Origin of the sequence: Flavobacterium muglaense (assembly GCF_014305155.1) — a bacterium.
In the GTDB taxonomy this organism is placed as follows: domain Bacteria; phylum Bacteroidota; class Bacteroidia; order Flavobacteriales; family Flavobacteriaceae; genus Flavobacterium; species Flavobacterium muglaense.
Genome location: NZ_JACRUK010000008.1, coordinates 1 through 57,671 on the forward strand (window position 1 = coordinate 1; position 57,671 = coordinate 57,671).

General features: G+C 34.2%; 46 protein-coding genes (1 of these 46 running past the window's edge). 6 read left to right on the top strand and 40 right to left on the bottom strand.

Annotated features, from left to right (window positions below):
* Positions 1–339: 339 nt before the first annotated feature.
* From H8R24_RS05330 to H8R24_RS05345, 4 genes are all read right to left on the bottom strand, one after another.
* Positions 340–3,105: a PD-(D/E)XK nuclease family protein gene (locus H8R24_RS05330; RefSeq protein WP_187017606.1), complete on the bottom strand. Its 2,766-nt coding sequence runs from the start codon at positions 3,103–3,105 to the stop codon at positions 340–342.
* 63 nt (positions 3,106–3,168) lie between these two features.
* Entirely contained in the window at positions 3,169–4,602 is a 1,434-nt protein-coding gene (locus H8R24_RS05335; protein WP_187017605.1) for an OmpA family protein, read from the bottom strand.
* Positions 4,603–4,735: 133 nt separating this feature from the next.
* On the bottom strand, positions 4,736–5,929 hold the full coding sequence (gene kbl / locus H8R24_RS05340) for a glycine C-acetyltransferase (RefSeq protein WP_187017604.1): 1,194 nt from the start codon (positions 5,927–5,929) through the stop codon (positions 4,736–4,738).
* A gap of 140 nt (positions 5,930–6,069) precedes the next feature.
* Positions 6,070–9,861, bottom strand: coding sequence for a UvrD-helicase domain-containing protein (locus tag H8R24_RS05345; RefSeq protein ID WP_222617367.1), 3,792 nt, complete (start codon positions 9,859–9,861; stop codon positions 6,070–6,072).
* A gap of 254 nt (positions 9,862–10,115) precedes the next feature.
* On the opposite strand from H8R24_RS05345, the gene rbfA reads away from it, so the two are divergent.
* Together rbfA and H8R24_RS05355 are read left to right on the top strand one after the other, a co-directional pair.
* Positions 10,116–10,508 carry a 30S ribosome-binding factor RbfA gene (gene rbfA, locus H8R24_RS05350; protein WP_187017603.1) on the top strand — a complete coding sequence of 131 codons (393 nt, stop codon included), beginning with the start codon at positions 10,116–10,118 and terminating at the stop codon, positions 10,506–10,508.
* Position 10,509: 1 nt separating this feature from the next.
* Positions 10,510–11,709, top strand: coding sequence for an ABC transporter permease (locus H8R24_RS05355; RefSeq protein ID WP_187017602.1), 1,200 nt, complete (start codon positions 10,510–10,512; stop codon positions 11,707–11,709).
* A gap of 120 nt (positions 11,710–11,829) precedes the next feature.
* Here H8R24_RS05355 and dusB read toward each other — a convergent pair whose 3' ends face one another.
* From dusB to H8R24_RS05520, 33 genes are all read right to left on the bottom strand, one after another.
* A complete protein-coding gene (dusB, locus tag H8R24_RS05360) occupies positions 11,830–12,822 on the bottom strand; it encodes a tRNA dihydrouridine synthase DusB (RefSeq protein ID WP_187017601.1) in 993 nt (330 codons plus the stop codon).
* 78 nt (positions 12,823–12,900) lie between these two features.
* On the bottom strand, positions 12,901–14,199 hold the full coding sequence (locus H8R24_RS05365) for a phenylacetate--CoA ligase family protein (protein WP_187017600.1): 1,299 nt from the start codon (positions 14,197–14,199) through the stop codon (positions 12,901–12,903).
* A complete protein-coding gene (locus H8R24_RS05370; RefSeq protein WP_187017599.1) occupies positions 14,196–15,872 on the bottom strand; it encodes a C45 family autoproteolytic acyltransferase/hydolase in 1,677 nt (558 codons plus the stop codon). The genes H8R24_RS05365 and H8R24_RS05370 overlap by 4 nt, the downstream gene beginning before the upstream one ends.
* A 5-nt stretch (positions 15,873–15,877) precedes the next feature.
* Positions 15,878–17,395 carry a phytoene desaturase family protein gene (locus tag H8R24_RS05375; protein ID WP_187017598.1) on the bottom strand — a complete coding sequence of 506 codons (1,518 nt, stop codon included), beginning with the start codon at positions 17,393–17,395 and terminating at the stop codon, positions 15,878–15,880.
* Between the two features lie 6 nt (positions 17,396–17,401).
* Positions 17,402–21,079: an MMPL family transporter gene (locus H8R24_RS05380; RefSeq protein ID WP_187017597.1), complete on the bottom strand. Its 3,678-nt coding sequence runs from the start codon at positions 21,077–21,079 to the stop codon at positions 17,402–17,404.
* Between the two features lie 3 nt (positions 21,080–21,082).
* Entirely contained in the window at positions 21,083–22,264 is a 1,182-nt protein-coding gene (locus H8R24_RS05385) for a DUF2062 domain-containing protein (protein ID WP_187017596.1), read from the bottom strand.
* A 12-nt stretch (positions 22,265–22,276) separates the two neighbouring features.
* Entirely contained in the window at positions 22,277–22,765 is a 489-nt protein-coding gene (locus H8R24_RS05390) for a hypothetical protein (RefSeq protein WP_225876773.1), read from the bottom strand.
* Positions 22,765–23,139: a 3-hydroxyacyl-ACP dehydratase gene (locus H8R24_RS05395; protein ID WP_187017595.1), complete on the bottom strand. Its 375-nt coding sequence runs from the start codon at positions 23,137–23,139 to the stop codon at positions 22,765–22,767. Before H8R24_RS05395 ends, H8R24_RS05390 begins: the two co-directional genes overlap by 1 nt.
* A gap of 5 nt (positions 23,140–23,144) precedes the next feature.
* A complete protein-coding gene (locus H8R24_RS05400) occupies positions 23,145–23,735 on the bottom strand; it encodes a porin family protein (RefSeq protein ID WP_187017594.1) in 591 nt (196 codons plus the stop codon).
* Between the two features lie 10 nt (positions 23,736–23,745).
* Entirely contained in the window at positions 23,746–24,384 is a 639-nt protein-coding gene (locus tag H8R24_RS05405; protein ID WP_187017593.1) for a hypothetical protein, read from the bottom strand.
* A complete protein-coding gene (locus tag H8R24_RS05410; protein ID WP_187017592.1) occupies positions 24,350–24,985 on the bottom strand; it encodes a LolA family protein in 636 nt (211 codons plus the stop codon). Before H8R24_RS05410 ends, H8R24_RS05405 begins: the two co-directional genes overlap by 35 nt.
* The gene (locus H8R24_RS05415; protein WP_187017591.1) at positions 24,975–25,751 is read right to left on the bottom strand and encodes a polysaccharide deacetylase family protein; all 777 of its coding nucleotides are present in this window, start codon (positions 25,749–25,751) and stop codon (positions 24,975–24,977) included. The genes H8R24_RS05410 and H8R24_RS05415 overlap by 11 nt, the downstream gene beginning before the upstream one ends.
* A complete protein-coding gene (locus H8R24_RS05420; protein ID WP_187017590.1) occupies positions 25,745–26,809 on the bottom strand; it encodes a beta-ketoacyl synthase N-terminal-like domain-containing protein in 1,065 nt (354 codons plus the stop codon). Before H8R24_RS05420 ends, H8R24_RS05415 begins: the two co-directional genes overlap by 7 nt.
* Positions 26,806–28,008 carry a beta-ketoacyl-[acyl-carrier-protein] synthase family protein gene (locus H8R24_RS05425; RefSeq protein ID WP_187017589.1) on the bottom strand — a complete coding sequence of 401 codons (1,203 nt, stop codon included), beginning with the start codon at positions 28,006–28,008 and terminating at the stop codon, positions 26,806–26,808. The genes H8R24_RS05420 and H8R24_RS05425 overlap by 4 nt, the downstream gene beginning before the upstream one ends.
* Before the next feature lie 79 nt (positions 28,009–28,087).
* Positions 28,088–28,345, bottom strand: coding sequence for a phosphopantetheine-binding protein (locus tag H8R24_RS05430; protein WP_187017588.1), 258 nt, complete (start codon positions 28,343–28,345; stop codon positions 28,088–28,090).
* Positions 28,346–28,348: 3 nt separating this feature from the next.
* Complete coding sequence (locus H8R24_RS05435; protein ID WP_187017587.1) at positions 28,349–28,960, bottom strand: 3-oxoacyl-ACP synthase; 612 nt, start codon at positions 28,958–28,960, stop codon at positions 28,349–28,351.
* A 2-nt stretch (positions 28,961–28,962) separates the two neighbouring features.
* Positions 28,963–30,102, bottom strand: a complete 1,140-nt coding sequence (locus H8R24_RS05440) for a beta-ketoacyl-[acyl-carrier-protein] synthase family protein (RefSeq protein WP_187017586.1) — start codon at positions 30,100–30,102, stop codon at positions 28,963–28,965.
* A 4-nt stretch (positions 30,103–30,106) separates the two neighbouring features.
* Entirely contained in the window at positions 30,107–30,556 is a 450-nt protein-coding gene (locus H8R24_RS05445) for an acyl-CoA thioesterase (RefSeq protein ID WP_187017585.1), read from the bottom strand.
* Positions 30,531–31,814, bottom strand: coding sequence for an ABC transporter permease (locus H8R24_RS05450; RefSeq protein WP_187017584.1), 1,284 nt, complete (start codon positions 31,812–31,814; stop codon positions 30,531–30,533). Before H8R24_RS05450 ends, H8R24_RS05445 begins: the two co-directional genes overlap by 26 nt.
* Positions 31,804–32,502 carry an ABC transporter ATP-binding protein gene (locus H8R24_RS05455; protein ID WP_187017610.1) on the bottom strand — a complete coding sequence of 233 codons (699 nt, stop codon included), beginning with the start codon at positions 32,500–32,502 and terminating at the stop codon, positions 31,804–31,806. The genes H8R24_RS05450 and H8R24_RS05455 overlap by 11 nt, the downstream gene beginning before the upstream one ends.
* Before the next feature lie 63 nt (positions 32,503–32,565).
* Positions 32,566–33,564 (bottom strand): BtrH N-terminal domain-containing protein, encoded by a 999-nt coding sequence (locus H8R24_RS05460; protein ID WP_187017583.1) that lies wholly within the window; start codon positions 33,562–33,564, stop codon positions 32,566–32,568.
* Positions 33,564–33,968 carry a hypothetical protein gene (locus tag H8R24_RS05465; RefSeq protein ID WP_187017582.1) on the bottom strand — a complete coding sequence of 135 codons (405 nt, stop codon included), beginning with the start codon at positions 33,966–33,968 and terminating at the stop codon, positions 33,564–33,566. Before H8R24_RS05465 ends, H8R24_RS05460 begins: the two co-directional genes overlap by 1 nt.
* 5 nt (positions 33,969–33,973) lie before the next feature.
* Positions 33,974–34,381 (bottom strand): ABC transporter permease, encoded by a 408-nt coding sequence (locus tag H8R24_RS05470; RefSeq protein WP_225877616.1) that lies wholly within the window; start codon positions 34,379–34,381, stop codon positions 33,974–33,976.
* Positions 34,382–34,458: 77 nt separating this feature from the next.
* Positions 34,459–34,893: a hypothetical protein gene (locus H8R24_RS05475; RefSeq protein ID WP_187017581.1), complete on the bottom strand. Its 435-nt coding sequence runs from the start codon at positions 34,891–34,893 to the stop codon at positions 34,459–34,461.
* 8 nt (positions 34,894–34,901) lie between these two features.
* The gene (locus tag H8R24_RS05480) at positions 34,902–36,035 is read right to left on the bottom strand and encodes a beta-ketoacyl-ACP synthase III (RefSeq protein WP_187017580.1); all 1,134 of its coding nucleotides are present in this window, start codon (positions 36,033–36,035) and stop codon (positions 34,902–34,904) included.
* 12 nt (positions 36,036–36,047) lie between these two features.
* Positions 36,048–36,956, bottom strand: a complete 909-nt coding sequence (locus tag H8R24_RS05485) for an NADPH-dependent FMN reductase family protein (RefSeq protein WP_187017579.1) — start codon at positions 36,954–36,956, stop codon at positions 36,048–36,050.
* Between the two features lie 51 nt (positions 36,957–37,007).
* Entirely contained in the window at positions 37,008–38,663 is a 1,656-nt protein-coding gene (locus tag H8R24_RS05490) for a phytoene desaturase family protein (RefSeq protein WP_187017578.1), read from the bottom strand.
* 70 nt (positions 38,664–38,733) lie between these two features.
* Entirely contained in the window at positions 38,734–39,618 is an 885-nt protein-coding gene (locus H8R24_RS05495) for an LpxL/LpxP family acyltransferase (protein WP_187017577.1), read from the bottom strand.
* A 3-nt stretch (positions 39,619–39,621) separates the two neighbouring features.
* Positions 39,622–39,873, bottom strand: a complete 252-nt coding sequence (locus H8R24_RS05500) for an acyl carrier protein (RefSeq protein WP_187017576.1) — start codon at positions 39,871–39,873, stop codon at positions 39,622–39,624.
* A complete protein-coding gene (locus H8R24_RS05505) occupies positions 39,866–41,101 on the bottom strand; it encodes a beta-ketoacyl-[acyl-carrier-protein] synthase family protein (RefSeq protein WP_187017575.1) in 1,236 nt (411 codons plus the stop codon). Before H8R24_RS05505 ends, H8R24_RS05500 begins: the two co-directional genes overlap by 8 nt.
* Before the next feature lie 18 nt (positions 41,102–41,119).
* A complete protein-coding gene (fabG, locus tag H8R24_RS05510; RefSeq protein WP_187017574.1) occupies positions 41,120–41,851 on the bottom strand; it encodes a 3-oxoacyl-ACP reductase FabG in 732 nt (243 codons plus the stop codon).
* A gap of 90 nt (positions 41,852–41,941) precedes the next feature.
* A complete protein-coding gene (locus H8R24_RS05515; protein ID WP_187017573.1) occupies positions 41,942–43,054 on the bottom strand; it encodes a WG repeat-containing protein in 1,113 nt (370 codons plus the stop codon).
* Positions 43,055–43,084: 30 nt separating this feature from the next.
* Positions 43,085–44,605: an HAL/PAL/TAL family ammonia-lyase gene (locus H8R24_RS05520; protein WP_187017572.1), complete on the bottom strand. Its 1,521-nt coding sequence runs from the start codon at positions 44,603–44,605 to the stop codon at positions 43,085–43,087.
* 172 nt (positions 44,606–44,777) lie between these two features.
* Between H8R24_RS05520 and H8R24_RS05525 the strand changes: the two genes are divergently transcribed.
* Both H8R24_RS05525 and H8R24_RS05530 read left to right on the top strand, forming a co-directional pair.
* Complete coding sequence (locus H8R24_RS05525; RefSeq protein WP_187017571.1) at positions 44,778–45,848, top strand: class I SAM-dependent methyltransferase; 1,071 nt, start codon at positions 44,778–44,780, stop codon at positions 45,846–45,848.
* Between the two features lie 99 nt (positions 45,849–45,947).
* Complete coding sequence (locus tag H8R24_RS05530; protein ID WP_187017570.1) at positions 45,948–47,183, top strand: NAD(P)/FAD-dependent oxidoreductase; 1,236 nt, start codon at positions 45,948–45,950, stop codon at positions 47,181–47,183.
* 62 nt (positions 47,184–47,245) lie between these two features.
* Here the strand turns inward: H8R24_RS05530 and H8R24_RS05535 are convergent, their stop codons facing one another.
* Complete coding sequence (locus H8R24_RS05535; RefSeq protein ID WP_187017569.1) at positions 47,246–47,854, bottom strand: hypothetical protein; 609 nt, start codon at positions 47,852–47,854, stop codon at positions 47,246–47,248.
* 294 nt (positions 47,855–48,148) lie between these two features.
* Here H8R24_RS05535 and lepA point away from each other — a divergent pair, with 294 nt between their 5' ends.
* Together lepA and H8R24_RS05545 are read left to right on the top strand one after the other, a co-directional pair.
* Positions 48,149–49,945 (top strand): translation elongation factor 4, encoded by a 1,797-nt coding sequence (gene lepA / locus H8R24_RS05540; protein ID WP_187017568.1) that lies wholly within the window; start codon positions 48,149–48,151, stop codon positions 49,943–49,945.
* Between the two features lie 310 nt (positions 49,946–50,255).
* Positions 50,256–54,308, top strand: coding sequence for a T9SS type B sorting domain-containing protein (locus H8R24_RS05545; RefSeq protein ID WP_187017567.1), 4,053 nt, complete (start codon positions 50,256–50,258; stop codon positions 54,306–54,308).
* 47 nt (positions 54,309–54,355) lie between these two features.
* On the opposite strand, the gene H8R24_RS05550 is transcribed toward H8R24_RS05545, so the two are convergent.
* A complete protein-coding gene (locus H8R24_RS05550) occupies positions 54,356–55,288 on the bottom strand; it encodes a 1-phosphofructokinase family hexose kinase (protein WP_187017566.1) in 933 nt (310 codons plus the stop codon).
* Between the two features lie 108 nt (positions 55,289–55,396).
* A protein-coding gene (locus H8R24_RS05555) for an ABC transporter permease/M1 family aminopeptidase (RefSeq protein WP_187017565.1) crosses the window boundary here: on the bottom strand, positions 55,397–57,671 show its 3' portion. It continues 1,376 nt past the right edge of the window; 2,275 of the gene's 3,651 nt are visible here — the last part of the coding sequence; its start codon lies off the right edge, out of view; its stop codon occupies positions 55,397–55,399.

A 57,671-nucleotide genomic window follows, 5' to 3' on the forward strand; every position in this document is an offset into this window, starting at 1 on the left:
TGCCGTATAATTGAACATAACTGCAAGCTTTTTTCTTTAAAAATAAAGAATTCTTTGCATTTAAACAAGAAAAAGTAGCTCTAAATACCTCTGTTTTATTGGATTTGCAATTTTTCAGCAAGCCCTACTTAAAAGCAAAAAATCCCAGAAAGAGCACGGGTACTAAACAAAAAGCTAAATTAATAACCAAGGTGCTTTTAAAAAACTCAAATATGTTAGCCGTTTTTTTGATACTTATTCTTTTAAGTAAAGAAAATAAATTCCTACGATTACAATGCTAAAACAATGTTAATTAAAACCTTGTTGTCTTCAAAATTCCTTCGCAATTATGGTTGAAAGTTAAATCACTTTTTCCTCAAAAGGAAAAGCTGGATCTAAAATCTCTTTTAAAAGCAATACAATTTGCTCCAGATAATTTGTCATTACTGTTTCATTGATCACATATTCGCTGTCTTTAAATTCTTTAAAATTAAAAGGTAAAAAACCTGATTTTAAATTTTTGAACGAAATAATTCCCGCTTCAATGGGTTTTGACTCGGCTAATTTTTCATACATAAAAGCGTAGGCTAAAACCTGAATGATTTTGTCGTTTTTAATATCTTCTGTTAGTCCTTTCCAGGTTTTCAAGGTAACACTAGCTTTCTCGACTTTACCCGTTTTATAATCGATAATTCGGATCGTTCCATTGCGCTCTTCGATTCTATCGACATTTCCTTTTATCAACACTGGAAATGGTAAACTCGGATGCGTTAAACTGCGTTCAAATGTTTGCTCTAAGGCGATAATCTTTATCGCATCACCGGCTTTAATACTTTCTAATTCCACTTTCAAAAAATTAGACACATTTCGTTTTGCCACTTCAAAAGCGAGTAGGTTCCGTCCTTTTTTAATTTCTCCTTCTTTGTAAACGGCCTTGAACTGTTTGAGTACCTCATCATCTATTTGCTTAAAACAGTTCTCTATGTCTTTTTCAGAGATAAATTTCCCAATAAAAGGTTCGTACAATACCTTTAAGGTTTCGTGAATAATGGTTCCCAACGTATTCAAAGCGATATTTTCTTCGACTTCTTCGACTTCGCGAATGCGTAAAATCTTCTGAAAATAAAACTGAATCGGATTCCGAATATAGCTCGTCAATGCAGAGGGTGAGAAACCAACTGTCGCAATTTCTTTCAATCGAGCCATCACCGCATCTGATTTTTCAATTACCATGGGCGTATAAGCTGTTTCGGGTAAAACGGCATTGTATATTTCGTGTGTAAGATTGTGATTGCGTTGTTTCTCCACTTCAAGCTGGGTGATAAACCTGCTTTTCTCTCCAGCATCTAGTCCGTCACTTTCGGTGTTATAAAGTAAATAAATATTTTTAGCACGTTGCAACAAATGGTAGAAATGATAGGTATAAATCGCATCTTTTTCCTTAAAAGTAGGCAATCCTAACTCACGCTTAACATCATATGGAATAAAAGAATTTTGAGATTTACCTGCTGGAAACTTCCCTTCATTCATTGAAGTTACAATTACAGTATCAAAGTCCAAAACCCTACTTTCTAAGACTCCCATAATTTGTAAACCATTGAGCGGCTCTCCTTCAAACGAAACTTCAGCCAAGTCGATTACTTGTTTATAAATAGCATGTAAAGTGTCAATCTTATCAATATGTTCGTGCTTCGAATAATAATTAATCAGTTTATTAATCACCTTGAAAATAGCAAAAACAAAGGCTTTTGTAATTTTCTCTTCTTCATTATCGTTACTTAAATTGTTCTTTATCGTAAGCAATAAAGTCGAAATTGTTTCTAAAACAACGATACTCCCTTGCTCCCATTTTTTAAATAACAGTGCAAACAAATCTGTAGGCTCAGGATTCAACTCTATTACCTTTTGATGGGTAATAAACGTATAATTATTTTGATTGATAATGTTCACCAATCCTGATGTTTTAGCATAAGGTTCCACTAAGGGATGTGTCAAGATATCCAATACATCTTTGTAATACAACACATAACTTTTAGCATTACGAGACAAGGCATTGGTGTGCATCTTGAATAATTTGGCAATCAAAATTTGCGCGGGATTGTTCTTGCTCGAATAACCCATCGTAATATTCAAAGCCCCCACGGTAGATGGCAACGAATACAATAGCGGTACCAAAACATTTTCTTCACCTAGAACAACCGCTACTTTATCGAGTGAAGCGGTAGGATTCTCGTTCAGTATATTTTCGATAATAGTTCCGGTTATTTTGGCTTGACCAATAGTTTTAGGAGTACCAATAACATGGATGTTTTTGGTTTGCGAAAAATCATCTACAATCCACTCAAAAGGATTGGACTTGTAGTGCTTCCAATTGGACTTAAATCGCCTTAAAAACAAACCAGCATCATGATAAGGATCATTTAGAAAAGTTTGATCAGCGTCCCAATATATTTTGGCTTGGTCAGTGGCAATAAGATGTTGGATAATTTTTTCTTCAGAAGCATTTAAGGCATTAAAACCTGCAAATAAATACTGTTTCTCCATTACTGTTTTCGAAAAGGAGTTCAAATTCTCAACAGCTTGGCGGTAAATCAAACCTTGGTAACCAATTCCTTTTTTTAGCAAATGCGCATATAAGGACTTATAATAATTGGGTAGTAATTTCCAGAAATCAATGTAGTTTTCGAGTAGTTGTGTTTTGTTCTCTACTTCGATTCCCCATTTTTTTATGTCCTCGATGTCTTTTAAGTAAGACAAAACATGGGTTGGGTCTAATAAATAGCGATCAATCTCATTGAAGTCTTGCAAAAGCATTTTGGCCCAATTGGCAAACAACTCAAAGGATTGCTGTTGTGTTTTCTCTGTAACAGACAAATACACCTCATAAAATTCAAATAATAATTCGATAGGATCGACGGTCCGAATAGCTGCAATGTCTTGAATAAAATCCTCTATACTAATAATCTCTGGCGAGAGTATATTAGAATTCACTTGTTTCTTCAAGGCTTCGATTAAGAATATCTTAGCTCTTTTATTGGGTAAGACCACGATGGTATTCGATAATGTATCGGAGTAATCCTGAATTAAAACCTGTGCAATTTTATCTAAAAACGAAGTATTTATCATTTCATAAAAATAAAAAAAACGCCCCGATAAATCGAGGCGTTTTCTAAAATATTTTGAATGAAATTATTCTTTGATCAAAGAAACTTCAACTCTTCTGTTTTCAGCTTTTCCTTTTGCTGTTTTATTAGAAGCGATTGGTTTAGTTTCACCGTAACCAGTAGATTTCAATCTGTCTGCGTTAATTCCTTTTTCTACTAAATAGTTTCTAACTGCAGAAGCTCTATTTTCAGATAAAGATTGGTTTAACTCATTACTTCCATCACTATCAGTATGACCTTCGATCATAAAGTTTGAATTTGGATACTCTTTCAAGATTGAGTTAATTGATTCTAAAACTGGGTAAGTTTGATCTTTGAAAGAAGATTTACCTGAATCAAATAAGATTGTTTTTCCGTAGTCATTCAATTGCTTGATTACTTCAGCAGAAACTTCAGGACATCCAGCGTTAGCAACAGTTCCTTTTACAGTAGGACATTTGTCATCTTTATCTAAAACTCCGTCTCCATCAGTATCTGGCCAAGGACAACCTGCGTTATCTTTTGGTCCTGCAACAGTAGGACATTTGTCATCTTTATCAGCTACACCATCATTGTCAGTATCAGGACACCCTTTTAAAGCTTTTGAACCAGCAACTTCAGGACAAGCATCATCTTTATCAGCGATTCCGTCTCCATCAGTATCAGGACATCCGTTGAAAGCAGCTAAACCAGCGATTTCTGGACAAGCATCATCTTTATCAGCAATTCCGTCTCCATCCGTATCAGGACATCCGTTGAATTGTTTTAAACCAGCAACATCTGGACAAGCATCATCTTTGTCATATATTCCGTCTCCATCAGTATCTTTACCTCCAAATTTGAAAGTTAAACCTGCTGTATGTTGGAAATGAGAAGGTGCATCTGGAGTACTAACACCTACTGTTCTATCTCCAAAAGATTTTTTGTAAGCTGTAGCTACAGAAAAACCTACGTTTTCAGTAAACCACAAAGTAAGACCTGCACCTGGGTTAACTGTACCATAACTGCTTTTCCCTAAGAAAGTATATCCTCCACCAAGGTTTAAAGTAGGATCAAGAACTTTTGATTTAATCAAAGTCATGAAGCTATATTTTACAGTAGCATCAATACCATAGTACATTAAGTCACCAGGGTTAGAAACTACATATCCACGAGAATCATGTCCTACAGCAGTTGGATCAAATCTTACGAATTTGTCAATTTTGTTAACAGACCCTTGAAGTCCAACAGAGAAATTATCTCCAATATATTTCGACACACCAATATAAGAAACAGAAGGAAGAATATTCCAGTTATCTTTTACAGCAAATGGCTGAGAGAAATGACGGTCTAACCATCCATTACCACCACCAGCACTAGTTTTAGTATCTACGGCATTAACTCCAAAAGAGATAGCCCACGGGTTGTTACTGTCTTGTGCGTGTGAGCTTAACCCCATCACCATCATTGCAGCAACTAAAATTTTGTTAAGATGTTTCATACTTAATTTTTTTAATTACAATTTAGTTAATTAAAAACAAAAGTAATGCGATAATTATTAATTACAAAACTAAATGTTAAAAAAAACCATTAAAAACCACAAAAAGTGGCAATTACATAAACTTAGATTAAAATTACACAACATTTAAAGATTGACCTACTTCTATAAATGCATTAATTGCTTTATCTAAATGCTCTTTTGTATGAGCAGCAGACAGTTGTACCCTGATTCTTGCTTTGTCTTTTGGTACCACCGGAAAGAAAAATCCTATTACATATATCCCTTTTTTCAACAATTCATCTGCCATGGTTTGTGATAATTTGGCATCATACAGCATCACCGGAACAATAGCCGAATCTCCATCAACAATATCAAAACCCGCTTTTTTCATTCCGACTTTAAAATAATTGGTATTCCATTCTAATTGATCTCTTAACGTAGTATCTTTTTCTAATAGTTCAAAAACCTTAATAGATGCCCCTACAATTGCAGGCGCTAATGAATTTGAAAATAAATAGGGTCTTGAACGTTGGCGCAACAATTCGATTATTTCTTTTTTGGCTGTAGTGTATCCTCCCATGGCTCCACCTAAAGCTTTACCTAAGGTTCCTGTAATAATATCTACTCTTCCCATTACTCCTTTTGCTTCAAGCGTACCTTTTCCTGTTGCTCCAATGAAACCTGCTGCGTGACATTCGTCTACCATAACCATCGCATCATATTTATCTGCTAGGTCACAAATTTTATCTAGCGGCGCCACAACACCATCCATAGAGAAAACCCCATCAGTAACAATAATCTTGAAACGACTTCCTGCTTCATTGGCTTTAATCAATTGTTGTTCTAGATCTTCCATATTGCTATTTTCATAACGGTAACGCGATGCTTTACACAAACGCACTCCGTCAATAATAGAAGCGTGGTTCAAACTATCTGAGATTATTGCATCTCCTTCTCCTAATAAAGGTTCGAAAACGCCACCATTAGCATCAAAAGCTGCTGCGTAAAGAATCGTATCTTCTGTTCCGTAGAATTCAGAAATTTTTCTTTCTAATGTTTTGTGAATATCCTGCGTTCCACAAATAAAACGTACAGATGACATTCCGAAACCATGTGTGTCCATAGCATCCTTGGCTGCTTGAATCACTTCTGGATGTGACGATAATCCTAAATAGTTGTTAGCACAAAAATTCAATACCGTTTCTCCTGTTGAAATCGTAATTTCAGCATCTTGTGGCGAAGTGATGATTCTTTCTTTCTTGAATATTCCATTATCTTCTATTGTTTGCAATTCATTTTGAAGATGTTCTTTTATTTTTCCGTACATAATTGATGGTGTATTTTGTTTAAAATTTAATTTGTTTAAAGTTACCCTCAATAGAATAACAACGGTAAAAACAAGCATTCAGCTATCATTACACTTTAATTAATAATCGAGCGCACTTTTACGAATAATTCATTTTTACGCTACAAATTTACTACATCGATTTCTTTTCCGATGTAAATCAGTGCTTTTTTTACGACTTTATAACCCATTAGTTCAATCGCATGTTGGTAATTCTCTAATTGCTTTTGATATTTAGCATTGTGCGCTCCTGTTTTGTAATCTAATAAATAGACTTCATTCGCATTATTCACTACCATTCTATCGGGTTTAATCGTATTTCCTTCTTTTTGAATAATCGTTTGCTCGTTCAAAACAATATTTCCCGGTTCAAAGCATATTTCTAATTCTGGATGATTTATAATATCCAATATTGTTTGATGCACTAGTTCTTTTTGACCAAAGTTGATCAATCCATTTTCTACCGCCTTTTCGACTGCTAGCGTTACGTCTTCTTTTGTTTTCACAAAAGATAAAATCTCATGCACCACATTCCCGTACTCGATAGACTCCTGCTGATGTGTTCCCCACATGAGCGCTTCTCGTTGGGCGATTTTGATATTTTTAGGATTTAATGTTTCGGCAACCACTTCAATCTTTTTTGAAGTATCTACGTGTTTTGAAGCGGATGACAGTTTTAACGGACTTCCAAATTCATATTCGAATTTCTCTGGATCGAAACCGTCTTTACTATCCAAATAATTGATGAAGAAAGTCGACATATTATTCGTCTTCACCTCGCCTTTACTTGTTAAATTCATGTTCGAAATAATATACAACTGTTCCTCTGCACGGGTTAAAGCTACGTACAGAACATTTATATTATCTAGTAATTCTTCTTGCTTCTTTTGGTCGTAAACCATTTTTGCCTCTTCACCAAAACCCTCTACAGCCGCACTATTATCGATTAAAACCTTAGGCAAACCAAAATCCATTTCAGTTGCTTCTAACCATAATTTATCTTTTGGTTTTCTACTGTAATCTTCCTCTGCAAATGGCATAATCACCACCGGAAACTCCAATCCTTTTGATTTGTGAATGGTCATAATACGCACCGCATTATTGCCTTCTGGTGACGGAATGCTAAATTTCTCTGCATTTTTGTCCCAGAAATTCAAGAAATCAGCAATTCCTGCTTGGTTGCGTACATCACGTTCTAGAACGATATCGAGGAAGTATTGGACGTAGGCATTCCCCACCCCGGCCCTCCCCGAGGGCGAGGGAGACTTGATGGTTTCGTTGTCTTTGGATGCATCAGCCGAATTAAATAATTTATCATTATTTAATTCTAACGCCTGTTCTTGCATTCTCAAAGCCTCTTTAATAGTATCTAAAACTTTTGAAATTGAATCTATCACCTCTCCATTTCTAAAGCGGATTACTTTATAACCTAATTCATTTAAAACACTGGTTCGTTCTTCATCTAGTACTATTTGCTCTGGCGTAAAATGATAATCTCCGTCTACCTCAACAACCAGTTTTTTAGACAAACAAACAAAATCTACAATGTAATTATCAATCAAATGTTGTTGCCTGAATTTACTTCCTAGTGACTGCTCTTTTAATTCTGCCCAAAGAATTTTCTCTGCAACCGTAGGTTCTTTTCTATGCGCAATTGCTTTTTCTAGCAACAAATGAGAATAATTCCCACCAGTTATATATCCTTTTTTATTAGAGTCACTCACTCCAGCTATTCCACCGCTATTTTTAACAGGCAGCGCATCTACACTGTCTCCCTCTCTTTTGGAGGGGGCTGGGGGGAGGATAAATTTCGATACAATAATCTCTACAGCCTCATACAATGATTTTTTTCGAATGTTTTGAAACGACAGCGAAATATTGAAACTCGTCAACCAATTCTCAAAATCCACTTCGTTTTTATGTTCCATCCCTTGTGCAATGAAATCATGAACTGGCAATTTATCTTGCACATACTCTGCGATGTAATGCAAGAAATAGGCTTTTGCCTCTAAGTCGGCATTGTTTTTTAAGTATTTTAAAAGATGAATGATCAATCGCACTTCGGTGGCATTTTGAATCATCAACGTTTCTGATGACAAAAGCGGAATGTTTTGCTCTGTCAAATAATTGGCAATGGCGACTCCTTGCCCACGTTTGCGGGTTAAAATAACAATATCCTTGTATTCAAAACCTTCTCGAAGGACTTTTTGAATCGTATTTAAAGTCGCCAAAACAAATAATTCTGTTTTATCTAGCGCTTCTTCTTCGTCTTCGGTGGTTTCAACTTTTGGAATAAAAGAAATATTCACATATCCACCCGTTTTACTATTCGTTTTTTGATGGCTGTGATTTTCATACAAGTCTTTGTAATCCGGATGCTCAAATTGTTCAGAAACCAGTTTAAAAAATTCATTATTGAAATCAATTACTTGCGAATAGCTTCGGTAATTTTTATCTAAATGTTCCAGTTTTTTATCTGGATTATTAAACGGATTGTTGTCCTTACTCAACTCAATAAACTGCTCCGCTTTTCCGCCACGCCAGCGGTAAATAGATTGTTTGGGATCGCCCACAATCATCAGCGTGCCTTTTTCGCCAAAATCATCCTGACCCGAAAGTGCGTTGTCAATCAACGGAATTAGATTTTGCCATTGCATCTCCGATGTATCTTGAAATTCATCAATAAAGAAATGACGGTAGCGCTCTCCTAATCGTTCGTATATAAATGGAGCAGGCTGGTTTTGAATTTCACGGTGAATGATTGCGTTGAATTCGGTTATCGAAAGGACATTTTGTTCTTCTTGAATTTTAGCCAACTCATTACTTACCGTATTCAACAAAGAAAGTGGCGTAATATTTTTAAGGAAAGCTTTGTAGAAATCTCTTTTTTCGAAATTTTTATAGATCGTAGCCAAAATCTGTATTAATTCCGGAATTAGATTTTCTATTAGCGCGCGGTCCTTTGCTGTTTTGTTGATAGCGATATCCTCAGACTCGTGAAAGGTTTTATTTTTTGGATTGAATTTTCCGTCTCGAATACTAATTAAATGATTCGGGAACGTTCCTCTAGAAAAGGATTTTAAATCGATACCGTTATTTTCAATTAGCGTTAAAGTTGCTAGCGCAAATTCGGCATTGTCTTTTTCTAAAACTTTACAGCTTTCTACTAATTTACTTTTTATTGCAACAAAATCGGCAATGGATTTATCATGGAAATGCGTAATCTCAGAACGGTGATTTTCGTTCAAAACCAATCGGCCTGTATCCAGAATTTCACGTGAAATGTCCCAAGATTTATCATCATCGGTTTTTTCCATCGTGAAATCGATCAATAACTTGGTTAACGTTTCATCTTCTCCAGCTTGCGCTATGATAGCATCTACTGCTTCGATTAGTAAATTCTCGGTATCAAGCGTTACCTCAAAAGTCATGGGCAAATTAAGATCGTGTGCAAAAGCCCGAATTACTTTATGCGTAAATTTATCAATGGTCGAAATATCAAAAGCAGCATAATTATGAATGATGTGCTTGATGATTTGCTGTGATTTGGTTTTGATTTCAATAATCGAAAGCCCCGTATCAGTCGATAAATCCTGCATCAAGTCGGATGCTTTTTGAGAAGGTTCGTCTTTGGCAAATTCAGACAAACTTCCTACGATTCGGCTTTTCATTTCGTGTACCGCTTTATTAGTAAACGTAATGGCCAGAATGTTTCTGTACGCATCATTTTTATGCGCTGTAAGAATAATTTTCAAGTATTCTTTGACTAAGGCATAGGTTTTCCCGGAACCTGCGGAAGCGTCATATATGGAGAAGGAAGGTCTCCCCGCCCCTCCCGACTTTTCGGGACTGCCAGAAGGAAAGGGAGCTGAAGCGGGATTTATATTGTGTTCTGAATTGCTGTTGTTTTCCATGGTGATTTTGTGTCTGAAAAGCTTTTTTTTAGTAAAAAAAAATGCTTTTCTGATTTTTACAGTTTTTCTTTAATTGCAGTTCCGTTTATCGATGACTGCGGATCCTAGCCCTGATGGAAACGGCATCCTTTCCTGCCGGGGTTCGGCAGGAAAGATATAGTGTACAGCAGGAAAAAGCTTCTAAAAATCAGCTTTACGAATAGGTTGCTTTTAAAAAATGTTTGTTTAATGTTTAAAAGTAGTATTTTTGCACTATGGAAACAAATAGACAGAAAAAAATAGGTGGGGTGATCCAAAAAGATTTGGTTGATATTCTGCAAGGTGAAGTGAGAAAAAATGGCGTATCTAATTTAATTATTTCGGTATCCAAGGTTACTGTAACTACAGATTTGTCTGTGGCGACGGTATATTTAAGTGTATTTCCTCAAGAAAAAGCTGGTGAAATTTTGGAGGCTGTGAAATCGAATTCAAAAACAATTAAGCATGATTTATCACAAAGAGTGCGTTTGCAATTGAGAAAAGTACCCAACTTGGTTTTCTTTATTGATGACTCTTTGGATTATATCGAAAAAATAAACAACGCTTTGTCAAATAGAGACAATCCTATTGAAAACAGAGACCTTTTAGAAAAACGCAAGTTGATATAATTTGAATTTCCCCCTTTACATAGCCAAACGTTACATCCTTAGTAACAGTAAAAACAATGCTATAAATATCATTAATCGCATTGCGAGTATGGGTATCATTGTGGGCGCGATGGCTTTGTTTGTGGTTTTATCTGTTTTTAGCGGACTGAAAGTTTTTAGTCTTTCGTTTACGAATGACATTGATCCCGACTTAAAAATAAGTAGCACTTTAGGGAAATCATTTTTCATTTCTCCAGAGCAAGAGGCCGAAATTAAGAAGATTGACGGGCTCGCCTCCTACTCAAAAATAATAGAAGAACGTGTCTTGTTTGTCTTTAATGACAAGCAAGAAGTAACGTATCTAAAAGGCGTTGACAGCAACTTTAACAATGTCAACGATATTAAAAAAACACTCTATAACGGGCAATGGCTAGAACCAAACACGTATCAAGTAGTTGTGGGGTACGGCATTGCACAAAAATTTTCGATGGGATTATTAGACTTTAATAATCAACTGGAAGTTTGGGTGCCCAAACCCGGAAAAGGAACGATTGAAAACGCTGAACAAGCTTTTAATAAAAGTCAAGTATATCCTATTGGTATTTACGCAATAAGTCCAGATTTAGACTCAAAATATGTTTTTGCCGACTTGGGTTTGGCGCAAGAATTATTAGAATATAAAGCCAATCAGATTTCAGGAATTGAGATAAAAGAGAAAGCGGGTGCCGATGAAAATGCGATTATAGCAGAGCTAAACAGTATATTTAATAATAGAATCACCATTAAAAACAGAGCACAACTCAATGAGTCTTTGTATAAAATGTTGAATACCGAGAATATTGCAGTGTATTTGATATTTACACTTGTGATTGTAGTTGCGCTTTTCAACTTGATTGGTGCACTTATCATGATGATTCTTGACAAAAAAGGCAATCTTAAAACGCTTTTTAATCTAGGGACAGAAATTAAAGATTTACGCAAGATATTTTTACTTCAAGGTACTTTACTAAGTGTTTTTGGGGGGATCATTGGACTGACTCTAGGAATTATCATTGTATTACTGCAACAACATTTTCAGCTGGTAATGATTACACCTACACTGGCTTACCCAGTTATTTTCTCGATCGAAAATGTATTGATTGTAATGGGAACAATTGTAACCCTTGGCTTTATTGCTTCATTGATTGCGAGTAGCCGTGTGAGTAAAAAATTATTGGAATAAAATTATAGTAGAGACGCACTGCAGTGCGCCTCTACGGTTTAAACGCAAATTCCACTAATTTTCACGAATAGATTTGTGAAAATTAGTGGAATTTGTGTTTAACTATTTTTAATATTGTCTTTACACAACCTCGTAACCAGAATACGCTTGCTCTATAGTATTTAGAATATTGAATAACTCTTGCGGATTATCTTCTGTAACTAATTGTTGTTTGAATGGTTTGAACGAATGGATTCCTTTGAAATAATTAGTATAATGCGGGCGGGTTTCTACAATTCCTAATCGTTCTCCTTTCCATTCCATTGCCCACGTTAAGTGGTTGCGCACTGCTTCTACGCGATCTGCAACTGTAGGTTTAGCCAAATGCTCACCTGTTTTAAAGTAATGTTTGATTTCGTTAAAAATCCACGGATAACCAATTGCGGCACGACCAATCATGATTCCGTCAATTCCGTATTCGTTTTTATATTGCAATGCTTTTTCAGGACTGTCGATGTCTCCATTTCCAAAAATAGGCATGGTGATTCTAGGGTTGTTCTTTACTCGAGCAATGTGTGACCAGTCAGAATGACCTTTGTACATTTGGGCGCGAGTTCTAGCGTGAATACTCAAAGCAGCAACACCAATATCTTGCAAACGCTCTGCCACCTCATCAATATTAATCGAACTATCATCCCAACCCAAACGGGTTTTTACTGTTACAGGCAAATGGGTACTATCGATAACCGCTTTCGTTAGGCGTATCATCAAATCCACATCTTTTAAAACTCCTGCTCCTGCTCCTTTACAAACTACTTTTTTTACCGGACAACCATAGTTGATATCAATTAGATCGGGGTTTACAGTAGAAACAATTTTAGACGATAATGCCATAGCTTCTTCATCACCTCCAAATATTTGGATCCCTACAGGTCGTTCGTAGTCAAAAATGTCTAATTTCATGCGGCTTTTTATAGCGTCACGAATCAAACCCTCTGAAGAAATAAACTCAGAGTACATTAAATCAGCACCATGCATTTTACATAACCTACGGTAAGGCGGGTCACTCACATCTTCCATAGGTGCAAGTAGTAAAGGGAAATCAGGTAATTCTATGTTGCCAATCTTAATCATCTTCGTTTAATTTTTTGCAAAATTACAACATTTAAGCGAATAGACTCTCTTCGTCATCCACTGAACTCTATTTATGTTCTAAAAAGCAGACTTTCTAGTGTCAAAAAAGTGAATTGGTTTTCTACTCATTGGATTATAAATCAAAGGATTCAAGATTTCTTTTGTAGTAAATTCTATCTTTGGACTCACACGTAGTTTGGCTCTAAAGTGATCTTTTAATTCTTGTAAAAAAGTATCTGATTTTTCTTTGACTGCAATCTTTATCAAAATCTCATCTGTTCCTAAATCATTTGTAGATATTTCGATTATATAACTTTCAATCAATGGATAATCATTCAAAACATCATTCATCGCTGGCGGGTACAAAGTTGTTCCTTTGTATTTTATCATTTGCTGTTTTCTTCCAATAACTGGCCCAACACGCAACGTATTTCGACCACATTTACACGGTTCATGGTGTAATTTCACAACATCACCTGTTTTGAATCGGATTAATGGCATGGCCTCGATTCCCAAAGTGGTAAAAGTCAATTCACCCGATTCGCCGTCACTTACCGTTTTATTATTTTCGTCTAATACCTCTACAATTATTAATTCTGGATGGTGATGACCACCATTTGAATGTTCACACTCTGTAAAAGCAGTACTCATTTCGGTTGAAGCATAAGTTGAATACAACTTAATGTTCCATTTATTAGTGATTTTCGTTGACAATGTGTTCATAGAAAAATCTTGATTTCTTAATGATTCGCCAATACATACTGCTCCTTTTATACCTGAATTATTGTAATCAATATTGTTTTTTTCGGCATATTCTATTAGTTTTAATAAAAATGAAGGAACCGTAATTAAGTAAGTAGGCTTGTATTTTAAAATAGAATCCCATTGTAATTCTGGAATACCGGCTCCTACTCTAATCACACCTGCTTTTAACTTTCTAAGTCCTAAGAAATAAGCTAATCCTGCCATGAATCGCCTGTCCATGGTAGTCATTAGTTGTACAATGTCACCTTCCTTAATGCCGGTGCAAGCAAAAGAAATTGCTTCGTTATAAGCTAGTCTGTCTAAGTCTTTATCTGTTAACCCAAAAGTAACTGGATCTCCTAATGTACCCGACGTAGTAGCATAATCTATTATTTCATTTGCTGGAACGCATAAAAAATCATCGTTATGCTTTTGCAAATTTTCTTTAGTAATCACAGGTAAAGTCTGCAAATCTTCTAAAGTCTTTATTGTTGAAATATCAATATTGTTTTTTTCAAAAAGCGCTTTGTAAAAAGGTGAATTTTCATTCACATACATTAGCAATTCACTTAATTTTTGTTCCTGAAATGTTTTTATCTCTCCTAATGAGGCGGTTTCAATTTTTGGAATCATTTTACTTTTTTTATTGATTTTTTTAAATATTTCAAAACATTCTCTTTATCAGGGAGTGTTGTAATCTCTTTGGTTAATGCTATTTCAAATTGTTCTTTTGCGAGATCGTAAGCTCTTTTTTCATAGAATAGCATGCCCATTTTATAATAAACAACCCAGTAATCTGGATTTAATGATTGATAGTTCTTTTGGAGATCGGCGGGGAAATCATTCTTATTTTCTAATAATCTATCAACTTTCTTGTCTTCGATTCTAAAAAGTTCATAGTTTTTATATTCTTTAGACAGCACAAAAGGGTCTTGAGCAATATTAAGATTTTCCTCTTCGACCGAAACAATAGCGTCACCGGCACTCCTTTTATTAAAAATTTTATTAAGGTCATAGCAAACAAACTCTCCCAATTGATATGGATTAGACGAAACCCATACTAATCGTTGCTCCGGTTTAAAAATTATTCCGTGATGTGCCAATAGTTGATTTAAGGCTTTTTCATTTCCATAGCCCAAAGGTAAGTTGTTTAAGCCATCCTTATTGCGAAGAATATTTGCCGCTTTTGCAGGATTTAATTTTTTACTTTCATCTAACAACTGTACAAGTCGATCGTATCTGTATTTTGAATGACTCTCCTTTATTTGATTTATATTTCCTTTATTATCCTTTAAAGCGTCACTTTGAAAATGATTGGTGCAAATTAGTTCCGTTGTGTTTTGCACTTCATAAACTCCAAAATTATCGGGAGAAACCTCGATTAAAATTGCTTTTTTATCATTGGCACTCCCCACCATTATGGACTCTGACACGAAAACCTTTCTTTTTTTTGCGATTGCAATAGCCTCGTCAATATTTTTTGCGTATTGCAAAATTTCCCTTGTCAAGATCGAAATAGGCGTCTTGGCAATCAATGGGATTTTAGATTTACCAGCGTTAATAGTCACGGTTAGCCCTTCCTTATTCATTCCAGATACAGCACCGATCATTCCTGCCCAAGTGACCATCATAAAGGGATGCCCTTTTTTTGGATTCACAAAAGCTACTATTTTATCTTTGGCAAAATCATCTCCGGCATAAAAATCAAAATTCCTACCTAAGATCAAACTTCCATCTTCGGTTTTGTCTCCCCATGCTGCAAATGAAGAACAACCAACAAGTGCTAGATCCTGTAAAGCATGTCCAATATCGTGCGCGCCATGCAAATACAAACTTCTCAAATAGGGCGAGGCAATATTATCAAAGTTAGGCGAACTGTACTTTGAAACTCCATAAATTTCTGTTTGAAATTCTTCGGGAACATTTAGATATAACTTTCTATTGTACCACTTTAAAAAACTCCTGAGTACTTTTTGTTTAAATTTCGAAGGCAATAGATCATTTATTTTCGAAAAAAAAACAGTTTCTTGCTTCTTCAATAGACTATCCGAAAGACTCCCAACTAGTAACCCTCTTTCCAATGGATCCCCTTCGACATAAAGTTCCCATAGGTCTTGTTTATTTTTGAGCAGAAAATTATTTCCTGAAGAAAAAACGGTAGCTGAATGTTTTTTCACAACCGGAATAGCGTTATTAAAACCCGTTATATCTGGTTGATGGTGCATTGAATTATAGGTTCCACAACAAATAAACAATAGTGATAAAGCTAAAGTGACTAAAATATAAAACGGTCTATACTTCTTCATTTTGTTTATTTTGTAGCCTCATTAATTTTATTCACTAGATAATCTTTGCCTACAATTTCTGAACAAGTTACAACGGCTCCAATGGTGACACCTAAAACACCATGCATGTTTATACTTTGCCCAGTTAAATACAAATTATCTAATTTTGTTTTAGAGGCGATAAAGGTTTTCATGGGATTATTTGAATCCTTTTCATAACCATACATGTTTCCATTATGGCCACCAATATAGTCTCTATAAGAGAGTGGTGACGAAGTATGGATCGACTTTATACATGCTCTAATCCCTGGGAATTTCAACTCAATTTCTTGAAGAAAACGTTCGGCTTTTCGGCTTTTAAAAGCCTCATAACTTTCACCTCTATCTTCTTTTTCAGCGGTTGTATTAACTGTATCTGCCCATGCTTGTAAATCATCAAACTTCATATAAGTAATAAATGTCATTCCATCTGCCCACTTATCTGATTTTTTGGACGCATTCATGGAAGCCATAAATGCTTTAGGCCAAGTCTCCTCTGTATAATCGTGCGAACTCCAAACTTCCTTACTGTCTTTAAAATGATAGTAATTATGATTCAAATACTCAAAAGATTCTGGTTTAAAAACCACATACAAACTAAATGCAGAAACCCCACCTTCTAAGCTCTGAATGCGATTGTAATACGCTTTTCTAAATTTATCAATACCTGCCATTTTTAAAGTAGCCTTTGGGTCAATATTAGATACAAAATACTTTCCAAACACTTCAGAACCGTCTTTCATTATAACCGAACTAACCGCATTATCTTCGACCACATATTGAACAGCTTCCTTGTATTTATATACTTCTCCGCCATGAATTTTAAGTTGCTTTATTAATTGTTTGGTAATTTGACTACCCCCATTAATACAACGCCATGAACTTTGAATATAGGAATTAACAGATAAAGCATGAACATAAAATGGCGATTTATCCTCGATTCCAGCATACAAAAAATTAGTTCCCGCTAGAACAGCTCTCAGTTTTACATTATCAGTAACAGCATCGATCTCTTTTTTAGCATTCAAGGACAACAAACTACTATCGTACTCTCCTTCGGATCTTAAATTATACAATGGAAACGTGTCACAAGCTTTTATCACTTGCTGGCAATAACGATCTATATTTTTTACTTCATCAGGAAAAAAACTACTCAATTGATTCTTGAAATTATCATATCCTTGAGCATGTGGATACTCATTCTCATCATCTTCAAATGAAATAATATCAAAACCGTCTTCATCCATTTTTTTTAGGTTTAAATTGTCCATTATCCCTAAATATTTAAAATATCTATATAGATTTTGACCTTCACTTAAACCTCCTATGTAATGAATTCCAGTATCAAAAATAGTTTTATCTCTAACAAAAGTTTGCAAGTTACCACCATACTGATTGTTCTTTTCAAGAACGCACACACTATATCCTTCTTTTGCCAAAATAATAGCAGAGACTAACCCCCCTAAACCGCTTCCTATAATGACTACGTCATACTGTTTTTTCAATGTACTTTATTTCTTTAAAACAATCAATCTGTTGGTTTCTAGTGCAATTACAAGTCCTAAACTTACAATTACCTCTTTCAAATTTTGATTATCTATTACAATTATTTGCTTTGCACAATTGGCTACATATTCTAGATCCACTGTAGTATTATATGCTGATAATACAACTGTATCATATACTTTATCTTTTATTGTATCGCTACTTTCCAGATAGTTTATCGTTCTTTTCTTTACAATATAATTTGTCTTAGCCACAGCTCTATTATCTTCGTCTAATAGTAAAGAATCGACTTTTCGTAAAGGCTCTTGTAGTACAAGTGACAAATCTAGCAATCCATAATCATTGCCTATATGCAATACCTTTTCTTTTGAACCAATGTAAGAATTTATTTGAAAATACACTTCTGAATTGAGATTAAAATCAGCTTTTACTTTTTGAACTACTTTTAATTCTTTGTAATCAAAACTATTAATGATTTGCTTTTTAAAATAATCTTGCCCTTCTGATTGTTGGCGTAACGCTGCATATTGCGTTTTAAAAAAAGCACCTATTTTTTTTGTTCTTTCGGCATAATCAACACCAAATGAAGCGTCATCAACTTTTATTCTACCTAGTATTTTTACTGTAGTAGACGCTCCATTAAGGATAAAATCTCCTTTGGGCGCGGCCTCTGAATAGCCATGAATCAAAACAGGAACTATATCGAGTTTAAATTGCTCAGCTAGGTAGAAAGCACCTTTATGGAAGCGTTTTATGAGGTTATCCTCTGAACGTGTTCCTTCTGGAAAAACCATTAAAGAATACCCTTGATTTACCTTTTCACGTAAATGTTCTACTCCGTTGTCAATCCCATTCGATACAGGGTAAAACCCAGCCAACTTAACCCCTAAACCAATTGCAGGTGAATTATAAACCCAATCACTGACCAAAAAAATTATTTTTGGACTCAACTTCCCTATTGCCAAGATATCCAAAAAAGACATGTGATTGGCAATAATCACTGCAGGCTTATCAAATGTTTCATGAAATTCGTTAGACTCTTTTCTTTTCACTGCGGGATAAGTTAAAAATACCGAATACATAAATTTTGACATCACGTAATGAAACCCTTTGAGCTTGGCACTTCTTTTCAAAGGTATTATTTTCATTAAAGTTACACTTACAATAGACAAAACGAAACCTCCAGCGAGATAATAGGTAAACGAAATAATGGAATGTATTAATCGTCTTATTTCAAAAGGAGCTTTTCCTTTTTTAACTCTATCCGTAATTAGAAAATTAAAAACTAAAGGTTGTAGCGTAAATGTAATTACCAATGCGGAGAAAATACCAATGATCGAAATAATCGAAATTGATTTTAAAGCTGGATGCTTCGCAAAAACCAAAACTCCAATTCCTAAAATAGTTGTTGCAACAGATAGTAAAATGGAAGCTTTATAAGTAGCTAATACCTTCTTGCCGTAGGTGTATTCTTTTTGTAAAGCCGAGGTCATAAAAATACTGTAATCAACCCCAATTCCAAAAATCAAAGTACATACAATAATATTAATAATATTGAATTGTAAGCCAAACATACCCATCATTCCAGTTGTGATTAACCAACTAGCAAGTATTGGAATGATACTTACAATTACGAGTTCTATGCGCTTAAACGAAAGAAATAAAATAATAAAAATAGCGATGAACGAATAATTTACCAAACTTTCAAAATTCTTTTTTAAATTTCCCAAAAACGTTTCATTAGTTTGCTGCCTATCAATCACAATCAAATTGGGTTGTTTTTTAATGGCATTAACAAACTCATCTCTTTTATCAAGAGGTACCTTTACAAGAGTTGAAATCGTATAAAAACCATTTTTATTCCCCATAAATTCATCCAAAAACAATGATTTCACGCTTTCATAATCTTTTATAGAAACCAAATTAAAGTCTTTGTTGAGCATTTCATAAAAAACACTAAAGGAGTTTTCCTTGAACCCAAATGTATTCCCACTGGCAATTATTCGATTTTTTACCAATGTTTTTTTCGAAACATCCCAAAACTTATTCCACTCTTTTATTTTTTCCAGCTGTTGCTCTTTCGAAAAAACAACTCCACCGATTGAGCTAAAATTCAAAACCCTAGAAGCTTCTTTTTCTTTCAACAAAGCATCAAATAATACTTTATTATTAGCTACAACCGTTTCTTGATCATCACCATAAGTCGCTAGGTAAATAGATTTGGACGAAATATCAGCAATTTTCTCCAGTTTTTCTTCTGTCTTTTTCAAATCCTGAGACATGTAATTTAATGAAGAAAGATCATTATTAAAAGACACCTTGGAATAAGTAAACAAACATGCTATTAAGAATCCTAAAACACCAACTAGCAAATATTTATTTTTATGATACGAATAAGCGCCTAGCTTATCTATGATATTTGGTTTAGGAACGATTAAATCATTTTTGGTTTTATACAACAATGGAATTAAAACTAGTGAGAAGACTGAAGTCGAAACAACACTCAATGCAGCAAAAAGACCTAAATCTTTTAAAGCCTCTGACTTGACAAAAAATAAACATAAAAACGAAACCGCGGTGGTTATACCACACAACAACAAAGGTTTTGTAATGTCTTTATATAATAATTTAGCACTTTTATTATTTCTAAGATGCGTTAATACATAAATAGAATAATCCGTGGTTTCTCCCAGTAAAATGGAACTAATACCTAATGAAATGGCCGATATTGTTCCTCTTGTAAAATACAGAATACCTAAAGCAAAAAAGGCTCCAAACAAGGAAGGAATAAAGATAATAATAGGAGTCAATAGACTACGATAAAAGAAAACTAGAATCAAAATTAAGGTAACCGCCGCAAAAATAGAAGTATTTTGAACATCAGCTTTTATTTGGGTTGCATTGTCAACCGCGACAGGAGTTGCACCAAAATAACTCATTTGTGCCTTCCCCTTAAACGTACTGTTTAAATGATCTTTAACCGACTTAAGTTGCCCAATAAAAACAGTGTTTTTATCCGTTTCATTTGTAGCTAGTTTTGGGGTTATAAAAAGTAATAAGTTTTTCTTGTCTTTGGTGAAAATGAAACCATCTTGCAATTCAAAGTCATCCCCAACACTAAGTTGCTGTAATTTCTTTAAGGCAATGAATGAAATTCCCAAGGGATCTTTTAAAATAAAATCTTTAGTCACCATACCAGTAGGCGAAATCAGCGACTTATAATCATTTTCTAAAGCTTGAGCCACACTGTCGTTTTGGATTTTGTTTCCAATAGTTTGATAATCTTTCTTGTCTAAAAAAAGCGGCAAATTATTATATACAAAATCAAAAGTAGCTTGGATATTTTTCTCATCAATTTTTCCTTGAATTTTGCCAATAAATGGTTTAGAAGTTTCATTGATTGTATCTAAAAACACATTAGCATAATCTGCTAAATCATCTGTTTCTCCATCACCTTCGGCCGAAATTACAATCGAAATCTTATCCGAAAAATTCATCTGATTCAAAACTTTTGCTGTCACATTTGAAGCATCATTAGTAGGAATCAAACGCGTAATATCTTCGCTAAAAGAAATTTTAGAAGCAAAAAATAGAAAGAATAAAAACAACGCAATAATCAATGAAAAAGAAAGCCCTTTTCTTCTTAAAATAAACTGATGTATTCCGAAAAAAAACTGCTGCATTTTTTAATTTTTATTTTTTAAAGTACTGAAAAAGGTCAATACTAAATAACCTATTAGTCCAAATAGAACTGCCATAATTGTTGCTAAAATAAAACTTCCAATTATATATTGTAAAACATTATTCTTTAAATTATCAAAAGTAATTGAATGGTCTAAAAATAAAGGATCATTGTTTTTTACAAAATACCCTCCAATTTTTAATGAACCATAGATAATAAAAGGGATAAAGGGTGGAAAACTAATGTTTGAAAACGCAAAAGAAATCGCCTTATTAAAACGAAAAACAACGGCTAAAAAAAGCACTAAAACTGTTTGAAAACCCCAGAATGGTGCAATTCCTATAAAAACACCTAGGGCAATCGAAGCTGCTTTTTTATAATTAGAATCACTGTTTTCTAGAATATTTTCGACTAAATATTGAGTAAGTCCTTTTTTTTTTATTCTCTTAAAAAAGTCACGAGGTTTAATATAAACTAAGGCAATTACAACCAAAACAGTATTCAAAACACTTATCCTACTGAAGTCTCTAAAAGGTCGAAAATGCGAAACCCTTTCTGTTGGGTCATACAAAACCTGAATAGGAATATTTTTCACCACTATTCCCTTCCAAGCAGAACGTACGATAATTTCAATTTCTAATTCAAATTTAGTTGTAAAGTATTTTTTGGGTATTTTATGCAAAGGATATAAGCGAAAACCAGACTGGGTGTCTTCTAGACTAATGCCAGTTTCAAATTTGAACCAGAAATTGGAAAAATTATTCCCAAAACTACTCTTCTTCGGTACGCCTTCCTGCATCATGTTCCTACTTCCTATAAGCAAGGCTTCCCCTTCATTTTGAATCGCCTCAATGAATTTGGGAATATCTGATGCAAAATGTTGCCCATCTGAATCGATGGTAATCGCATAATCAAAATTAAGCTTTACTGCTTTTTTAAAACCATTACGTAAAGCCACACCCTTCCCTGCATTAGCGAGATGATGAATTTGAATGATTTGGGGATATTTTTTTAAAATGGCAATTGTACCATCAGTTGCACCATCATTAACGATAATTACATCAGTGGTATACTCAAGTACCGAATCAATGATACGTTGCAGCGTTCTCTCGTTATTATATGTTGGAATAATAACACAAAAACGTTCGGGTTGTACCGTTTCAATCTCAGATGAAATAGGTTGCATTCTAATTTTTTACTATTTATTAACTACTTGTTTCTCAGAAACAGAAAAACTTTTAGATTGCAAAATAAAATTTTTGACATACTCTTTTAGCTCTCCAGACAAGCTTTTATAGTTTTTAATTACAAACTCCTTATCTTCCTTGATGTTTTTTCTATAATTAACAAATGTAGGCAAATTTTCTTGTACACTTAATCGAATAAATCTAATTTCAACACTATTAGGACTTGCAGCAACTGCTGCTTCAATAAACTTTGCACCAGCGATAAGATTGGATTTTTTATCTTTGATCTTTGACGAAAATTTTCCGTTTAAAGTCATCGCACCACCTTTATATGCGACTAATACTGTATTAGAATCATCTATTTCAACAGCAGCTAGCTTTGCCAATAAATCTGCTGAAATTGTTTTAGAATTAGCCGCATCAGCATACAGTTTTCTGACTTCTGAAACCGATGGACTTCCTAAAAAAAGTAAACAAATTAGTGGAATTAAAAATTTCATTATCCTATTTTTTTATAAACACTTACCAATTTTAAAGCAACAGTGTCGCCAAAATAAGTAGTGTTCTTTACTTTTACCTTTCCCTCTTCCATTTCAATAACATCCATCTCCAATCGCAATTCAGGAGTTAAATCTGGATTAATAAGAGCCATGAATTTAACGTTTGAAAGACTCTCCATCAACAAAGTACTTTCTGTTACTTTCTCTGTCAATTCTTTTATAATTTGCATCATGCATACTCCCGGCATAATAGGGTTTCCTGGAAAATGACCTCCAAATACTTCATGTTTTGGATTAATCATTAGAGTGACTGAATATTTCTGACCTTCGTTATTCTCTAAGGAAGTTATTGTGTAAAAATCTTTTAAAAGCATCTGTTTTATTTTAAATCAAAAGTATAAGTAGCTCCAACTTGAAAAACTACATTTGAATAATCCCAACCACCATTTACGGGAATAATTCCTTTTTTTATTCGTCCTTCAATACCAAAATTCTTAGTAATATCACAACCTAGACCTGCAAAAAAGGCCAAATCTACACCATTAAAAGAGTTGTCTTCATAACTAGCGTCACCAATTGCTTTTCTAGCATCATTGACTCTCACGTCAAAAGTAGTTCCAAGTTGAAAATTAAATTTATTAAACGTAAATTTATTAGCAACTGCTAAGGAAACATAAGAAACATTAAGCGTTTCATTTTTCCTTACTCCACCTACTAAATATTCGCGTTCTGACCCTTGCCTTGTATAAGTTAACTCCGGTTGCAAGGTATAGAATTTAGTCGCTTTTAAAGCCCCAAACACTCCAACATAAAAATCTTGCTTTGACGAGAAACGCTCATTAGTATCATCTGTTTGCGTAAAATGCGAAAAATTAAGTCCTCCTTTAATCCCTGGTCTAAAAGATACCTGTGCCTTACTTTGTGAAAAGCTGAAAACAGCTAAAAACATAAAAAAAATTCCTTTTTTCATATTGGGTAATTTATTGATTATTGAAATAATTTAATTCAATCCTTAGTTTAATATTTTGATGTTGAATAACAATTTTATTAGCAAAAATATTACTTTCTACAGTATAACTAATACTTAATTTTTCTTTTCTTTTTGAAGCATGTATGATTCTCATCAACTCTCCTCCATTTTTTGAAAAATATAAATAGTCATACCTGTTTCCTATCTTGGATTCACCTATCTGGTATTTATCTTCTTCAAACTGTTTGTCAATTTTATAACTCTTTCTCAAAAGTATCCTAAAATCATTTTTTAAGGTATTTACGAGGATCTTTCGATTGAGTTCGTCAACAATTGCATTTACTTTGAACGTGGTTTCTGAAATTTCAAAATCCAGTAATTTATTTCCAAATTCAGTTGTAAAAACAACTCTATGCATCGTCTCATTTATTTTCTTAATGACAACGATACCGCTCAAATCATTCCCGTAAACCGTAATGTTTGCACGGTAAACATAATCAATATCTTTACTTAAAAAATAAGGCGCTATGCGATTTTCGTTCACAACAGCTACTTCATTTAATTGCTTGATTGGATTAGTACCGCAAGAATTTAAACTTGTTACTAATAGAAAACTAATTATTAAAAATAGAATCTTCGATCTTACCATTTACTGTTTTATTTTTCAATACAATTCTTGTGTAATCTTCTGCTGATTCTAATAATTTAACCTGAGTGACTGTAGCATCTTCTTTACTAAAGGTCAATTCGATTTGTTTAATGTATTTCTTTAAGGTCTTATCCTTGGGAATAAATTTTGTTACATTATTGTCCTTTGTTTTAAAATAGGAAATTACAAACTCATTATCGTCAAACATATCTCCACTTACACTCCCTACAATAAGTTTATTCAATTTAGCAAATACTTTACTGTTCCCAATATCTACACTGCTTTTTTTACCTTCGTCATTTATTAAAATCTTACCATTTTTAAAAATAATAGCATAATTATATGGCTTTTTATATTGCCATGACAACAAACCTGGCTCCTTAAAATACATTTTCCCAGAAGTCTCTATGTCCTTAGACAAAAAATCCATGTGCTTGTACTGAACAAAATCAGTGCTTAATGTTTTTATCTTTTTGGAAACTGCATTCACAGATTGTTTGAAAGCATTAATTTCACTTCCAGACATTTTTTGTTCTTGCGAAAACGCCGAAATATTCCAAAAAATAAGGCATAATACTAGATAATAAACTTTAATTCTCATAGGCTTTTAGATTCAAAAGTTGATCAATAGGAACAACTTCATATTTGTTTTTCTCCAAGAATAACAACAACTGTTCCAAAACCTGGACTGTTTCAAATGTTGTATCATGCATTAATATTATTGCTCCTGGTTTTACTCTTTTTATAATTCGCTTATAAATAAACTTTTCGTTTTTAATTATTCCATCCAAAGAACGAATATTCCAACCAATCACTTTATGCTTTGTAACCTCAAGCGCTCTTCGTATAGAAGGATTTGTCACTCCATAAGGTGGTCTAAAAAATTGTGGTTTTTTACCTAAATATTTTTCAATAAGTGCATCAGTTTTACGGAGCTCTTCAATGACACTATCTCTTCTTAGAAAATCAAAAAAAGAACTGTGTTCATAGGAATGATTTGCTATAATATGATTCTCTGAAATAAGTTTTCTAACTATTTCGGGATGTTTCTCAACTTGCTGACCAATACAAAAAAAAGCCGCTTTGACCTGATACTTCTCTAAAACCTCTAGAATCAAAGTCGTATTTGGGCTAGGGCCGTCATCAAATGTAATTGCTATTTTTTTTTCGGTTTCTAATGGATTACTGCAATACGCATGTACGTGGTAATTAGAAAAAATAAAAGTCGAACCATACAAAACAACAATAAACCACACGAAAATTACTATTACTGCATACCCGATTTCTATTGCTACAAACAAGCTTGCAATAGCCAGTATTGCCAGTATTGTTGTAAAAAAAATAGCTACTGCTTTGTGTTTTAACATCTTGAAATTAAAGTAAAACTATGATCGATCCCTCGATATTGATTGTACAATAAAATCGTTTTATAATCTGATTTTTCAACTGCATTTATTTTTATAACATCCGGAATATTTTGAGTTTTAATGATGTTAGCACCCACAAATAAACCAAAAGCAGAAGCTGTATTGTACTCCCCGCTTAAATGTTTGTAATACACTTGTGGAATTTTTACAAAACTCTTTTCGGAAATATTTTTATAAAAACCATCAAATTCTACATCTCCATTATACCCCAAAATCACAGCATCAATATCACTAATTTGCAAAGTATTTGACTTCAAAAAAGCAATTATCTTATCTTCTACTTCTTCAACATCTAATTGATTGAGTATTTCGACATCTAAAACTTCGGCATATGTTTGTTCCCTTTTCTTGTCTTCTAAAACAAAGAAAGTCGCACCCTCACCATAAACAACTCCTTTTGTAGTTGAATTTAAAACTGGATATGGCCCTTCCAATTCTTGTTTTATATAACCAGCCAATTTAAACAAGGAAGTAGTATAATCTGAAATTTCATCAACCCCTCCAATTAAAATTGACGTTGCCTCTTCTTCCTCAATTTTCATTTTAGCATCTAATAATGCTGATTCGAAGGAAACAGAACCGTTAACAAAAGTAACATTGTAAGCTTTACATTGTAGTCCTAAAGCAATTTGCCCGCCCACAGTATTGTGCGTAGATTGAATGAAAGATGTAGGAGTTAGGAATTCTTCGTTGTTGTCCAAAATCGCTTTCAAAAACTTCTCTGAATCTTCAATACAGCCCATACCTGTACCAGTAATAATAGCGTCTATAGTATCAAGTTGCGCTTCTTTTAAAGCTAAAGTAGATGCTACAATACTATTTTTAACACCTTTAGCCATTCGTCTGATAGCAACTGGAGAAATAAAATCCTTGTAAACTGGGGTTTTTAACGGTAATAAAATACTGTTTTCTAGTACCTCTACTTCTTCTAGAAAAACAGTGTCAAATGTTTTTTGAGCCGAGATACAACCTAGACCGTTGATATATGTCTTTTTCATTCGCTTTTAGAAAATATAAGTGTTGAACAATTCCCACCAAAACCAAAAGAATTAGACAATACATGTTGAACATTTTTATATTTCAATGTCGTTTGCGGAATTAAATTGAATTCATTCATTGGTGTTTTAAAATTCAAATTTGGAAAAACCACATTATTTTGAATTGCTAGCACACTATAAACAGCTTCAATAGCTGCCGCTGCCGCCAAAGTATGTCCCGTAAAAGGTTTAGTCGAGCTAAAGTCCGGTACGTTATCTTCTCCAAAAAGCCTTACAATTGCTCGCCCCTCAGATAAATCGTTATTAGGCGTTGCAGTTCCATGTACATTGATATAATCTATTTGTTCTGGTTTCAAATCAGCTACTTTAAAAGCTTTCTGCATAGCAAGTAAAGCACCTTCACCGTTTTCTGAAGAGGCTGTTTGATGAAAAGCATCATTGGCATTACCATAACCTGATACCCTAGCCAAAACCGTTTTGTTTTGCTTTTCAACAACTTCATCTGATTCTAACACCAGATAGGCCGCAGCTTCACCTAGATTCAACCCTTTACGATCATTATCAAATGGGCTATTATAACCATCAGATAAAATCATTAATGTTTTAAATCCGTTTATGGTAAATTTTGCCAAAGCATCCGTTCCTCCAACAATAACACGATCTAATTTTCCAGATTTAATCATTCTTGCGCCTAGCATAATTGCGTTGGCAGCAGAGGAACAAGCGGTACTTATAGTCGTTACCATTCCTTTTAAACCTAGCTCTTCGGCGATTTTTTGAGACACATCTCCTCCATCATGACATTTGATAAACTTTACCAGTTCTTCATTATCAAAATAATCATAATAATGTCTTTCGGTCATATCCATTCCGCCAACACTTGTTGCCGAAATTAACCCTGTCTTGTATTCATTAATTGAACTAATCCCAGCATTATCAACTGCTTGTTTAGCTGCGATAACGCCTAACATCGCTGTTCTTGAAAAATTATTATCCGCTTTAAGCTGTAATTCTTCAATTAACTGCTCATTTGTTTTTTTTATTTCTCCTACTTTGATGATATCAATATGAACTGTCGAAATATTTTCGATAGTACTAATGGCAACTCTGTTATTTAATAATGAACTAAAATTATCTTCTACCGAATTTCCGATAGAAGATATAATACCCATTCCAGTTATGGCAACTCCTTTATTCATTGAATACTAGATACTATAGATTACGGTTTTAAACTTATGACGAATCACTGTTTAAAAAAAATCTAATTAGGCTAATTAATTATTTTGTTCTATTGGCTGTGATATAAGCTCCCATAGTTTCTATAGACTGAAAAATATCTTTCCCCTCTTTTGGATCTACTAACTTGATACCATAATCTTTATCTAACATTACAATTAACTCTAATGCATCGATAGAGTCTAAACCTAACCCGTCTCCAAATAATGGATCGTCATCATTAACATCTTCAATATTGATATCTTCTAAATTTAGAACTTCAATGATTTTACTTTTTAATTCTTGCTTTAATGCTTCCATGTTTTATTTATATAATTTTTTTATTGATTCTTCGCTATGTTCCAACTCTCCTTCTGCACCAACTAAATAGAGTAAAGTTTTGTATTCTTCGTCAAAATATTCTACCCATCCACAAAGTACGCTTGTTGCTTTATTTTTTTCTAAAAGAATATTTGCATAATTCATCATAAATAATGGATTGAACTGAGCAAATACAAAAAACGAATTCTCGCTTTTTAATTGGTGTCGTATGCTAATTTCACCCAAACAAATATTAGGCAAAGTATACACAAAAACTGCAGGACTAGGGTAATAACTCCCCTTATCTGTAATAGAACTTTGATATTTTGTATCGGTATCTAAACTCGACGATTTGTTAGAAAAAACTAAAGCAGTATTGTTCTCTTGTTCTTCATTTTCTGTCTTCTCTAATAACAGTTCTGTGGCTAAAAAAGCAAGTTTACTTAAATTATCCATCTTGAAAAACTTTGGATAATCAATATTAAAATGTTGATAAACACTTTTAGAAAAATCAGAAAAAAGACTTTGCTCTTTTTCGAATAAAATTTTTCCATTTACCTTAATTTGATTTTCTTCAATGGTACAAAAAGACTGTATGTAAGTTTTATTTGCCATCTTTAGTTTATTTTTTCGAATAAAACAGCCGTATTACAACCTCCAAAACCAGATGCGGTTTTCAAGAAGTAACGACTATTTTTAGTTCCGTTTTCTTTTATAACATTTATATCCTGACTTACTCCTAACTCATCAAATCCCATTGTTGCCAATAATTTATTTTCTAAAACAGATTGGATACCAATTACCGTTTCCAGTAAACCAGATGCGCCTAGTGTATGTCCGTAATATCCTTTCAAGCTATTTACCGGAGCTTTTTCTAACTGTAACCTATTGAATGCAATAGCCTCCATCTCGTCATTGAAAGGGGTAGCCGTTCCATGAGCCGAAATATAATCGATTGCAGCTGCCTCAATATTAGCTTCGATTAAAGCACTCTTAATACTTCTAAAAAGCCCTTCTCCAGTTCTAGATGGTCCGGAGATATGATTGGCATCGTTTATGGAGCCGTCTCCTATAATTTTCACTTTGACCCCTTCTTTATTAGAAGAAACCAATACTGCAGCCGCAGCTTCGCCAAGAGTTACTCCTGTTCTATTTTTCGAATACGGTTTACAAGGCAAATTACTCATGGCTTGAAAAGAATTAAATCCTGATAGAACAAATTCTGAAATTTCATCTCCTGCCACTATAAAAACATCATCATACATCCCGCTCTCAATCAATCGCTTAGCAACCGAAATCGCCAACACTCCAGAAACACAAGCGTTTGAAATAACAATTGGTTCCGTTTTAAACTTAAAATAATCTGCAATGTTTTGAGCAAATTGATGTAAATAAGCATTCGTATTATCTTCTATCGCGCTATTTTGCAATGCTGTTATATTTCCTTTTGTAGTAGAGAGTACAAAGGCTGTTCGGTCATCTAAAACTAAATTGGCTTTTTTAATAATTGGATCTAAAGCCAAAATCATCATTTTTTCTAAACGCGAAAATCCAGTTGCAGCAGTCACTTTGGCGAAAGCCGTATTTAAATTTTCGTCATCAATTTGTGACGCGTAGAAAGATTCCTTCATCAAACCCGTGTTTTGATGCAATTGAATGCCCGAAACCCCACCATCAATATTTTTCATATTGGTAGCGACATCAAACCCAATAGGTGTGATGCAATTTGTTTGAGTAATAAAAACTTCTTTTGTCATTTTATTATTTTAATAGTCCTACTTTTCGTTTCCATTCTTCATAAAATGGAGGATTGGTCAACATTAATTCGCCTTTACCATCAAGAAAAACCTGTACCGTTTCACCCGTACATGAAACCTTATTGTCTTTATCAAATATTTTGTATCTAAAAATCATTTTTGCAGCAGGAGTATCAACTATTGTCGTTTCAATTCGAGCTACATCACCATAGCGCAAGGATAATTTGTGTTCACAAGTAGACTTCACAATTGGCGTTGTAAACCCATTACCAAAAACATCCAAATATGAAATTCCATGTTGACGACCAAACGCTTCACGGCCATCTTCAAAATAGGTGATATAATTGCCATGCCACACTATTCCAAGAGGATCGGTTTCGTTAAAACGAACTCTGATCTCCTCACTAACCGTTAAAGCAATCGCTTCTTTATACTGATCTTTTCTTTTTATCATATAATAATGCAATAGTTATTGTAATCACGAAAAACATAAACAGCAAGCCAATCTCTGGCAAAATCTCCAAGATACCAGCGTTGCGTAACAATACGTCATAAAAGGCATTTAACCCCCAATTCATTGGAGACGATTTAGCAACGATTTGCATAACGTGTGGCATTGCAAAAACAGGAACCCAGACACCACCAATTGCTGCCAAAATGATAGTTGCGGTAGCCCCAAATGGCGCCGATTGTTCTTGAGTTTTAGCTACAGTTCCTAATAAAATTCCGAATCCTATTGCGGCAAATCCTGAAAACATTGCCACAATAGTCATTAAAAATAAATTTCCTTCGATATTAAGCGATGGTAATCCGATATGTGGAAACAAGAATACAGCAACAGCTAACATCATGTAAAACTGCACCATACAAATAACAAGGTATGTTATTGTTTTTCCTGCTATAACGATTCCATTTGACACTGGATTAGTTCGTAAACGTATAAATGTGCCTTGTGTTTTCTCTTTAACGATATTGATTGACAATGGGATTACAATAAAGAAAATTGCAAACAGTGTCCAAGCTGGTACATTGTGCTGTACGGAATTTGGAATAACTTCCTTATTATTAACTCTAGGAACAATTTCTTTGAAGCTAATAAAACTCTTTTGCTCAAAACTAGTTGTTCCTTCGCCCAATTGCTCCTGAAAAGCAGTGTAGATAGAGCGTGTTTCAATTTGCGAAATCATTTTATCAATTGAACTCATCACAGCATTCTTGAAACTAAGCTGGGTTGCTGGATCAAAATAAAGCTTAACTTCTTTTTGACTCACCAGTTTAGATTTCTTTGGTACTGCTGTACTATCACTGAACCCAAGACTACTGACTATTGTTTCTACATTTTGGTCAATTTTTGCTTGTAAATCGCTACTTAAATGGGATGGGATAATAATAGCCAATTGAAAGGTTCCTTTAAAAACAGCTTCCTTAGCCATTTTTTCTGTCAGTGGTTTATTGTCTATTTGAGTAACTACAGAAAAAACCTCGCTTTTTTGTAAATTTTCAAAAACAGAATTAGACACACTCCCTTTGTCATTATCAACTAATAAAATGGGGATTTTTGTGTTACTCAGATTTTTTAAAGTACTATCTTGAATCAGGGTAACCATTATTATCAACACCAATGGCATTAAAAAAAGAATGATTACGCCACCAATATCTCTTTTTAACAACAAAAACTCTTTGCAAATTGACTGGTATAACTTATATATCATCTCTCAAATCATTTCCTGTTAAAGCAATAAAAACATCTTCTAAGTTTTTAGCTCCTAAAGTTCCATTTATCAAATCAATTGGAGTTCCTTGCGCATAAATTTTTCCTTGATCCAGTATTGCAATATCAGTGCAAAACTCCTGCGCTTCGGCCAAATGGTGAGAAGTATAAATAATTGTGGTCCCGTTTTTATTTAATTTTTTCAAATAGTCAATAATCGCATTTTTTGATTGCACATCAACTCCTACTGTGGGTTCGTCCAGAAACAAAACCTTTGGATTGTGTAAAACACCCGCAATTAAATTAATACGACGTTTCATTCCTCCCGAGAAAGTTTCAATCCTTTTATCGGCAAATTTCAATAAACCTAAAAAATCCAAACTCTCTATCACTTTCTCTTTTAGATCATTCCCCTTTAATCCATACATACTCCCAAAGTAAGTCAAATTTTCACGAGCTGTTAAAGTAGGATAAAGTGCATACTCCTGAGGTACTACACCGATGATTTTTTTCAATTCATCCTCATGGTCTGAGTACGTCATGCCAGCTATAGAAAAGCTACCAGATGTAGGCTTCACTAATCCGCATAGCATGGAAATCAACGTTGTTTTACCAGCACCATTAGGTCCTAATAAACCAAAAATCTGACCCTCATTTATGGCAAGCGTAAAATCGTTCAAAGAATACATCTCTGCATTTTTGTACTTTTTTGATAGTTGCGTTATTTGTATAATTGATTGCAAAATAATTGTTTAGCTAATTACTTTTTTTAATTTCTTAAAAAATATTTCTTCTTGATCAGCAATATACAAAAGTTGATCAGCAATAGTGTTATACACGTCTGCCTTTGTGCTTCTGTTCTTATATACTCTTGAAGCTTCAACAGCAAAATCTCTCCATAGATCGCCAATTACAGTCATTTCTTTCGAAAGATTTTCTAGCTCTTTATTTTCTAAAATTTTTGAAGCCTCTTCTAAAAATGCTGCATAAATAAACCGAAAACCACCACCACCGGTTCCTATTTCTTCTTGCATTCGCACCATCTGAGCTAAGTAGTGATTTGCTTTTTTAGTACCGTTTTTAATAGGCCATTTTCTAATTTGTTTGCTTACAAATCGAATTCCACGTACCCCAATAATAGGCATTGGAGCCAGCATATCACGACAGGTATTCTTTATCCCTTTTACGATAGCACTTTTAAAATCTACCTGTTCTGGAATTTGTATTGGATAATACATTTGACCTCTAGGTGCAAAGGCTCCTTTGGCAAAACGTACCTTATCTAACTCTTTATGAGTTAAAGTTGTTACGTTTTCCATCACAGGGTCGCTTATTAAATAATCTGTTTCGGTCTTTCCGTAAACAACCAAATTGTGGGCATTAAAGTGAAAACGGTATTCGTCCGGAAAATAACTAAGGTTATACACCCCAACTTGCAATCCCGATGGTATATTGTTTTTTAAATTGTGATCTAATGCTTTTGTAGCATTCGCTTCACTGGCAAACTTTTGTCTTTTAATTTTTAATCCTAACCTTTTGGCTAGCTTATTAAAAATTTGACCTGGCAAAGGCCTGTAGCTTATTGCAGGTGCATAATTGACCTTTAGAAAAGGCAAATAAACAAAGAAAAGTCCAGACCCAATTCCAAAAACCATTGGCTCACTAATATCCAATCCGTTATGTTTTAACAAATTAGAAGCTACTCCGTTTTCACAATGAGCCGATTGATGGTGTGTAAAATTAGTTTGCATTAATTAGTTTTAAAATTTTTTAATTCATTAATAGAAATATCAAAAGCATCAGCATATTTCTGCAATACTTTATCGCTTAAACCTTTAAAGTTTTCAGGTTTAAAATCTCTTTTTACACGCCATTGCCACATTCCTACGTAACTAGATAGTATAGACAAATCCATTCTACTAACCTCCATAAAATAATAAATAGGGCTACGTTCGTTGTTTTCAACCTGTTCTTTTGCCACAGCAATACGCTCACTTATCTCATCAATAGAATTGGAAAGCGCGATTGTTTTTGGCTCCCAACCTGTACTTAAAGCAGTGGTATAGTTTCCCTTTTCATCCGTTGCATAAACGAGTTCTTTCATATTTATATTAGAAAGATTTCCTTTGTCTTGTGGTACTTCTTCTTTTTTCATGAATGTTAACGCTTTGGGTTTTTATCTTGAATAAAAAGGTTGATTTCACCTTCTAAAAGTAATTCTTCATTATGAAACGTTTTACAGTTCATAGTACACAAGCTATAATCATCAGTGATAAACTTAGATACCAATACTGCTTTTGTACTTATGGTACTTCCCGATTTTGGGAGTGCATGAATTTTTAATGTTTTGATTCCGCTTATAAAACCCACCACATCAACATCATCCTTATCTTGATTATTTTCATCTATAAAAAAATCCTTTGCGATAATTGATGAACAAGTTTGAGCCATATTTTCTATTAAGCCTGCTTCAATAAAAACATCATTTTGGATAAATATATTATCCCCTTTGATTTCAAAAATGGTTTCCACATTTTCATGATCCATTAAAACAATTAAATCTACCATAAGCATAGGTGCTCGATGTGGTAAATATCTTTTAATGTCAACTAGATTAGCTTTTTTCTTTGTCAAAATCTATAAAATTATTTTGCTATAACTGTTTTCATTTGTCCCTTAGCAATCATTTCACCATTTAATTCAGTGATGATATCAACTAATGTTATTCCTGCAAATTCTTGAAGAATAGTTACTGTAGTTACTATTTCATCGTCTAACTCAGGAAGTTTGATTATCTGTACATCTTTTATTGACCCAATATATCCTGTTGGAGCTGGTTCCTTTTTTAAATAAAACTGATATCCGGTGTGTAAAGCCACACTTTGAGCCATGTGCTCAATTAAACCTGACTCTAAAAAATAACCGTCTTTAAAAAAAATGGCGTCACTTTGAATTCTAAAACCCGAAACTATTGAGGTCTCGGTAAAAGAAAACATTTTGTCTACCATGACAAAAGGAAATTTTTGCGGAATTAAATTTTCCACAAATTCTTTATCGAATATTGCTTTTTTTTCGCTCATAAGTACTTTTAACAAACAGTTAAATAGGCATAAGAATAAGAAAAACGGCCACTTTCAGGAACAGACAATAATACTTTATCCCCTTTATTTAATTTTCCTGAATTCATCAACTCTTCTAAAGCTAGATAAATAGAAGCTGAACCTACATTCCCAACACGTGCCAAGTTCATGAACCATTTTTCCCTTGGAATATCCATTCCTTTTTCGGCCAAAGATTTATGCAACCCTTCGACAAAATAATGCGAAGAAACATGAGGTAAAAAATAATCAATCTCATCCGATGAAACCTTATTTTTAGCTAAAGCATCACGCATACTTTGCGCCCCTTTTTCTAAAATATAAGCATCTAACAATTTTACATCTTGTTTAATCGAAAAAATAGATTGGTTAAGCCATTCATCTGGATTGTAATCACTCCATGGTTTTATCGAGCCATCTTCCTGCTTTTCTCCACCGGCATACATACACGTTTCTAATTCGTGTGCGTATGAATATCCTTCCATCCATTCTATCTTAAGAGAGATAGGCCCTCTAGGTTTATTTTCTAATAAAAATGCACCCGCACCATCAGATAACATCCAACGCAAAAAATCTTTTTTGAAAGCAATAATTGGTTGTTCTTCTAAGCTTTTTAAATTCAAAACCTCTTGTTCAAATTTGTCTGCAATCATCCATAAAGAAACGCGCTCTGAACCCGTACATACCGCATTATTTGTATTTCCAGCTTTGATCGATAGAAACCCAAATTTTAATGAATTCATACCTGCGCAACAAACACCTGTTGAAGAATTAAGCTCCACTGGTTTGTTCTTTAATAATCCATGTACCATTGCAGCATGCGAGGGTAAAAATATATCCGGAGTTGATGTACCACATGAAATTAACTCAACGTCATCTCCCGAAAAATTTTCATCAAATAATTCTTGAATAGCATTTTTTGTTAATTCGGCATTTGTATGCGTACTTTTTCCGTCATGGTCCAAAGCATAATAACGGCTTTGAATTTTATTGTTTCGCAAAATTATTCTTCTTGCTTTTGAGGTTGCTTGATTAATAAGTCCCAAAAAGCTTTCCATATCATCATTAAGGACTGCTTTGTTTGGTAAATATTTCCCCGCTTTTGTAATATATACTTCGAACATGATTTTCTTATTTTATTGAATTCCTTGATAGTACAGAATTTCTTTTCTAATTTTATTGATCTTAAATGGATAGCTAAAAACATGTAAGATATATACTATTGGCGAAATTAACCAAATTGCGAGTAATAAATATATTTTAAATAATTTTAACCAAAACTTTCTTGAACTTGCTTCCTTTTTAATCAAAAAACTGGACCATTTGTGAAATATTTTATTGGCCGTTTTATCAACTGTCACTAGGTAAGAGCTAATCCTAACAGCATCAATTGCAACTAATTGTGCTTGCAATGAATCTAATTTATCTTGTTGCAAAGAAGACAATATAACTTCTCCAAATTTTGACGATTCTTGTATGTCTTTTTCAGACACTCCCGGCAACGGAAAAATACCCAAATATTTTTTCTTAATGCCCGAAAACATCCATTCTACGATGGTAATCACACTAATCAAATTCCCTACTCTGTCTACTAAAGCAATGTTTCCTTTTAAAGCTGCATTATTATTTTTTAATAATACCTTGACTTTTTCATGAGCCATTATCCACATATTCCTAGAGCCACTAATTGTAACTACAGGCGTATTGTCTAATAACTTCTTTGCCTCGGCACTTTTCAAAAAAGAGTTGATAGGAATAGAGGGTGTCAAATACCACACTTGATAATTCAGCAGTATTAAATCATACTTTTGATCTAAAATCTCCGACGAAATTGGCTTAATTCTTGCCGGAACTTGTAAAAAAGACTCAGGAAATGCATCAAAAAAAGATTCGCTTTTCCACGGAAAAGGAAACGCTTTTTCTAACTGAATTTCATAAAACGAAACCTTAACCTCGTCAGTTTCTAAAAGCGACTTCGAGATGTTTTTCGCAATAGATTCTAATTGCCCCGATTGAGAATAATAGATTATGAGGACATTTTTCATTGTTGTAGTTCCTTTATAAAATGCGAATTTAACATAAAATTATACTTAATACTAATTATCTCTCAATTCCTTGAATGTTCTCTTTTTGTCTGATCTTTTAACATGAACCCAATCAGGCCAAGTAGTCTGATCTTCGGCATCATATACCCGTAACTTTTGATTTTTATCTTCAACTAATAAATCTTCGGGTTTACATTGTAAAATAGTTGCGGCGGCGGCAACCCCAGAATGCGTTGCTCCTCCTACTCCATGTGAAAGCGTACTCGCTCCGCATAAAAATAAGTTTGAAATTTCTGCTTTGTTTTTATACGAAAAAGGACCAACCTGATTTAGCGTTTTTTCGGTACCATAGACATTTCCTCTGGTCGAGTTGACATAAAACTCATTTGTCTTTGGCGTACCTAATTCCGCTTGAATCACATGTTGTTTAGCTCCTGGAATAATCTTTTCGATGTTATTCATCAACTTAGCAATTACTTTTTCTTTAAAAAGCGCATATTCCTCATTATGATAATCACCAAGACCATTAAAATCGTTTAATTTGTCATAATTCACATAGGTGACCACTTCAAAATTATGGTACCTACCATTAAAACTAACCGGATCTTTGATCGTAGTACAACTCATGAAAATTGCGGGAAACAACTCTCCCTCTGTTATTTCATTATTCATCAGATCCTCAAAGTTTGCATCATCATTCTCATCTTTCATCATCCAAATATTGCCTGAGTCAATTCCAAATTGAGTGACGTCCAAATCTAATGTTAAAAAAAGAATTAATGATGTTACAGAATACTTTGTGTTTTCTAATTTTTTTATCAGCTTTTTGCTCAAAAACTCTTTCCCTATTAAATTGAGATAAGTAATCGTTGGATCGGCATTTGAAACTACATTTTTAGCGTGTATAATTTCACCACTTTTTAATTGTACTCCAACCGCTTTTTTATTTTCTACGATAATTTTTTCTACACTTTGCTTGACACGAACTTCACCGCCAAACCTTTTGACTCCATTTGTCATAGCCTTCACAATACCACCTCCACCACCCATAGGGTAGAAACCGCCGTCAAAGTAATGACTCATTACTGAACAATGTACTGGAAAACAAGCTCTCTTTGGCGAAAGCCCATGATCACCACATTGCACATTTAAAACTGCCTTTAACAAAGGATCTTTAATATGCCAACCTATTACTTTTTTTAAGGGAAACAAGGAGAACTTTCCAAAATGTTTCGTTCGAAATGGTACGGTAATATTTTGCCAAAACCCTTTTAATTTTGGAATCAACTGTAGCTCCCTATTCACTCGTACAACAAGTGTTAGGTATTTATTAATGTTCTTTTTTTCATGTGGAAAACGATCAACAAGTACTTGGGTTAGATTATCGATACCAGCAGGGAAACTAAAGGTTTCGTCACCTATTATAGCGTGTTCATATCCCTTTTTATTCATTGAAAAAAACACCATATCATTAGCAATACCTAATCCACGGTACAGTTCATTTGTAGATTGTCCTTCATCAATTAAGCCCACATAGTGCACTCCTGGACTAAAACGTTGTCCGTTTAAAGTAAAACTATGACTCCAACCACCTGGAACATAATGTTGTTCTAAAACTAAAACTTTTTGGCCAGCACGTGCTAAACATATTGCAGTTGCTAACCCTCCAACACCTGAACCAATAATAATTGTATCAAATCCTTCCATTTATATCTTGCTGATTATTGTACATACAAAAATCAATGCAATTAGGTATTGATTTACTGTTTCTGTTTTGTTATTTCTTGTCTAATTGATCCCAAAAATCGAAATAATTAAACCATTGTAAAGGATACTTTTTAATCATCGATTCTACACTTTCAGTATAGGATTTTAATAATCCAACCTCATCTCTGTGTTTCATTTTTGCTTCTCTTGTATAAAGATGGTAATGTAAATTTGGTTCTTTCATCACATAAACAAAAACAACAGGAACCTTTAATCTTGAAGCAATTAGAAAAGGGCCCGCTGGAAATTTAGCCTCTTGACCTAATAGTTCTGCCGACATTGATTTTACGCCTTCAAAATACCTATCTCCAGTAAAACATACTAATTCATTCTTAGCCAGAGCAGCATTTATTTCAAAAATATGAGATAAATCATCGCCTATGATAATAAATTTAATGCTTGGTTTTCGAGTGATTTTTTCAAGGTATTTTTTAATCTCAGAGTGTTCTAAATCAGTAGTAACTAAATTAATTTGAAAGTTAACATCGATCTCTCCAAAAAAATGTTCTGCAATTTCAAAGTTACCAATATGCGCACTTATAAGCACTCCTCCTTTTTTTTCATTTAAAAGATCGATAATGATTTCTCCTCCATCGTGCTCATAAGTAAACTTGTTTTTCATCCCCGCAGAAATAGAAATCTTATCTATAATCGTTTGCCCAAATGTATAGTAACTATTAAAAACCATTCGTTTTGATTTTAAATAGGAGTACCCCAATCTTTTATTAAAATAATAAAAAACAGAGGCATTACTTTTTTTTAGGAAAATAAAATAATAAGATGCTACAAAATACAGAATAAAATAAGCCGATTTTACACCGACTTTTTTTATAAAAAAAACAAAGATTTTATATCCTAGAACAGTTCCTTTTGATTTGCCATCCCATTGACTCATTAACTATGCTTTTACATTTAACTTATTCTCAATCAAATCATAAAAACTTTGGAAAGAGGCTACTCCTACGAAGTCTACTTCTACTAGTTTTACCCCAAAGTTTGACTCAATTGAAACAACCAAATCAACATAATCTAAACTATCTAATCCTAATGTGTCTTTTAAATTAGCCTCTGGTTGAATTTCATCTCCATCAACTTCAAATTCATCCACTAAAAAACCATTTATCTTTTCAACTATTTCTTCTTTATTCATCTTCTTTTTTGTACTTCTTTACTACTAATGCTGAATTTGTTCCTCCAAAACCAAAGGAATTCGACAAAAATATGTCAATTTTTTTGTTTAATGTTGCTTTTACTAAATTTAATTTCGCAGCATCTTCATCTGGGTTTTCTAAATTGATATTGGGTGCAATAAAATCATTTTGCATCATCAAAATAGAATAGATAACTTCACTTGCACCAGCCATCCAGCATTCATGCCCCGTCATTGATTTTGTAGAACTCACATACGGATTAGATTGACCAAACACTTCAAAAATAGCTTTGGCTTCATTACTATCTCCTACCGGGGTTGAAGTAGCATGAGCATTAATATAATCAACATCCGAAGCTTTTACATTAGCTTCATCTAAAGCTCTTTGCATAGCAATTGAAGGACCTTCTACATTGGGTGTAGAAATATGTCCTCCATTTGAAGAAAAACCATAACCAGCAACTTCTGCTAGAATTGTCGCGCCTCTTTTAATAGCCGACTCATACGATTCAAGAATCAAGGTTGCTCCACCTCCGCTAGGAATCAAACCGTCCCTACCGGCATCAAAAGGTCTTGAGGCCTTAGCAGGATCCCCTTCTCGTGGAGAAAAAACACCCAAACCATCAAAACTACTCATGGCATATTTATTGATTTCTTGAGCTCCTCCGCAGATAATCATTTCCTGAAAACCACTTTTAATAAGAAAATAAGCCAGACCAATAGAATGAGAACCACTAGCACATGCAGCACTAATTGTAAGATTGATTCCTCTTAACTTGAAAATAGTAGAAAGATTCATCGTTACCGTGGAATTCATCGATTTAAAAATAGCCCCTGAGCCTATTAAGGCTGTGTCTTTTTTATCTCGAATAATATCTGTAGCTTCAATAATTGCTTTTGAAACACTGTCATTACCATACATGATCCCTACTTCATTTGTATCAAAAAAAGCATCATCAATATTAGCATTCTTTAACGCTTCTATCGTTGCCATGTAAGCATACTCAGTCTCTTCTCCAAGACTTATTCTTTGTCTTCGAGAAAGCAAATTTTTCAACTCAGGCTTAGGAACCATTCCGGTAAGCGCTGATCGAAAACCAAACTCTTTTCTTTCAGGGTCAATTGTAATTCCTGACTTTCCATTATATAAAGAGTCCCTTACTTCATCCAAAGATGTCCCAATACAGGAATATATCCCCATACCTGTTATTACCACTCTTTTACTCATGCTCTTTAAAGTAATTATTTATGAATAGATTCCACCATTTATGTTAATGATTTCTCCTGTAATATAACTCGATTTTTTCGAAACTAAAAAACTAACTAAATCAGCCACTTCTTCAGCTTCACCAAAACGATTAACTGGAACTAATTTTATCAATTCTTTCTCGTCTAAGTCACTTGTCATATCTGTTCTAATAAAACCTGGCGCAACAGCATTAACCGTAATGTTTCTTTTAGCCACTTCCTGCGCTAGCGCTTTGGTAGCTGCAACAACTGCCCCTTTGGCTGCTGAATAATTTGTTTGACCTGCAGTTCCTTTTACTCCTGACAAGGATACTATATTGACAATTCTACCGTATTTGTTACGCAACATTTTTTGTATGAAAAAATTAGTCACATTAAAAAATCCGTTCAAACTTGTGTTTACTACGCTTGACCAGTCCTCAGGACTCATCCACATGAACAACCCATCCTTTGTAATTCCAGCATTGTTTACAATTGCCTCTACAATAGCTTCAGGATTTGCTTCTTGCCACTTTGTTAAAACTGATTTTACTTCTTCAAAATCGGCTACATTGAAAGCAATAATCTCTCCAGTACCTCCATTTTGAACAACTGCTTCCAATGTTTTTTCAGCAGCTGCTTTATTTGATTGATAGTTAATCAGGATGTGGTAATTAGAATCGATTGCCAATTTTTGACAAATAGCGCTTCCAATTCCTCTTGAACCTCCAGTTACTAAAACACATTTCATACTTCTATATATTTTACATTATACAATCACCTCCATCAATTAGTACTTATTTATAAAAACTAATCCTTAAGAAATGTTATACATTATTATTTATTTTTGAAAAGGCTCTGCATTTTCAAACCATTGGTTTCCTAACACGGTACCGTCTGGCTTTAAAAACCCCCATTTATCTTCGTTTTTTACTCTAGCAACACCATTTACAAAACCTTTCTCGTCCTCTTTAAAAAGAGAAAAAATCCCTCCAGCTGTGATACCATATTGAGTAGGTATTACTAATTTACCCTTTTCATTTATAAAACCCCAATTATTTTCTTTAACCGGAGCAAAGCCATCTGCACTAAACACTTCTGCATCAGCATACACTGGCTCAATCACTATTTCTCCTTTTAGATTTATAAATCCCCATTTTTTTCCCACTAACACAGGGGCTAAACCTTTGGAAAATGCTTTTACTTTATCAAATTTAGGTTCTATTACCCACTTCCCTTTCAAATCAACAAATCCTACTTTATCGTTTTTTCTAGCATAAGTAATGTCTTGACTTAAAAAGTCCCAAACTTTATCGGCTCCTTCAATAACTGTAAATTTATTATTCACCACTAATCCAAAGACAGCTCCGTTCTTCACCCAAGTGGTGTTTTTGTAGTAATTACCAATTTCATCATAAATGATATCAACAACAACTTTTCCTGTTTTGTCAATAATCCCCCATCTGTCATTGTTTCTAACTCTAGCAAATCCATTTTCGAATGATTTTATCACATCGTATTTTGGCTCTAAAATGACCTCCATTTTACTATTGATCAAACCTGCTTTTTTTCCTTGCTTAATAAACGCCACACCGCTTTCAAAATCATAGACTTTATCAGATGCAGGAGCATTTAGCACCTCTCCCTTTTTATTAATGTAAGACCATTTTTTATTTTGAAGTACTATACAAACACCGCTATTAAAGTATTTTACATCATCAAAATTTGACGAAATAACTACCTCTCCTTTTGTATTAATGAAGCCCCATTTTTTATTATCCTCGAATGCCGCTAAGCCCTCTGAAAAGTTTTTTGCATTTTTAAATTTACATTTAATCGCAAATGAACCATCTTTAGAAATATAGCCAAAAAGACCTTCTTTTCTAACCAAAGCTAGTTCTTGAGCATACGAAAACTGCAATGTCATTACCAATAAAAAAATAAGTTTCTTCATAATAAATAGAATTTAAACGGATTGCTTTTATTAGTTATTAATCAAATAATCTTTTACTTGCTGAACAAACGGGTACATTACTTGATCCTCTTTAAATGTTGGAATAATTTTACGAACATCATCGTAAATTTTTCTAGTTACCGATGAAATCTTGTCGTTTTGCTCTAAACAATCAATAGCTTGAACTATGGTAATTAATTCTATTGCCAATACTTCGAAAGCATTTTCAATAACCTTTGCCGTGATAACTGCTGCATTAGTACCCATACTTACTATATCCTGATTGTCATTGTTATTAGGAATACTATGTACATACATAGGATTTGATAACATTTGATTTTCGGCAGTAGTAGAAGTCGCTGTAAATTGCACTCCTTGCATCCCAAAATTAAAACCTAATGTTCCTAGGTTTACAAATGGAGGCAATATTTCATTTATTTTAGAATTCAATAAATAATTTAACTGTCTTTCCGCAAGCATTGTCAATTTAGTAATTACAATTTTCAACTTATCCATTTCTAATGAAATGTAATCACCGTGAAAATTACCTCCGTGATATACGTGCTTGTTTTTTACATCAATAATTGGGTTGTCATTTGCCGAGTTAAATTCATCTTCCAAAATTGATGCAACACTATCAATGGTTTCAAGGATAGGTCCTAAAATTTGAGGCACACAACGCAAAGAGTAGTACTCTTGCACTTTTTCTTTAAAAACATCTTCAGTGTTTTCACCTGAATATAAATGATCTTCTCTTTTTCTAATTAAAGTACTATCCGCAAGATTTTGTCTCATTCTAGCCGCTACTTCTTGCTGTCCTTTATGGCGTTTTGTACCATTTAACTCTGCCGAATAATGATCATCATAAGCTTGAACAATTTCATTAATAGCACATGAAAACTTAAGAGACCAATCTAATAATTTATTAGCATTATGCACGTTGACAACTCCAATTCCTGTCATAACAGATGTACCATTCATCAATGCAAGACCTTCACGGATTTCTACTTGAATAGGGATTAAGTTCTCTATTTCAAAAACTTCTTTCGTTGGTCTTCTTTCTCCTTTATAAAACACTTCTCCTTCACCAATTAAAACTAAAGCTAAATGTGCTAATTGCACTAAATCGCCGCTCGCTCCAACTCCACCATGCTCAAAAATAAGCGGTGTGATATCTTTGTTTATTAACTCAGCCATTAATTGAACTACCGAAGGATGCACTCCTGAATTTCCTAATGACAGTGTATTTAATCTTGCTAAAATAGCCGCTTTTACAAAAACCGGACTTAATGGTTTCCCTGTACCCGAAGCGTGGCTTCTAATTAAATTATATTGTAACTGGATTCTATCTTCATCTTTAATGCGGTATTGCGCCATAGGACCAAAACCTGTATTCACACCGTAAATAATTTTATTTCCAGAGAACTCTTTCAAAAAATTAAAACTTTCATTTACTCTATCTAATACTACTGTACTAATGTCAATCTTGTCATTATTAAAGATTACAGCTTCAAACTCTTTTAAACTTAAATATTCCTTTATTGTGTTCATTTAACTTGTTTGTTATTTTTAATTAAATATATTAAAAATTAATTTTTAATTAGAATTTAATGTGCTTAATTTGACCGACGCAAATGTAGTATAATATAGCATAAAAAAAAATCAAAATTTTTACCGCTCTGTAATTTACTTACAAATCAATAACACAACTATATATACACACATGAAAGATTTTGGATCTGACAAAAAAAATGTTGTTCAAGCTAACCTAGACGCACAAAAAATTGCTTTTGCCCCTATTATGTTTCAAGCAGCAAAGTCGCTACGAAACTTAGGAATACTAGAATACCTTTTCGACAATAACCAAGCAAGTATTGAGACAATAGCAGCCGCTTTAAAGCTCTCTATTTATGGCGTAAAAGTACTACTAGAAGCCGGCTTAAGTCTTGAAATGGTGTACTTAAAAGACAATGAATTTATCTTGACAAAAACAGGTTATTTCATTCTACGAGACAAAATGACTAACATAAACATGGACTTCACTCAAGATGTGAATTACCTTGCCATTAATCATCTCGAAGCATCTATTGTTAACGGAAAACCGGAAGGCTTAAAGGAATTAGGAGATTGGGATACTGTGTACATAGGATTATCTGAACTTCCTGAAAAAATTAAAAAAAGTTGGTTTGATTTTGATCATTTCTATTCTGATTATACTTTTCCTGAAATAATGCCCATTTTATTTGGCAATAACCCTAAATCCTTTTTGGATGTAGGAGGAAACACTGGTAAATTCTCTATGCAATGTGCCAATTATGATGCTAATGTAAATATCACTATCTTAGATTTACCCGGCCAAGCTAACGTAGCTCGAAAAAATATTGCTGCGGCTGGTTTTCAAAATAGAATTACAGCAATTGACACTAACCTTCTAGACAATTCCATTCCTTTTCCAAAAGGTTATGACATTATATGGATGAGTCAGTTTATTGACTGTTTCTCACTTGAAGAAATTTATGGCTTATTTAGAAGAGCCTATGAATCTATGACTGATGACGCTAGTTTTTATATATTAGAAACGTTCTGGGATTTGCAAAAATTTCAAGCATCTACTTATAGCTTACACGCAACCTCATTATACTTTACCGCTGTTGCAAATGGAAACAGTCAAATGTTTCATTCCCAAGACATCTTGAATGTAATAGCTAAGGCTGGATTTGAAGTAGATGAAATTCATGAAATCATTGGCATGAGTCATACTTTAATTAAATGCAAAAAAATAAAACAAAGTTAAAAATAAAGATTTCCCATTAAATATAAATCACTTTAGTTTTTATAAAGAAGTAAAAAAGTAAAAGCCATTTCTTTTCAAACTAAATAAAACCAAATAGCAATGTTACAAGAATTCGTAGATGTTTTAATTATAGGCGCCGGTCCATCTGGATGTGTCTCGGCTGCGTATCTTCACAAAAACGGAATAAAAATTAAGGTTGTCGAAAAAACAGTTTTTCCTAGAATTGTTGTTGGCGAAAGCCTAATCCCAAGAGTAATGGATCATTTTGAAGAAGCAGGTTTACTAGAGGCTCTTGACAAAATGAACTTTGAGAAAAAAACTGGAGCTCGCTTTATACGCGGTGAAGAAATTTGCGTTTTTGATTTTAGTAAAAAATTTACCGACGGTTGGGATTGGACCTGGCAAGTGCCAAGAGCTGATTTTGATAACACAATGGCTCAAGAAATTATTAAAAAAGGAATCGATTTAGAATTTCAATCAGAAGTGGTTTCTGTTTCTTTTGTAGGCAAAAAATCGATCACGGTTATCAAAGACAAAGACGGAAACTTAAAAGAAGTGCACGCTAATTTCATTATAGACTCTAGCGGTTATGGACGTGTTTTACCTCGTTTACTGGACTTAGATACGCCATCAAAACTCGATCCTCACTCGTCTATTTTTACTCATGTTAATGACGTAAATAGACCCGAAGGCGAAGAAGGGACTTTGATTTCATTTGACATCTTAGAAACTCAAGTTTGGTTATGGGTAATTCCTTTTTCAAATGGAAATACTAGCATTGGTGTTGTAGGACCAACTACTTTTATCAATTCTCTTGCAGAAAACAAAGACAATGCCGAAGCTTTGAAGAATGCGATTGCGCTTTCGGATTATTACACCAAACGCTTTAGCGGACTAGATTTCTTGTTTGAACCAGTAAAACTAGAAAACTACTCTCGATCTGTAAAACAAATGTATGGTGACGGGTTTGCCCTAACAGGAAACAGCTCTGAATTCTTGGACCCTGTATTCTCATCAGGTGTTGCATTTGCAACTGAATCTGGAATTCTTGCTGCTAAACTTTATATCAAAGAATCGCAAGGGATTGCTGTTGACTGGGAAGTGGAGTACACTGCTTACATGAAAAGAGGAATTGGTGTGTTTACTACTTATGTAAAAGAATGGTACACTGGAAATCTACAAACCTTATTTTTTCATCAACCAGAAAATCATGATGTTAAAAGTAAAATTTGCGCTGTATTGGCTGGATATGTATGGGATGAAACCAATCCGTTTGTTAAAAAACACGACAATGTGGTCAAGAACATGGCTTACTTAATAAACAATGAAGCATAAAAAAACGACGGCTGACTTTTAAAAGTCAGCCGCCATTTTTTATAACAGTATTGAAATTACTTCTATTTAAAAGCTTTTTTCAATAATAAACCCGCTAGTGATTTACCCGTTTTAGCAAACCCTTCACCAATACGATCCTCATTACTAAACGACCCTCCAAAGATATCTCCAGGCGCATCTTCGCTTTTAATTTCTAGTATTACATTATTTCTATTTGCTGTTTCTACAAATCTTAAAATAGTAGAAACCTTAGCTCCTTTTTTGACCATTACTACATTGTATCCTGGATAAATCCATACTGCATCAACTATTAAAGTATATTTAGCTTGCTTTAAATCTTCTTTGAAAATGACACTTTTACCTTTTTTTGAAAGAACAATATTTATTAATTCTAAAAATTTTGGCTCAAATAAATAATCTCTACTAGTATACCATTTCTTTTTCCAAGTATCACCTACTCCATTGTTTTTCCCGTTTAGGTCTGCAACTCGCTCTGCAACATACTGATCATCTGTTAAATTATCCTTCATTAATTTTAAGTCCCCATAAGTGAACTCAACATTAAATTCTTTTTGACCTTGTAAAGGTGCAAAATCCCCTTTAGTAACATCCATGTCCTGCGCAACCATTGAGGCAGATGCAAATACTAGTAAAAACAATAATTTTTTCATGCTTGTGTTTTATGATTTATGTAAAAAAGCTTACAAATCAAATGTATAAAAATTATGTTTACAAAAATGTATTATTGATAATATCTTGTAACTACTTTGACACTGATTATCTTTGATTTATATTTGCAGATTAAATGTCGTTGTTCGACACTCGCGCGTGAGGGGTAGCAGTGAAAATCCTTTTCCTTTTTTTCTTTAAAAAAGGAAAAGATTGAAACGAATAACCCGACCCTTGTGGTCACGCCCATGCAAAGCCTACGCTCAGCATGACATAAAAAATGATACTAAAATAAAATGAAAAAAATACGTAATTTTTGCATTATTGCACATATTGACCACGGTAAAAGTACACTTGCTGACCGTTTACTGGGTGCTACACAAACAGTTACAGCACGTCAAGAAAAGGCGCAATTGCTGGATAACATGGACCTGGAACGCGAGCGTGGGATTACCATAAAGAGTCATGCGATCCAGATGGAATATACTTATCAAGGGGAGGAATATATCCTGAACCTGATTGATACTCCGGGACACGTGGATTTTTCATACGAGGTTTCTCGATCAATTGCCGCTTGCGAAGGTGCACTTTTGATTGTTGATGCTGCTCAAAGTATTCAAGCACAAACGATTTCGAATTTATATCTTGCTTTAGAAAATGACTTGGAAATTATTCCGGTTTTGAACAAAGTGGATTTACCTAGCGCTAATCCTGAAGAGGTTAGTGATGATATTATTGATTTATTAGGGTGTAAACTGGAGGATATAATTCATGCTTCGGGTAAAACAGGTTTTGGTGTCGAAAATATTTTGGCTGCCATTATCGAAAAAATTCCACCACCATCAGGAAATAAAGACGAACCATTACAAGCACTGATATTTGACTCTCATTACAACCCTTTTAGAGGTATTGAAGTTATCTTTAGAGTGGTAAATGGAGAAATCAAAAAAGGGCAAAAAATCAAATTCATGGCCACTGGTAATGAATATTTTGCAGACGAGATTGGTACGTTGAAACTGAACCAAGTTCCGAAACAAGTGATTTCGGCTGGAGATGTTGGTTACTTGATTTCAGGTATTAAAGAAGCGAAAGAGGTAAAAGTAGGTGACACATTAACCGATGCTAAAACACCTACAACCAATATCATCACAGGTTTTGAGGATGTAAAACCAATGGTTTTTGCCGGAATTTACCCTGTAGACACTGAAGATTATGAAGAGTTGCGTAACTCGATGGAAAAATTGCAATTGAACGATGCTTCGCTTGTGTTTTTACCAGAAAGCTCAGCAGCCCTGGGATTTGGTTTCCGTTGTGGATTCTTAGGAATGTTACACATGGAGATTATCCAGGAACGTCTTGAACGTGAATTTAACATGACGGTAATTACTACGGTTCCTAACGTATCGTACCATGCCTTTACTAAGAAAGATCCTGAAACCGTCTTGGTGGTAAACAACCCATCTGACTTGCCAGAACCTTCTCGTTTAGACCATGTAGAAGAGCCTTTTATAAAAGCAACTATCATTACAAAAGCAGATTATGTAGGTAACGTAATGAGTTTGTGTATCGAAAAACGCGGATTGATTACCAATCAAACGTATTTGACTACGGAAAGAGTTGAGCTGACTTTTGACATGCCTCTTGCCGAAATTGTATTTGATTTTTACGATCGTTTAAAAACCGTTTCTAAAGGATATGCGTCATTTGACTACACGCCTATTGGAATGCGAACTTCAAACCTTGTTAAAGTAGACATTTTATTGAATGCAACTATTGTAGATGCTTTATCCTCATTGATGCACGTTGATAATGCGTATTCTATTGGTAAAAAAATGTGTGAGAAATTGAAAGAATTAATTCCGCGCCAACAATTTGACATTCCGGTTCAAGCGGCAATTGGTGTAAAAGTGATTTCTCGTGAAACCATTAAAGCGTTGCGTAAAGACGTAACTGCCAAATGTTATGGTGGAGATATTTCTAGAAAACGTAAATTACTTGAAAAACAAAAGAAAGGTAAAAAACGTATGAGACTTGTGGGTAATGTTGAGATTCCGCAAGAAGCATTTATGGCCGTATTGAAATTGAATGACTAGACTTGTAGCAGCAAGATAGTTGCACAAAGTATTAAAATAGAAACCTGATGATGTAAAAATTGTCAGGTTTTTTTTGTTTCAAAAATTTAGCTCTACAAAAAAAAACAAGCACAACCAAACAACTACAAAACAAATAGTTAGAAATCAACTCTCCAATGATCCCCTCCATTTTGCATTGTATTTTTGTAATCTTTTTATTAATTTTCAATTTAATTATATCGACTAAATGCATATTTCATAGCTAAAATACATATTTTATGCTTTTTATTGTAGTTTTACAGAGCCCCAAACTCTACTAAAACAAAATATTTTGAAAAATTTATACCTACTTTTGTTTGCGTTATTCTCGTATACTGCTTTTTGTCAAAGTATAACAATCGATGATAGTAGTCGAAATGCAGATCAATTAGTACAATTACTTTTGGGTAATTCTTGCACCACAACTTCAAACATAGGCCTATCATCTCCACAATCTATTGCTTATTTTAACAATAACAGCTCATCATTTCCCATTAAAGAAGGTGTAATTATTAGAAATGGAATTGCTAAATACACCGAAGGACAGTACAATGGCAACAACATGAGTAGCCAAGTAAATACCAATAGTGATCTACAGCTTCAAGCTATTAGCAACAGCACCGGACAAAACACTGCCATTACTGACGTTGCTTACCTAGAATTTGATTTTGTTCCTATGTCGAGTACTTTTAGTTTTGATTTTCTTTTTGCTTCTAATGAATATGGGGAATACCAATGTGGTTTTAGTGATGTATTTGGTTTTTTCTTGACCGATTTAGGAACTAATGTGACCACAAATCTTGCAATTGTACCTGGAACTTCAGATCCCATTTCGGTAAAAAACATTAGAGACAGCAATTTCAATGCTTCTTGTAACTCAGTTAATGCCAATTTGTTTTCAACTTCTACGGTCAATAGCCCTAGCCTTTCTACCTTAAACATGCGCGGGTATACCCAAATACTCAACGCTTCATCTGCTGTTATACCAAATCATTCGTATCGAATTCGTATGGTGATTGGTGATGCTAATGATTCTGGATATGATTCGGCTGTTTTTTTAAGCTCGGCTAGCTTTACAACTACAATAGATTTAGGTCCCGATCAATCTATTTGCTCCAGCAATACAACTAAAATACAAACAGGATTAACAGATCCAAAATACATACATAAATGGTATAAAGACGGACAATTATTAGCCACCGAAAACAGTTATGAACTAGAAGTAAAATCGGCCGGTGTTTATGATGTCGTAATCAATCAACTAAACAGTGGTTGTATTATTAAAGACCAAATTGTTTTTAATGAGTTAATGATCAACACGCCAACAAACCTTACCAACTGCAATCAAGGATTAGCAACCTATGGTTATGATTTAACACAAAACAACCTAACCTCTTTAGGAGTCGATACTACAAAATATGAAATTGCATATTATTCAAATACGGCAGACGCAAACCTCAATAGAAATGCGATCAATACCACTGATCTGTCCAATTATCAAAGTACAGGCAATGAAACAATCTATTTTAAACTAAAAAGCAAGTCGGATGCCAATTGGTGTGACACCTTACATTCTTTTAATCTTGTACTAGAAAATATTGCTAGTCCAAAAAAACCCGCTGACCTTCTATTTTGCGATAGTCCAACAGGTGTTGATATCAAGTTGACAGATAACAATTCTTTTATTTTGGGCGGCCAAGACCCTAAAAACTATACGATTAATTATTACTCAACTCTTGAAGACGCTATTGCAAATAAAAACGAGTTAAGCGCGACTTATCACATCACTACAGGCGCTAAAAAAATTGATGTTTGGATCAGAATGTCTAGTAGTACCAACAGTGCTTGCTATAACATTAATTCTTTTTCAATCACAATCAATCCTAGACCTGCAGTTTCAGCATTAGCTGATGTTATCGAATGCTCCAGTTACATCTTACCGCTAATCAGTTTTGGCGACTATTATACTTTGCCAAATGGAAACGGAATTAAACTTCAAGCGGGCGATGCGATCACGCTAAGTGGAACTTATTACATTTATAGCGGACCAGATAGTAATTCATGTACCAATGAAAGTAGTTTTAATGTCAACTTAATTTCCCAATACAATGTAGCGCTCAATCATTGTGACTATTTTCAAATTCCAATTCCTCCTGTTGGTCAGTTTTATACCAAAGGTGGCGGTCCTACCGGCGGTGGAACAACACTAAATTCTGGCGTAAAAATTTACACCTCACAAACCATCTATTATTATGCCGAATTTGGCGGATCAACCTGTCGCGACGCTGCATTTGATTTAAACATTATGCCGTTACCGGATGTAGATGTGCTTCAAAACGTAAGTACATGTAACAGCTACAGCTTACCGGTATTAACAAACGGGAAATACTACACAGGCGACCAAGCTAATGGGAAATTATTATCGGCTGGAGATATTATTACTAGTTCCCAAAAAATTTATATTTACAATACTGATGGGAGCTGTAGCAGTCAATCGGTATTTCAAGTTATCATTATTCCGCAAATTAAAAATGAAACCGCTTGCGGCAGTTATACCTTACCAAAACTAGCCGTAGCCAAGTATTATACCGGGCCATCAGGTACTGGCGACGTAATTGCATCAGGAACAGTACTGACTAAAACAACGACTGTTTACACCTATGCAGCAACCTCAACAACACCTAACTGTACTGATAACCTAGCTTTTACGATTACAATAATACCTTTTCCAGCTGTTGATCAATTAAACAACGTCATCCGTTGCATCAGCGAGCCTTACTTCCTACCTACTTTACAAAACGGAACTTATTTTACTAAGAAAAATAGAGGCGGAAAAACATTAGCTCCTGGCGACCTAATTACCTCCACTCAAACAATTTATATTAACAACCTACAAAATGGTTGCGCCAATGAGTCCTCCTTTAAAGTTGAGATTAGAGACCTTCCCAAACTAACCATTATCACCGATGTTACTAGTTGTAAAGAATTTATTATTCCAACAGTTGTAAATGGTTCTTTTTACAGTGCAACGGGCGGAAAAGGCCGCCTAATACCTCCTGGAGAGCATATCACTAGCACGCAAACGATCTACCTTTACAACCAATGGCCTGACTTAAAAACCTGCGCCGCCGAAAATCCTGTAAACATAAACATCATAGGCCTTACCGTTGATAAGATCAATGATATTACAGTTTGTGATCAATATGTTTTACCTGAATTAAAAATAGGCGAATACTTTAGTAGCACTGGTGGAAAAGGTACCAAACTAAAAGCTGGAGATCATATCACAACCACTCAAAAACTATTTATTTATGGTCAAAAAGGAGACCGTTTTAAATGTGAAGACGAAAATGAATTTACAGTCACTATTGCTAAAACACCGGTTCTAAAACCGCATAACGACATTGCTTTATGCAATCAATACATTTTACCCGCTTTGGCAGAAGGTAACTATTTTTCTGAACCACTTGGAACAGGTATTGCCTATAAAGCAGGTGATACTATTACAGAAAGTAAAACAATATATGTTTATGCTACAGCCACTAGTAAAGTAGGCTGTTACGCCGAAACCTCATTTGATATTACCATTTACCCACTACAAACTTTAGTTCTTGAGGACAAAGCTGTTTGTGTCGATTACGGTACAGGAGCCATCAATTCCCCAGCACTATTAGAATCAGGACTCGATCCAAAGCAGTTTATAGTAGATTGGTATTTTAATACAGAACTGGTAGGTACTGGCCCAACGCACTCCACAACTATTTTAGGCTTGTATGATGTGGTTGTCACCAAAATTACTCCGGATACAGGAAGCGATTGCAGCTATTATCCCACTACTGTAAAAGTGACAAAAACCAGTCCTGCTGTAGCAAAGATTACGGTCTCTGATGCTTTTACAGATGAAATAAATCTTGACATTATGGATGTTAGCGGTTTTGGCGATTATCTATACCAGTTGGATGGCGAGGGGGAATACCAAGCTCATCCTTCTTTTGGGAACGTATCGTCAGGAGAGCACTATATTACTATAAAAGACAATAAAGGTAGTTGTACTGTGACAATATTAACAGCAATTGTATTGAAATACCCTAAACTTTTTACACCAAATAATGATGGGTTTAATGATTATTGGAACATTAGCGATTTAGCAACACAAACCAACTCAGTAGTAGCCATATTTGACAGATACGGGAAATTATTGAAGCAATTCAAGACCAATACTGTAGGTTGGGACGGCCGTTACAATAATGCCGAATTGCCAAGTGAAGATTATTGGTTTACTGTTCAATACACCTTAGATGGTCAGGAAAAAATATTCAAGTCCCATTTTAGTCTAAAACGATAATTGCTTGAGTAATTATCGTTTTATCTCATTTTTACAAGAATTACAAATTATTTCCCTTTCAACCATTCAAACAATCGCTTGGCATCTTCTACTTTAAACAACTGGGTTCCGTCGTTCATAGTTGCTGCTGATCCGCATGCTACTCCCCAACGAATTACTTCTGATAAGTTTTTATTTTGCGAAAGCGCCCATACCATCCCCCCTACCATACTATCTCCCGCACCTACAGTGCTTTTTTTAACTACATTAGGAGCTGGAACATAATCATAAGAATCCTTGGTTACTAAAACTGCTCCTTGTGGACCAAGAGAAACAACTACGATTTCGGCACCGCCTTTTGCAATTATTTTTTTGGCTGCTTCGTTTACTTCTTCCATTTCTAGACTAGCTTCCCCCACAAGTTTTGCTAATTCACCTACATTGGGTTTGATTAAATAAACTCCCGTTTCTAATACTTTTTCTAAGGACGCTCCAGAGGTATCTGCAATGACTTTAGTTCCCGACTTTTTAGCAAGTACGGCAATTTGTTTGTAAAAGTCTAGAGGTAAACCTTCGTTCAAGCTCCCACTCAGTACTAAAAAATGAGACGAAAAAGCTGCTGCTTTTTTCAGTATCGTATCGATCTCCTCTTCACTAATAACCGCTCCTGGAAACCCAAAACGGTATTGTGAATTGGTATTATCATCGACTGCCACAAAGCTTTCTCTGGTCCAGTTTTGTACTGCAATGGGATCAATAGCTACGGATTCTTTTACCAATAATTCTTTTATCATTTCTCCAGTAGGTCCTCCAGCCGTGAAAACAGCTAATGAGTCGCCGCCCAAACGAGAAATAGCTTTAGACACATTAATACCTCCACCACCTGCATCAAAGGATGGTTGTTGGCATCTTATTTTTTGTTCTGGAACTAATCCTGTAAAATGAGCACTTTTATCCAAAGCTGGATTTACAGTCAAGGTGATAATTTCGTGATTTTTCATTTTATAAATTTAAGATTAAAAGGTATAGTTTCAAAAAAATAATTGCCGATTTAAAAAACAAAAAAAGCGAAGAGTTTCCCCTTCGCTTTTTTCACAAACCTGCATCAACTACAACTTGCGCCTGTTATCATCTGAGTTCGTATCAATTAATTTATTATACGGATCAACCCCTACTTCTGTTGGTTTTACATCGACAATTATAGAAATTTTATTATCTATTTTATCTATTTTGTACTTCTTTAAATGCAATTCTTTCTCCACTTTTTTATCCTTAACAGTCACTTCATTAAAAATTCCAATTTCAATATAGTCTTGCAATGGCAATGAAGTAGTCGCAATCACGTCTCCTTTTTTCTTGAACGATAAGGTTTTACCTTTGGCATCTTTAAAAATTCGCTTACCCTGATCATCTGCCTTGTATTTAGCCACCTCAAATTCAATATCTACCTGATATTTCCCGTTGGCTAATTTCTTAGTAGTTGCATTTTTAACTCTATTATCATAAAGTGTGATCGTTTCAAACATATCGTTTACAACATACTTTAATGAATCTGGAGTTGCTGCCTTTATCAACTCAACTAACTCTATCGAATTGGTGTACGGAGCCTCTTGATAACCCGCTTTTTGAATGTATGATTTCAAAACTCCATTCAGTTTTTGCTCGCCAATAAAATCACTTAATGCATAGAAAACCAGAGAACCTTTCCTGTAATGAATGTATTGCTGGTTTTCATTATACATCAAGGGTTTTTCTTTTTTAGCCTCATTAGTTCTTCCAGAGAGATACATATCCAGAGACACTTTTAAGAACTTACGCATTTTTGTTTTACCATAGTGATGCTCTAAAACTTTTAAGGAACTATATTCAGAAAGACTCTCGGACAACATAGTCACTCCTTGCACATTTGCTCCAACAACCTGATCTCCCCACCATTGATGTGCCACTTCATGCGAAACCACAGTAAAAGGATAATCAACTGCCTCTTGGTCATTATCATCCACAGAAGCAATAAACCCAATTCCTTCAGAAAAAGGTATTGTGTTCGAAAAAGATTGTGCAAACTCACCCAAGGTTCTAGGATATTCCATAACACGAACCTGCTTATGCTGGTAGGGACTGAAATTAGTCGAGTAATAATCCAAAGATTTTTTTATCCCAGAAACCATCCTGTTCAAATTGAATTCATGCCCTTTATTGTAATAGATTTCAATATTTACATTGTTCCACTTATCTCTCTTAATTTCATATCTAGCCGAATTATAAGCATAGAAATTCAGCATTTTTTGGTCCATTTTGTAATGAAAATAATTTCTCCCGTCCTTTTTCCATTGCTTTTGCAAATAACCTGGCGCAATTGCTGTTTGATCACCTGAGGTACTAACAGTAGTTTCAAATGTTAACCAATCAGCATCATTGCTAATGTAGTTGTTTTTTCTTGCGATAGAATCCATAGGGCTTGCCATTCTTTCCTTAGGCTTAAGACCATACTTTTTTCGAACATCATCATCAGTTAACTCTCCTCTTTCGCTATATCCGATAGATGGAAAAGAACTATTATTGATAAAAGTTCCATTATAAATAACTGGCGAATTATTTTTAAACAAGGTATTCTCTTTATTTTTGACTTCAAAGGACATAACTATCGAATCGCCAGGCAATAAAGGCTTAGCTAACTTGTAAATATTGAAATTATAAACCGAATCTTTAGAAACGAGTTGTGTTCCTTTTGCGAAAGCGATTTTAGTTTGAAAATTATTGTAATTGACAAAAATAGAGTCTATCCCTTTATTCGATTTGTTTTTCAAAACATAGGTCCCTTTCGCCAGAAAATCACGTTCCTCAGGAAACAGGTCTAAATCTATCTTAATATCTGTAATTCTAGGTTGTGCATATTTTTGATACTTTTTGTACTTTTTCTCCCAGTTCACCATTTCTTTTTCATGGTCTTGACTGGAAGTATATTCATTGACAACATTGTTTTGGTAATATAACGTACTCCCTAAGGCAACAAAGCCTATCAATGGCAATAGTATTAAAACAGTCATTTTTTTACCCATCCTTTGCTTAGCATCCGTCAATCTTGCTTTGGCTGATTGACCAACTCCCCTTGTCCAAAACAAAAGTGTAAGACCGAAAATTCCTAAACCAAATAGGAACCAATATCCTTTGTACAGGTAATACATAGGCAGTGTATTGCCATAACCATTCATATCTGAGTATTGAAAACCCGTATCGCTATTAAACCTAAAAACGTCTTGCTCCACTCCAATTTCTGGAATAAAAACCAAACCAATAGAGAGAATAAGTAAAACAAAGAAACCAAGTAAATAATTTTTGAAGAGCGTTTGAATAAAAAGTGCCAAAAAAGCCCAGATTACAAAG

Coding starts and splice junctions, on each gene's coding strand:
- H8R24_RS05330 (WP_187017606.1), bottom strand. CDS start 3,105: ATGATAAATACTTCGTTTTTAGATAAAATTGCACAGGTTTTAATTCAG.
- H8R24_RS05335 (WP_187017605.1), bottom strand. CDS start 4,602: ATGAAACATCTTAACAAAATTTTAGTTGCTGCAATGATGGTGATGGGG.
- kbl (WP_187017604.1), bottom strand. CDS start 5,929: ATGTACGGAAAAATAAAAGAACATCTTCAAAATGAATTGCAAACAATA.
- H8R24_RS05345 (WP_222617367.1), bottom strand. CDS start 9,861: ATGGAAAACAACAGCAATTCAGAACACAATATAAATCCCGCTTCAGCT.
- rbfA (WP_187017603.1), top strand. CDS start 10,116: ATGGAAACAAATAGACAGAAAAAAATAGGTGGGGTGATCCAAAAAGAT.
- dusB (WP_187017601.1), bottom strand. CDS start 12,822: ATGATTAAGATTGGCAACATAGAATTACCTGATTTCCCTTTACTACTT.
- H8R24_RS05365 (WP_187017600.1), bottom strand. CDS start 14,199: ATGATTCCAAAAATTGAAACCGCCTCATTAGGAGAGATAAAAACATTT.
- H8R24_RS05370 (WP_187017599.1), bottom strand. CDS start 15,872: ATGAAGAAGTATAGACCGTTTTATATTTTAGTCACTTTAGCTTTATCA.
- H8R24_RS05380 (WP_187017597.1), bottom strand. CDS start 21,079: ATGCAGCAGTTTTTTTTCGGAATACATCAGTTTATTTTAAGAAGAAAA.
- H8R24_RS05385 (WP_187017596.1), bottom strand. CDS start 22,264: ATGCAACCTATTTCATCTGAGATTGAAACGGTACAACCCGAACGTTTT.
- H8R24_RS05390 (WP_225876773.1), bottom strand. CDS start 22,765: ATGAAATTTTTAATTCCACTAATTTGTTTACTTTTTTTAGGAAGTCCA.
- H8R24_RS05395 (WP_187017595.1), bottom strand. CDS start 23,139: ATGCTTTTAAAAGATTTTTACACAATAACTTCCTTAGAGAATAACGAA.
- H8R24_RS05400 (WP_187017594.1), bottom strand. CDS start 23,735: ATGAAAAAAGGAATTTTTTTTATGTTTTTAGCTGTTTTCAGCTTTTCA.
- H8R24_RS05405 (WP_187017593.1), bottom strand. CDS start 24,384: ATGGTAAGATCGAAGATTCTATTTTTAATAATTAGTTTTCTATTAGTA.
- H8R24_RS05410 (WP_187017592.1), bottom strand. CDS start 24,985: ATGAGAATTAAAGTTTATTATCTAGTATTATGCCTTATTTTTTGGAAT.
- H8R24_RS05415 (WP_187017591.1), bottom strand. CDS start 25,751: ATGTTAAAACACAAAGCAGTAGCTATTTTTTTTACAACAATACTGGCA.
- H8R24_RS05420 (WP_187017590.1), bottom strand. CDS start 26,809: ATGAAAAAGACATATATCAACGGTCTAGGTTGTATCTCGGCTCAAAAA.
- H8R24_RS05425 (WP_187017589.1), bottom strand. CDS start 28,008: ATGAATAAAGGAGTTGCCATAACTGGAATGGGTATTATATCTTCTATC.
- H8R24_RS05430 (WP_187017588.1), bottom strand. CDS start 28,345: ATGGAAGCATTAAAGCAAGAATTAAAAAGTAAAATCATTGAAGTTCTA.
- H8R24_RS05435 (WP_187017587.1), bottom strand. CDS start 28,960: ATGGCAAATAAAACTTACATACAGTCTTTTTGTACCATTGAAGAAAAT.
- H8R24_RS05440 (WP_187017586.1), bottom strand. CDS start 30,102: ATGACAAAAGAAGTTTTTATTACTCAAACAAATTGCATCACACCTATT.
- H8R24_RS05445 (WP_187017585.1), bottom strand. CDS start 30,556: ATGATAAAAAGAAAAGATCAGTATAAAGAAGCGATTGCTTTAACGGTT.
- H8R24_RS05450 (WP_187017584.1), bottom strand. CDS start 31,814: ATGATATATAAGTTATACCAGTCAATTTGCAAAGAGTTTTTGTTGTTA.
- H8R24_RS05455 (WP_187017610.1), bottom strand. CDS start 32,502: ATGTATTCTTTGAACGATTTTACGCTTGCCATAAATGAGGGTCAGATT.
- H8R24_RS05460 (WP_187017583.1), bottom strand. CDS start 33,564: ATGCAAACTAATTTTACACACCATCAATCGGCTCATTGTGAAAACGGA.
- H8R24_RS05465 (WP_187017582.1), bottom strand. CDS start 33,968: ATGAAAAAAGAAGAAGTACCACAAGACAAAGGAAATCTTTCTAATATA.
- H8R24_RS05470 (WP_225877616.1), bottom strand. CDS start 34,381: ATGGTAGATTTAATTGTTTTAATGGATCATGAAAATGTGGAAACCATT.
- H8R24_RS05475 (WP_187017581.1), bottom strand. CDS start 34,893: ATGAGCGAAAAAAAAGCAATATTCGATAAAGAATTTGTGGAAAATTTA.
- H8R24_RS05480 (WP_187017580.1), bottom strand. CDS start 36,035: ATGTTCGAAGTATATATTACAAAAGCGGGGAAATATTTACCAAACAAA.
- H8R24_RS05485 (WP_187017579.1), bottom strand. CDS start 36,956: ATGAAAAATGTCCTCATAATCTATTATTCTCAATCGGGGCAATTAGAA.
- H8R24_RS05490 (WP_187017578.1), bottom strand. CDS start 38,663: ATGGAAGGATTTGATACAATTATTATTGGTTCAGGTGTTGGAGGGTTA.
- H8R24_RS05495 (WP_187017577.1), bottom strand. CDS start 39,618: ATGAGTCAATGGGATGGCAAATCAAAAGGAACTGTTCTAGGATATAAA.
- H8R24_RS05500 (WP_187017576.1), bottom strand. CDS start 39,873: ATGAATAAAGAAGAAATAGTTGAAAAGATAAATGGTTTTTTAGTGGAT.
- H8R24_RS05505 (WP_187017575.1), bottom strand. CDS start 41,101: ATGAGTAAAAGAGTGGTAATAACAGGTATGGGGATATATTCCTGTATT.
- fabG (WP_187017574.1), bottom strand. CDS start 41,851: ATGAAATGTGTTTTAGTAACTGGAGGTTCAAGAGGAATTGGAAGCGCT.
- H8R24_RS05515 (WP_187017573.1), bottom strand. CDS start 43,054: ATGAAGAAACTTATTTTTTTATTGGTAATGACATTGCAGTTTTCGTAT.
- H8R24_RS05520 (WP_187017572.1), bottom strand. CDS start 44,605: ATGAACACAATAAAGGAATATTTAAGTTTAAAAGAGTTTGAAGCTGTA.
- H8R24_RS05525 (WP_187017571.1), top strand. CDS start 44,778: ATGAAAGATTTTGGATCTGACAAAAAAAATGTTGTTCAAGCTAACCTA.
- H8R24_RS05530 (WP_187017570.1), top strand. CDS start 45,948: ATGTTACAAGAATTCGTAGATGTTTTAATTATAGGCGCCGGTCCATCT.
- H8R24_RS05535 (WP_187017569.1), bottom strand. CDS start 47,854: ATGAAAAAATTATTGTTTTTACTAGTATTTGCATCTGCCTCAATGGTT.
- lepA (WP_187017568.1), top strand. CDS start 48,149: ATGAAAAAAATACGTAATTTTTGCATTATTGCACATATTGACCACGGT.
- H8R24_RS05550 (WP_187017566.1), bottom strand. CDS start 55,288: ATGAAAAATCACGAAATTATCACCTTGACTGTAAATCCAGCTTTGGAT.